The sequence below is a fragment of the Streptomyces coffeae genome (assembly GCF_016741875.1).
GTDB classification, from domain to species: Bacteria; Actinomycetota; Actinomycetes; order Streptomycetales; family Streptomycetaceae; genus Streptomyces; species Streptomyces coffeae.
In genome coordinates, this window is the sequence record NZ_JAERRF010000013.1 from 112,057 (window position 1) to 169,727 (window position 57,671).

Here is a 57,671-nt window from a genome sequence, read left to right on the forward strand (position 1 = left end):
CGCACCGCCGATGTCGGCCTCCGTGACGGGAGGATCGTCGCCGTCGGCGAGCCCGGGTCCGTCACGGAGCCCGCCCGGTCCACCGAGGACGCGACCGGGCTGGTGCTCACGCCCGGGTTCGTCGACCCGCACACCCACTACGATGCCCAGCTCTTCTGGGACCCCTACGCCACCCCGTCCATGAACCACGGGGTGACCACCGTGGTCGGCGGCAACTGCGGCTTCACCCTGGCGCCGCTCAACCCCGAGCGCCCCGGCGACGCCGACTACACCCGACGGATGATGAGCCGGGTCGAGGGGATGTCACTGGTCGCGCTGGAGCAGGGCGCGCCCTGGGACTGGCACGGCTTCGGTGAGTACCTCGACGCGCTGGAGGGTCGTACTGCCGTCAACGCGGGCTTCATGGTGGGGCACTGCGCCCTGCGCCGCCATGTGATGGGCGCCGACGCGATCGGCGGCCAACCCACCGCGGCCCAGCTGGAGGCGATGCTGCGGCTGTTCCACGAGGCGATGGACGCGGGGGCGTGGGGTCTGTCCACCACCCAGTCCTCCACCCACGCGGACGGAGACGGCGAGCCGGTCGCCTCCCGGCACGCCCGGCCCGAGGAGCTGATCGCGCTCTCCCGGGCCGTCGCCGACCACGAGGGGACACAGATCGAGGCGATCGTCGCGGGCTGTCTGGACCGGTTCGCGGACGAGGAGATCGATCTGCTGGTGGAGATGAGCGCCGCCGCCGGACGCCCGCTCAACTGGAACGTCCTGACCATCGACGCGGCCGTTCCGGAGCGGGTGCCGCGCCAGCTGACGGCCAGTGAACGCGCCCGCAAGGCGGGCGGCCGGATCGTCGCGCTCACCATGCCGATCCTCACCCCCATGAACATGTCCCTCGGCACCTTCTGCGCGCTCAACCTCATCCCCGGCTGGGGCGACCTCCTCGGGCTGCCGGTCGCCGAGCGGATCGCGAAGCTCCGCGACCCCGCCGTACGGGAGGAGATGCTGCGCCGCGCCCGGAGCCCCGAGGCCGGGGTCTTCAAGCGGCTGGCCGACTTCGAGCGCTATGTCATCGGCGACACCTACAGCGAGGCCAACGCCGGGCTCACCGGACGGGTCGTCCGCGACATCGCCGCCGAGCGCGGACAGGACGCCTTCGGCGCTCTGGTGGAGATCTGCGCCGCCGACGGACTGCGCACCGTGCTGTGGCCGATGCCGAGCGACAACGACCCGGCCAGCTGGGAGCTGCGGCGGCAGACCTGGGAGCACGAGGACGTCATGCTCGGCGGCTCGGACGCCGGGGCGCATCTGGACCGGATGTGCGGCGCCCCGTACACCACCCGCTTCCTCGGCGACTGTCTGCGCGGCCGGAAGCTGGTCGGTCTGGAGCGGGCGGTACGGATGCTGACCGACGACCCGGCGCGGCTGTTCGGACTGCGGGACCGCGGCCGGATCGCCGAGGGTTACCACGCCGACCTGGTGCTCCTCGATCCGGAGCGGATCGACGCGGGCCAGGCCACCCTGGTCCATGACCTGCCCGGCGACAGCCCGCGGCTGGACTCGCGGGCGGTGGGCGTGGTGAGCGTCCGGGTGGGCGGGGTGGAGACCCTCCGGGACGACGAGATCACCGGCGCCGTGCCGGGGAAGGTCCTGCGCTCCGGCCGCGACACCGAGACGGTGAGCACGAGGGCCTGAGCCGCTGCGACGCGTCGCCCTGGTCGCGGGCGCATCCCACGGCATCGGCCCGTCCGTGGCGCAGACGCAGGCGCAGGCGCCGGCGACCGTCGGCACGGCGGGGTGCGTCATGGCGCGGGGCGCGGCCGAACTGACCTCCGCCCTACGCCGCCTGGGCCCGCACGCCATCGCCTGCCCGGGCGACGTGGCGGGTCCGGCGCACCTGGAAGAGGGCGTGGCAGGTACGGTCGCGGAATTCGGCCGCCTCGACATCGTCGGCAGCAACGCCGCGATCAGCGCCCCGCTCGGCCGTTGATCGACGCCGCCCCGCTCGCCCGGCGCACGGGCCTTCACGGTCACCGTGGAGCCCCGCTCCGGCTGACCCAGGCGGCCTGGCGCGCCTGGATGCGCGACCACGGGGCGCGATCGTCAGTATCTGCACCGGGGCACCCAACCGGGGGCACCCATGGCGTCGGCTCCGGCGTCGGCGCCTACGGCGCCGGCAAGACCGCCCTCTTCCGCCTCACCCGCCGGCTCGCCGCCCCGCGGGGACGGACTGCGGGACCTGGCCCGGGTGCGGTTGGGCTGGGCGGGCGAATCCGCCCCGCCGCTCGGGCTGGAGTCCCCTCCCCGCCCCACCGCACGCCCAGCCGATGTTCGGCATCGGAGACGTGACCGTCCCGGCGGCGTCCTGCGTGCGACCGTTCCGTTCCGACCTGCGCGCGCAGCTCTCCGCATTAGGCTCATCGAATGATTCATCAGATAAATACCAGGATTTGCGTGGAAAACAGCACAAGATGAGGGCACCTTTCCGGGAGATTGCCCGGTTCGATTCCCAAAGGAGTATGGAATGCGTCCTCAAAGCAGGGCCGCATCGCCGCGGGTGCGGTGTTCATGGCGGTCCAGACGGCTGGCGCTCGGCGGCCTCACCTCACTGACCGCCGTCTCGCTGGTAGGTGTACTGGGTGCCCTACCCGCCGAGGCGCAAAGCCCAGGAGCGAAAGCGCAGTCGGCTTCGACCGTCGTGTCCGCTGACCGTGCCTTCTCCTTGGATGACCCCGACCCTGTCGCTGACGCCGGCAAACCCAAGCCGAAGCCGCCGCGGCCGGGGGCCAACGGGTGCTTCGACATCGACACCGTTCGTCAGGAAGCCGCCGGCGGTGGGGGCTTCTACGCAGCCGTCAGTTTCGGAATCCCCTACGTCGGGGACGAGTCCGGTCCCGGCGGGGACATCGACTGGGACGACCTCACCGACGAGGGGGGCGATGTACCCGTGGGCGCCTGCGGTGTCTCCATTGACGTCGGCCCGGGTGGCCCCGGCAGTGACATTTTCATCGACGTGATCACCACGTCGGGGACCGTGCACGGCATTACCTGCGACCGCACGGGGGCGGTGATCACGTCCTGCGGCACCTGGGTTCAGCGCGAGACCCCGACGCCCGGGGACACGTTGACACCGTAAGTCGTGCCCGCACTCTCCGGACCCGTGACGCGGGGCGGCAGGCAAGGCCCGGCTGCCCCGCGTTGAGCGGACGACTCTCGTCAGTGGCCGCGCTCGCCGAGCCAGATGGGGTTGGTCATGGCCGCCATCCGCCCGGGTATACCGGACGCTCCGCCGTCGGTCGGGGCGTGGCGCACCTCGGCGCGTACATAGGCGGCGTACGAGGGTGTGGTGCGCCACTCCGCCGTGCCCGCCCCGGAACCCGGCAGCGCCGTCCCGTACAGCTGGCCCTGGTCGGTGATGAACCGCACCGAGCAGTCCGGCCCGGCGCCCGAGACCTTCAGCCGGACCGTGACCTCCTCCGCGCGGTCCACCGCCAGCCGCTCGCCGATGCCGGCGTGCCGACCGCGACCGCCGACCGCCTCGAAGGCCAGATCGATCGCGGAGGACTCGGCGATCCAGCTGCGGCCCTTGCGGATGCCCTCCTGGATCGCGGTGCGGGACAGCTCCTCGGCGAGCACGACCGTCTGCGGGAGTCCGACGACCTGCGGCTCGCGGTGGGCGTCGCTGTTGCCCATCGCCGGGAGCCAGCGGCCGTCGCCCCGGGCCGCGGCCACCAGGGTGTTGTCCCACTCGGCGATCGAGACCTCGTCGTCCGGGGTGAAGTCCGCGTTCCACACCTCGACCGCGTCCGCGTCGTTGAAGCCGAACTTCCAGTTGCAGCCGACACAGGTGCCGTGCGGATGCGCGGGGACGACGAGACCGCCCGCCTGGCGGATCTTGCGGGCGTAGCGCCCGAAGGCGTTGTCCCGCGCGCGGTAGCGCCAGTCGATGAAGACACCGGGATCGGTTCCGAGGGCCACCACATGGCCATTGCGGGTGGTGACCTCCTCACCGGTGAGGATCAGTAGGTCATCGCCCCACAGCCCGTCCCACGCGCCGTGCCCGGACGTGGTGTTGTGCTCGGTGGTGGTGATGAAGTCGAGCCCGGCGGCGCGGGCCGCGGCGGCCACCTCGGCGGGGGTGCGCTTGCCGTCGGAGTGCACCGTGTGCAGATGGCAGTCGCCCCGGTACCAGGCCCGGCCGCGCCCCTTGGCCCGCTGGGGCGGATAGACCGGCTTGGGGGTCTCACCCGGCTCGCCGAACCGCAGGGTGACGGTGACCTTGTAGTTCAGGCCCTGCGGCGCGACCGTGTACGGCCCCAGCACCACATGCCAGGTGCCCGCCCGCACCGGCCCGGCCAGATACGCCGGTGTCGCCTTCTCGGCGCTGATCGCGAACTCCGTACGCGCCCCGCCCGACCAGCCGCGGAAGCCGCGCCCGCCCAGATCGGTGCCGCGCTCGTCGAAGATGCCGATGTCACAGGCGTTTCCCTGGGTCCCGGCCGGGACCGTCGGCTTGTCGTAGCTGTAGTACACGGCGATCTCGCGGACCCCGCCGGGCACCTCGACCGGCAGATAGACGAAGTCCGGTGAGCCGGTGGGCAGATGGCCGGAGACGGTTCGCGTCTTCTCCCCGCCACCGTCGTCCCGCTCATCGGCCTGTGCGAACGTCACGGGATCGAGCGTGAGCGCCCCCGCCGCGCCCGCAAGCGCGGAGAGCCTCAGTACGTCGCGTCGCTGCATGCGTGCCCCCACCGTCGTCGCCCCCACCGTCGAATGTGCCCGCCATCGAACGTGCCGTGCAGTGCCGTGCAGTGCAGAGTGCTGTGCCGTGTCACGCGGGTGCCGTCCGACACCCGCGTGACACCGTTGTACGCGTGGGTGACTCCCACGGAAAGCCCTGTGGATAACTCCATGGCGGCGGGGGAACATACGCGCAGCCCCACCGGCCCACGCGGAGGTGCAGCCCCATGCGCATCGCGACCACCGTCTTCCTCACCGATGAATCCGTCCGCCCCGCCCGGCTCGCCCAGGAGTTGGAGCAGCGCGGCTTCGCCGGGCTCTATCTGCCCGAGCACACCCACATCCCCGTCAGCCGCGACACCCCCGCCCCGATGGGCGAGCCGCTGCCGCGTCAGTACGGCCGCACCCTTGACCCGTTCGTGGCGCTCGCGCAGGCCGCCGCGGTCACCGAACAGCTCGGCGTCGGCACCGGTATCACCCTCGTCGCCCAGCACGACCCCGTCAGCCTCGCGAAGCGTGTGGCCTCCCTCGACCATCTGTCCGACGGCCGCCTCACCTTCGGCATCGGCTACGGCTGGAACGTCGAGGAGGCGGCCGACCACAACGTCTCCTGGTCCGACCGCCGCGATCTCGTCCAGGACCGGATGGCGCTGATGCGTGCCCTGTGGACCCCGGAGCCCACCGCCTACCAGGGCCGGTTCGGATCGGTGCGGGCCAGCCTCGCGCACCCCAAACCGGCTCGGCGGCGCTCCCCGGCCGACCCGCTCACCGGCCCCCGCACCCTGATCGGCGGGGCGGCCGGGCCGAAGCTGTTCGCCCACATCGCCGCGTACGCGGACGGCTGGATGCCCACCGGGGGACGCGGTCTGACGGAGGCGATCCCCGCACTGCGCCGGGTGTGGGAGGAGGCGGGCCGGGACCCCGCGGCGCTGGAGGTGGTGCCGTACGCGGTGCTGCCCTCGCCCGGAAAGCTGGCCCACTACGCCGACCTCGGTATCGAGGAGGTCGTCGTCCAGCTCCCGGCCGCCGAACCCGGGACGTCCGGGGCGGCCGACGGCGCCGAGATCCTGCGCACCCTCGACGATTACGCGCAGTACCTGTGACCCGCGCGGTCGATGCCCCGCCCCGCCCGCCGTCCCGTATTCCCGCAAGCCCGCCTGAACCGCCGTGATCAGATCCACAAAACCGCAGGCCCGGGCACTCTGGTGGTGTTCCGCACCACTCGTATCCTCGGAGGATGACCACGAGCGCGCAGGGAACCCCATCGCCCGCCCCGAACGGCCCCACCGCCAACGCGATGCGCCGCGCGCTCAAACGGGCCCGTGACGGCGTGGCGCTGGACACCGCCGAGGCGGCGGTGCTGCTCCAGGCGCGCGGTGACGATCTGAAGGACCTCACGGCCTCCGCCGCCCGGGTCCGTGACGCCGGACTGGAGGCCGCGGGCCGCCCCGGGATCATCACCTACTCGCGCAGCGTCTTCATCCCGCTCACCCGGCTGTGCCGGGACAAGTGCCACTACTGCACCTTCGCCACGGTTCCCGGCAAGCTGCGCCGCGCGGGCCACGGGATGTTCATGTCGCCCGACGAGGTGCTCACCATCGCCCGCCGCGGCGCCGAACTCGGCTGCAAGGAAGCGCTGATCACCCTCGGCGACCGCCCCGAGGACCGCTGGCCCGAGGCGCGCGAGTGGCTGGAGGCCGAGGGCTACGACGACACCATCGCGTACGTACGGGCCATGGCCATCCGCATCCTGGAGGAGACCGGGCTGCTGCCCCACCTCAACCCCGGCGCGATGACCTGGACCGACTTCCAGCGGCTCAAGCCGGTCGCGCCCTCCATGGGGATGATGCTGGAGACCACCGCCGAGCGGCTGTGGAGCGAGCCGGGGGGCCCGCACTACGGCTCGCCCGACAAGGAGCCCGCCGTGCGGGTGCGGGTCCTGGAGGATGCCGGGCGCAGCTCCGTTCCCTTCACCAGCGGACTGCTGATCGGTATCGGCGAGACCCCTGAGGAGCGCGCGGAGTCGCTGTTCGCGCTGCGCCGGGTCTCCCGCGCGTACCACGGCATCCAGGAAGTCATCATCCAGAACTTCCGCGCCAAACCGGACACCGCGATGCGCGGGATGCCCGACGCCGAACTGGCCGATCTGGTGGCCACGGTCGCGGTCGCCCGTCACATCCTGGGCCCCTCCGCCTGCATCCAGGCGCCGCCCAACCTGGTCGACGCGGAGTATGAACAGCTCATCGGCGCCGGGATCGACGACTGGGGCGGCGTCTCCCCGCTCACCCCGGACCACGTCAACCCGGAGCGCCCCTGGCCCCAGCTGGACGAGCTGGCCGAGCGCTCCGCCGCCGCGGGCTTCGCGCTGCGCGAGCGGCTCGCCGTCTACCCCGAGTACATCCAGCGCGGTGAACCCTGGCTGGACCCGCGGCTGCTGCCCCATGTCCGGGCACTCGCCGACCCGGACACCGGGCTGGCCCGCGAGGACGTCCTCCCGGCCGGGCTGCCCTGGCAGGAGCCCGAGGAGGCGTTCACCTCCTCCGGCCGCACCGATCTGCACCACTCCATCGACACCGAGGGCCGCACCGGCGACCGCCGTGAGGACTTCGACGAGGTGTACGGCGACTGGGAGGCACTGCGCGAGGCGGCGGCCCCGGGCATGGTCCCCTCCCGGATCGACGCCGACCTCAAGTCCGCTCTCGCGCGGGCCGCCGACGACCCGACCCGGCTGACCGACCCCGAGGCGCTGGCCCTGCTGCACGCCGACGGACCGGCGCTGGACGCGCTCTGCCGGATCGCGGACGATCTGCGCCGGGCGACCGTCGGTGACGACGTCACCTACATCGTCACCCGGAACATCAACTTCACCAACGTCTGCTACACCGGCTGCCGCTTCTGCGCCTTCGCTCAGCGCCGCACGGACGCCGACGCCTACACCCTCTCCCTGACCCAGGTCGCCGACCGCGCCCAACAGGCGTGGGACGTGGGCGCGGTGGAGGTCTGCATGCAGGGCGGTATCCACCCGGACCTGCCCGGTACCGCCTACTTCGACATCGCCCGCGCGGTGAAGGAACGCGTGCCCGGGATGCATGTGCACGCCTTCTCCCCGATGGAGGTCGTCAACGGCGCGACCCGCACCGGACTGTCCATCCGTGAGTGGCTGACCGCCGCGAAGGAGGCCGGGCTCGACTCCATCCCCGGCACCGCCGCCGAGATCCTGGACGACGAGGTGCGCTGGGTCCTCACCAAGGGCAAGCTGCCGACCGCCACCTGGGTCGAGGTCATCAAGACCGCCCACGAACTGGGCATCCGCTCGTCCTCGACGATGATGTACGGCCATGTGGACCAGCCGCGCCACTGGCTGGGCCACCTCCGGCTGCTCGCCTCCATCCAGCAGGAGACGGGCGGTTTCACCGAGTTCGTCACCCTGCCGTTCATCCACACCAACGCCCCGGTCTATCTCGCGGGCATCGCCCGCCCCGGCCCCACCACCCGCGACAACCGCGCGGTCACCGCCATGGCCCGGATCCTGCTGCACCCCCATATCCCCAACATCCAGACAAGCTGGGTCAAACTCGGCACCGACGGTGCCGCCGAGATGCTTCGCTCCGGCGCCAATGACCTGGGCGGCACCCTCATGGAGGAGACCATCTCCCGGATGGCGGGCTCCTCCTACGGCTCCTACCGTTCCATCCAGGACCTGATCGCCATCGCCGACCTGGCCGGCCGCCCCGCCCGCCCGCGCACCACGTCCTACGGCCCGGTCTCCGACGAACGCCAGGCCGCCGCCTTGGCCTCGGACGGCCATCTGCCGGAGCTGCTGCCGGTGCTGGGGGACTGAGGTCCTGCCGCTGTCAGCCGCCCGGCCGGTCAGCGGGGGTCGTACCCCGTCAGCTCGTCCTCGGCCAGTTCACGGCGGTCCTCCTCGCCGAGGAAGGGGATCACCGCGCCGCAGTCCCGGCAGGCGCGGGCGTACTCGGCGTGGAAGGTGGGACGGGGGCGCAGGCCGCCCCGGCGGGGAAGCGCAGCCGGAGTCTGCCGTGCCGGCCGTCATCGGACCTGAGCTCGGCGATCGGGCTCAACCGGCCCGACCCGCACACTCCGCATCGCAGTACCCCGTCAGCCATGCCGGGGACGATACCTCCCGCGCCCCTGAGGGCCCTCTGTCGTCCGCGCGGCCGGTCCTGGACACTGATCCTCCGCGAACATTCCCGACGGAACCGGGCGTGCCCCGGAACGGCTGGAAGATCGCGGAAGTGCGGCGCTATTCGCACAAACGCCGTACCGCATTCCGAACACATCGGCCACGGTGGGGGCAACGGTGAGAAAATCGCGCGGATATGGCGGAGGAATTGCCGATGCCGATCACAGTTCAGAATGAGCAGGTCCGCCGGTTTCCGCGTGATGACGCCTTCACATTCGGTTTCACCGCGGACGGTGGCTCAAGGCGATCATTCCGTGTCCATTACAGTGCGAGGCAGTCCGGGGCCGTACACGCCACGAGACATACCGCGAGACACACCACAAGACACTCCATGAGGAAAGAAAAGGAGAAAGGTCGTGACCGCAACCGCCAGCGCAGCGACCGGCGTATGGGGCCGTGCCGAGCAGCAGGATTTCCGCAGTCGGGTACGCGGCTGTCTGCTCGGGGGCGCCATCGGGGACGCGCTGGGGGCGGCCGTCGAGTTCTCCTCCCTGGACGACATCCGGGCGGAACACGGCCCGGAGGGCGTCACCGACTTCCTGCCCGCCTACGGGGGGCGCGGCCGGGTCACCGACGACACCCAGATGAGCCTGTTCACCGTCGACGGGCTGATACGCGCACAGGTGCGCCGGGACACCGGTGCCTGGCATCCGCCCACCGACATCCACGCCGCACACCGCCGCTGGTACGCCACTCAGCGCGACTGGGGCCCCGACGAGCGCCGTGAGGACGCGGGCTGGCTGGCGCGCGAGGAGTGGCTGTACGCGCGCCGCGCCCCCGGCCGGGCCTGTCTGAACGGGCTCGCCGACGAGACCATGGGCACCCTCGACGCACCCAAGAACCCCGACTCCAAGGGCTGCGGCGCGGTGATGCGCTCCGCGCCCTTCGGGCTGCTGGTCGGCTGGGAACCCCAACTGGTCTTCCAACTCGCCATCGAATGCGCCGCCCAGACCCACGGCCACCCCACCGGCTATCTCGCGGCCGGGGCCTTCGCCCTGATCGTGCACGGTCTGGCCCGCGGCGAGGGGCTCGACGGCGCGGTCCAGCGGTCCCTGGCCCAGCTGGCCACCCGCCCCGGCCACGAGGAGACCACCCAGGCGCTCCGGCAGGCGCTCGGCGCCGTACGCCAGGGCTTGCCGACCGCCGAGCGCGTCGCGTCCCTGGGCGAGGGCTGGACCGCCGAGGAGGCCCTGGCGATGGGGCTGTACTGCGCGCTGGTGGCCGAGGACGTACGCCATGGACTGCTGCTCGCGGTCAATCACGGCGGGGACAGCGACTCCACGGGCGCCATCTGCGGCAACCTCCTGGGCGTCCTGCACGGTGAGACGGCGCTGCCGCCCGCCTGGCTGGCCGAGGTGGAGGGGCGCGGCACCATCCTGGAGCTGGCCGACGACTTCGCGATGGAGATGACCCAGGGACCCGCCCTCCACGGCCCGGGCGGCTCCGCCGCCGCCTGGCTCGCCCGCTACCCGCGCGCGTAGGGCGAGCCGCGCACCCTGGCTGAGCCCCCGGGCTCCGCAGCCCCGGGCTCAGATCCGCATCATCCCGGGGAAGCCGCCGTGGCCGGCGCCCGGCACGGTGAGGGCGATCCAGCCATGACCGCGTGTGGCGGCGGAGGAGATCGCGCCCGGATGGATGGAGAGCGCGGCGGCAGCGGCGCCCGGGTCCGTCTCCTCGGAGGTGTTGGGGTCGGGGTAGTCGTCCTCGAACGCCTCCTGGTCCCCGTCGTAGTCGTCGACCGTGACGACCCTTTCCCACGGCAGCGGTTCACCCGTCCACTCGGGGTCCTCATGGCTCCAGTAGCCGCGCTCCACCAAACCGTCCTCGGCGTGAGCCCAGATCCTCGCGCCCGCGCACCCGTCCTCGTAGAAGACCTGGGCCCGGCCGCAGGCCGAGCTCAGCAGCTCGGCCGTGTGATACGGCTGCCAGGAGATGTCGCCCAGCAGGGAGTTGGCGTAGATCAGCCGCCAGCCGTCGTACTCGGGGGTGATGAAGACCCGGCAGACATAGGTCGACTCTCCGTCGGGCCCCTGGACCACCTTGGAGTCGGCTTCCTGGGAGGACCGCCCCATCTCCTGCGTCGCCGGGATCCGGTCGTGCAGCCCCAGCACCTCGAAGGCGCGCTCGTAGGTGTCGCCGGGTACCGCCAGCCACCAGTGGGCCGGCATCCAGTCCGGCCGCTCGTCGGCGAGCCGCATCCGCACCAGCCGCTCCAGCGCGGCGCGGTCGCGCGGCTCCGGCCCCTCGTGGCCACCGGTCATCACCAGCGCCGACAGCGACTGGCGGCGCAGCCGCCGGGTGGCGCCCTCGCGGCGGATCGCCCGCAGGGCCGGAACGGCGGCCGGGCCGAGGGTGCCCAGGATCTGTTCGGCCTCGGTGCGGGTATCGAGGTCGGGGGAGTCCAACAGCGACAGCAGGACGGGGGTGGCGGGCGCGGCCGCGGCGCCCAGCCCGGCCAGTCCGCGCAGCGCCTCCAGCCGGATGTGCAGGGACTCATGGCCGAGCGCCGTCACATAGCGGTCGACGCAGCGCTCGTCGAAGGAGCGGAGCAGCCCGGGGAAGACTGGTCGGCGGCGCTCGGCCTGTTCGGCCGCCTGCTGGGCGACCACCGCGTCGAAGGCGGCCGGGCCGATCCGCAGCAGGGCGGCGGATATCTCCTGCGGCGCCCACGGCCGTGCCCTGTCCGCGGCCGCCACCAGGGCCGGTACGGCCTCGTCGCCCAGCGCGGCCAGCCGCTCGACCGCCGCCCGGCGGGATTCCTCGGTGCCGTCCTCGCGGTCCAGCTCCGCGGTCAGGTCGTTGATCGTTTGCTGCATGCGGTCACCCTAGAAGGGCCCGCCGACACCCCTCGCCGACTGCGGCAGGCGCTCCGGCGGGCGTGTGCCGGGGCCCGCCGGGCGCGGCAGGTCCGGGGCGGCCGCGGGGGTGTGGGCCGCGCGCAGGACCAGCCGGGCCAGGACGGCCAGGAAGACCAGTCCGATCAGCGGGTAGACCGCGGTCAGCAGCATCTGGGCCGGGTTCTGGTGGAGTTCGACCCGTGTCGCCTGGGCGTGCGGCACGTACCAGAGCATGAAGGAGCAGAACAGCAGCCAGGTCACCACCGCCCCGGTGATCCACCCCGCGGTGCGCCGCCGCGCCGCCTCCAGGGCGAGCAGCAGCCCCATCGGCACCGCCCAGACCCAGTGGTGCGACCAGGAGACCGGGCTGATCATGAGGGCGGTGACCGCGCAGCCGACGGCTGCCCAGGCGCGTGCGTTCGGCAACTGCCGGTCGTCCATGACCTGGGCCGCGACCGCCGCGGTCAGGCCCACACCGCCGACCAGCGCCACGGCGGCGACCCACCACAGCCCCGGGTCGGGGGTGTGCAGCAACCGGGCGAGGACACCGCGGAGGTTCTGATTGCCCGCGCCCTCGATGTCCCCGGGGCGGTCGGTCGCGAACAGCACCTCGGTCCAGAACCGCCGGGAGTCGTGCGGCAGCGCGAGCGCCGAGAGCCCGACCGTGCCCGCGAAGACGGCGGTGGCGACGACGGCCCGCCGCAGGTGGTCATTGCAGAAGGCGGTCAGCGGCCTGCCGTACAGCCGCAGCCGCCGCACCCCGGCCACCAGCCCGGCCAGCGCCAGGAAGACGACGAAGAGCCCCGGGGTCAGCTTGATCCCGGCGGCGATCCCGGTCCCCAGCCCGGCCCCGCGGTGGCCCGCCCGGCGGGTGAGGTCCCACAGCACCAGCACCGTGACCAGCAGATTGATCTGCCCGAAGCGCAGTGTCGTCCACACCGGCTCGCACCAGACCGCCACCGCCGCCAGGGCCAGTACGGCGGCCGGACGCGGCAGGGCGCGCGGCAGCCCGGTCAGCCGAAGCGACAGATGGGCGAGCGCGACCATCAGGGCGAGGTTGACGGTGGTGCCGAAGGTCCGCAGGGTGCTCGTCCCCATCAGGGTCAGCGGGGTGAACAGCAGAGAGGCGAAGGGCGGATACGTATTGGGCAGATTGTGGACCGTCGCCCGCATGTCGTAGAGGTCCGCGGCGTTGCGCACCGTCCAGCCCTCGGCGCGGTAGACCAGCAGATCGACCATCGACACCTGGGCGGCTCGCTGGGCGATCCAGAACCCCGTGAAGGACAGCAGGCACAGAACCGCCGCGCACAGCGTCGGACGGCGGAGCACGAAGGCGCGGGCCGGATGCGTCGCGGCAGCGGGGCGCGTCTGTGTCGAGGTCACGGGGGAGGCTCCAGAGCGGCCGTGGGGGGACGGCGGGTCGGCGGTTCGGAGGACCAGCGGATCGGCGGCGGTCGGCACAGACGGCCGACCCTAATACGTTCCGGAGGATGACCCGGGCGGAGGAGAGGTTGCTCACAGGAGCGGGCGAGTTGACCATGACCTGCGAGGTCATCGACGTACCCGAGGGGCAACGGCCAGGATCGTGCCGAGCACGGACGAGAGGGGACAACCCGTATGACCAGCATCGACACCACCACCACCGCCGCCGTCACCGAGCGCACCCGGGCCACGGTCCAGGAACTGCTGGGACGGCTGGTCGAGGGCGACCCCGAGCGGATCGCCGCGCTGTTCGCGGAGCGGGTCGACTGGCAGATCGCCGAGAACCCGGCCGCCTGGTGGATCCGTCCCCGCTCCACCCGTGCCGATGTCGCGGCCCACTTCCGCGACCTGGCCCAGGGGGTCCAGCCGGACCCGGACGGCAACACCGTCGACGCGGTGGTCGTGGACGGGCCGGGGGCGGTGCTCACCGGGACGCTCGCCGGGACCGTCCGCGCGACCGGCCGCCCCTACCGCTCGCCCTTCGCGATGCGGCTCACCGTCGAGGACGGGCTGATCACCCGCTACCGCATCTACGAGGACAGCCTCGCCATCGCCGTCGCCTGCGCGCCCGCCGACCACGAGCCGCCCGCGGTTCGGGCATAGGGCCCGTCTTCCAAGGAGCCGCCCTCGCACGGCGGAGGAGACGGATCCTAGGCTGAGCGCCATGACCGCAGCCGTCCCGGTGATACGCGATGCCGCACCCGCCGACCTCGACGCCGTGGCGGCGATCTACGCGCACTACGTCACCGAGACCGTGGCCACGTTCGACGAGACACCGCCCACCACGGCCGACTGGGCACGGCGGCTGGCCGAACTGACCGAGCGCGGGCTGCCGTTCCTCGTCGCGGACACCGGCGACGGCCCCGGGACCGGGCCCGCTCCCGGGGCGGGCGGCATCGCGGGTTACGCGTACGCCGCGCCGTACCGGCCGAAGCCCGCCTACCGCCACACCGTCGAGGACAGCATCTACCTCGCCCCCGGCCGCACCGGCGCGGGTCTGGGCCGCGCCCTCCTCGAACCCCTGCTCGCCCGCTGCGCGCGGGCGGGGATGCGGCAGGTTGTCGCGGTCATCGCCGACAGCGGCGACGCGGCCTCGACCGCGCTGCACCGCCGCTTCGGGTTCACCCCGGCGGGGCGGCTGGCCGCCGTCGGGCACAAGCACGGCCGCTGGATCGACACCACACTGATGCAGCGCGATCTGACGGCGGCAGCGCCCGGTACGGCGGCCGGGGACGACGCCTGATCAGGCGTCATCCGCCGCGTACACCCGCTCACCTCCTACGAAGGTCTGGAGCACCCGGCGCTCGGCGATCTCCTCCGGCGGGCCGTCGAAGGGGTCGCCGTCCAGCACGACGAGGTCGGCGAGCTGACCGGGGGCGATGGTGCCCGTGTCGTCCGCGTGGTTCACATACGCGCTGCCCGCCGTGTACGCGGTGATCGCCGCCTCCAGACCGATGCGCTGCTCGGGCAGGAACACCGGGGCCCCCGCGTCCGCTCCGGGCAGCCGCCGGTTGACCGCGACATGGATGCCCTCCAGCGGATCGGGGCTGCTGACCGGCCAGTCGCTGCCCGCGGCGAGCGTGGCCCCGGCCCGCAGCAGCGCGCCGAACGGGTACTGCCGGCCACCGCGTTCGGGTGTGAGGAAGGGCAGGGTCAGCTCGTCCATCTGCGGTTCGTGCGCGGCCCACAGCGGCTGGATGTTGGCGGTGGCGCCGAGCGTGCGGAAGCGCGGCACGTCGGCGGGGTCGACCACCTGGAGATGGGCGAGATGGTGCCGGGTGTCACGGTGGCCGTTCGCGGTCCGCGCGGCCTCGACCGCGTCCAGCGCCTCCCGTACGGCGCGGTCGCCGAGTGCGTGGAAGTGGACCTGGAAGCCGTGCGCGTCCAGTTCGGTGACGTACTTCTTCAGCTCCGCCGGATCGACGAAGCTGATCCCGGAGTTGTCGGAGGCGCAGCCGCAGCCGGTGAGATAGGGGCCGAGCATGGCCGCGGTGTGGTTCTCGGCGATACCGTCCTGCATGATCTTCACGGTCGAGGCGCGCAGCGCCCGTCCGCGCCCGGTGGCCTCCCGGCGGGCGATCAGCTCCGGTATCTGCTCGGCGCCGCGCGCCCGGTCCCACCACAGCGCGCCGACCACCCGGGCGGTGAGCAGACCGCGGTCGATGGCCGCGTGGTACACGGGTGTCGGGTCGCTCATATTGGCGTAGGCGCCGACGATGGCGTCCTGCCAGCCCGTGATCCCCAGCGAGTGCAGTACGGACTGGGCGCGCAGCAGGGCTTCGAGCTGCTCGTCGGGTGTGACCCCGGGCACCAGTGAGCCGACGAGTTCGGTGGCGCCCTCCTGGAGCATCCCGGTGGGGTTGCCGTGCTCGTCGCGTTCGATCCGGCCGTCGACCGGGTCGGGGGTGCGGGCGTCGATGCCGGCGAGCTGGAGGGCACGGGAGTTGGCCCAGGCGCCGTGGTGGTCGCGGTTGGGCAGATAGACCGGCCGGTCCGGGACGATGGCGTCGAGCATCGCGGCGGTGGGGGTGCCGCCGGGGAAGGCTTCCATGGACCAGCCGCCGCCGGTGATCCAGGCGGCGTCCGGATGCGCGTCGGCGTAGGCGGCGATCGCGGACAGATAGGTGTGGGCGTCGGTGGAGTCGGCGAGGTGGCACTGTCCCAGCTCGATACCGGCGCCCAGCGGATGGACATGGGCGTCCTGGAAGCCGGGCAGCAGCAGCCGCCCGGCCAGGTCCACCACCTCGGTACCGGGCCCGGTCAGCTCGTCCACCGCGTCCTGACCGACGGCGACGACGCGCCCGCCGCGTACGGCGACGGCGGTGACCCGGCCGAGGGCCGGGTCACCGGTGTGTACCGGGCCACCGGTGAAGACGAGATCGGCGGTGGTGTCGGACATCAGTAGAGCTCCATGGGGGGTTGTCGAACGTGTCAGGTGTCGGAGGAGAAGGCTCTGGAAGGCTTTACGGGGCAGTGGTCTCAGAGGCGGCTCCGGCCGGCTGGTCCATCGGCAGCAGCAGCGCGTCGCCGTCCGTACCGCGCCCGGTGACGAAGTACGGCGAACGCCGCCGGTACTTCGCCCACGCGGCCATGACCAGTCCGCTGGCCACGATCGCGCAGGGCAGGGAGAACATGAACCAGCCGTTGTCCGGGTTGAGTTCGAAGTGGTCGGTGCTGGTCAGATACGAGTAGCCGAGGTAGCTGCCGATCCCGAGCAGGGCCAGCCCGGACGCCGCGGGCACCCCGACCGCGAGCACCGCCTCGCGCGCCCCTTGGTGCAGCGCGGAGCGGAAGCGCACGGCGCAGGCGATCGCCGTCAGGCCGTAGTAGAGGGCGACGACCAGGCCGATGGAGTTGACCGCGGCCAGGATCATGTCGTTGAGCTTGGGGATGGCCAGGGCGAGCAGGGCGACCACGGTGGCGATGGCCATCACCAGGACGGTGCCGGCGGCCGGGGTGCCGTGGCGCGGGTGGACCCGGGTCCACACCTGCCCCATCGTCCGGTCCCGGCCCATGGCCAGCAGTCCGCGGGCGGTCGGGATGACGGAGGACTGGACGGAGGCCACGGCCGAGAACATCAGGGCGAGCAGCGGCAGACTCGCCCAGGGCTCGTCGGCCAGCTTCGCGCCGAGGTAGGTGAAGCCCTGCGGGCCGTTCGCGATCAGCTCGGTCAGGCTCATCTCCCGCTGGAAGGCGACCGAGGCGAAGATGAAGAGCCCCAGCATGGCGAAGAGCGCGATGAACCCGCCGCGCGCCGAGTTCCCGACCTCCTTGGTCTCCTCGGTGATGCTGAACGCCGCGTCCCAGCCCCAGAAGAAGAACACGGCCAGCACCAGCCCCTGGGCGAACGCCTCACCGCTCTCGATCGCGAACGGGTTGAACCAGGAGAGCGATATCGAGTGCTCACCGGTGATCAGCGCCCAGCCGCAGAAGAACAGCAGCACCGCGTACTCGAAGACCAGCAGCCACGCCTGGAGACGGGTGGCGCCGCGCACCCCCTTGACAGCCATGACGGTGACCCCGGTGAGTATCACCAGTCCCACGACGGTGGTCACGGCGGTCGAGTTGGGATCCAGGGTGATCCCGGCGACGCTGTTGAGATGCGCCTTGTTGGCGAACTGGAGGATCACCGATCCGGTCACCGCGCTGGTGTACGCCAGAAAGATGATCACGCCGACGATATTGACCCACCCGGTGAGGAACCCGGGCCAGGGCCCCAGTGAGGCGCCGACCCACGTATAGCCGCTGCCGCAGTTGGGCTCGGACTTGTTGAGCCGGGCGTAGGAGTAGGCGATGCCGAGGACCGGGATGAAGGCGAGCAGAAGCATGATCGGGCCCTGGAGCCCGACGGTCAGGGCGAGGGTGCCCATGCCGATGGCGATGCTGGTGGTGGCCGCCGTACTGGACGCGGCGATGGCGACGCCGTCGATGACGCCGAGCGAGCGGCGCATCTCGGGGGGAGATTGGGACATGACGGGCTCCTCACGGAGGACAGGGGGACGGGGAAGAGCCGTACGGGTGCCACGCATGGAACAACGGGTGCCAAACTTGCGTCAATGGTGTTGACATAAGAAGTCGGGAGCCTTTCACTGCCCAGAACGACAGCAGAGGTGAGAGCGGGGCGGCAGCCGCGGAGAGGGGCCCACCATGACCGGCGCAGCGGATGAACGCATCCCCCACCAGCGCAGACGCCGTCGACCCACCCGCTCGGGCACGCTGCTGTCCGCCGAGCTGATCGTCGACTGCGCCCTGCGGCTGATCGGTGAGCACGGTCCCGAGGCGCTGAGCGTGCGCCGTCTCGGAGCGGCCCTGGGCTGTGATCCGAGCGCGGTCTACCGCTACTTCCGCAACACCGACGATCTGCTGCTGGCGGTCGCGGACCGGATCATCGGCGATTCGATGGCGGGCTTCGTCCCGGGGTCGGACTGGGTGGACTCGCTGCGCGAGATGGCACGGCGGGTGCGGGACGGCTATCTCGCCCATCCCCGGGCCGCCGCGCTGGCCTCGTACCGGGTCACCCGCAGGGAGAACGAGTTCCACTCCGTCGAGACCGGGGTGGGCATCCTGCTCCGGGCGGGCTTCGCCCCCGCCCGCGCCCTGCGGCTCTATCTGGCCTTCGTGGACACCGTGCTCGGCCATGCCGCCCTGGACGCGGCGACCCTGGCGCTGCCCGCCGCCCAGCGGGAGACCGACGGCTGGGCGTCCACCCTGGCCTACCGGTCGGTCGACGCGGACGTGTATCCCGTGCTGGCGTCGGTCCGCGACGACCTGGACATCCTGGCCGAGAGCTCTTTCGAGGACGCCCTCGAGCTGGTCCTCGCGGCCCTGGTGGCTCAGGCGCCGCGTGGTGCGCCGGGGACGGAGTGAGCCGCGTCGGTCCGCGCCGCCGCCGGGACCCTAGCGCATCAACTCACCGGCGTTGACCAGCAACGACTGTCCGGTGATCGCACGCGCGCGGTCGGAGGCCAGAAACACCACGGCCTCCGCCACCTCGCCGTCCGTCGCCAGTTCGGGCAGCGCCATCCGGCCCGCGAGGCGATCCCTCACCTCGGCCTCGGATACGCCCTCGGACCGCGCCGCGAGGGAGACATAGCCCTGGACCGGGGGACCCCACATCCAGCCCGGCTGCACGGTGTTGACCCTGATCCGGTGCGGGCCCAGTTCACGCGCCAGCCCGTACATCGCCGAGACCAGCGCCCCCTTGGAGGCGGCGTACGCGGTCTGGCGCACCTCGCTGGGGGCGGCGACCGACGACTGGGTGCCGATCAGCACCACCGAACCGCCCCGCCGGCTGAGCGCGGGCAGACAGGCGCGGGTCATCCGGAGGGTGCCGAGCAGATTGATGTCGACGACCCGGGCCCAGGCCGCGAAGTCGGCGTCCTCCAGACCGCCGAAGTGGCTGTCCAGCGCGGCCACATGGACCACGGCGTCGATACCGCCGAACCGCTCGACGGCCAGGGCGGCCAGGGCCTCGCACTGGCCCTCGTCCGCGATGTCGGTGACCCGCCAGGCGGTGTGCGTGCCGTCCGGGTCGAGCTCCGCGGCGGCCCGGGACAGCCGCTCCCCGGTCCGCGCGCCGAGCACGGCGTTGGCACCGTCGCGGACGGCCGCGGCGGCCACCTGGTGCCCGAGACCGGGGCCGACTCCGGAGACGACCACGGTCTTGCCGCGCAGCAGCATGGCGTACCTCCCGGGGGCGGCTGTCAGGGGCGTCAGGTTAAAGCTGCCGTCCCGAGAAGGCCAGAGCCCGACGGGAGTGACCGAGCCGTCGTGGTCAGTGCAGCGCCTTGGCCAGACGGCGCAGCCCCTCGGCGATCTCGTCCGGGGTGTGGGTCACGAAGGACAGCCGCATCGCCGCCGGATCCGGATCCGCGGCGAAGAACGGCGCGCCGGGGACGAACGCCACGTCGTGCTCCACCGCCACCCGCAGCCGCTCCGTCGCGTCGTACCCCTCCGGCAGCGACGCCCACACGAACATCCCGCCCTCCGGCCGGTTCCAGCGGGACCCCTCGGGCAGCGCCCCGGCCAGCCCGTCGAGCAGCGCGTCCCGGCGTTCCCGGTAGGCCACGCGCACCCGGGACAGATGGGCGTCCAGATCCGCGTCAGTCAGATAGCGCGCCGCCGCGAGCTGGTTGACCGTCGGGCAGTGCAGATCGGCGGCCTGCTTGACGATCACACAGGCGCGGAGCAGTGCGGCCGGGGCGCGCAGCCAGCCGAGCCGCAGCCCCGGCGCCATGATCTTGGAGTAGCTGCCGAGCAGCACGGTCCGGTCCGCGGCCCGCGGCCCGGCCGCGATCCACGGCACCGGCTCACCGGCGAACCGCAGCTCCCCGTAGGGGTCGTCCTCCACGATCCACAGACCGTGGCGCTCGGCCACCGCCGCCACCGCCTCCCGGCGGCCGGCGGGCAGCGTGCGTCCGGTGGGGTTCTGGAAGGTGGGGACGGTGTAGAGCAGCTTCGGCCGTTCGCGCCGGACGAGTTCCGCGAGCGCCTCGGGGTCCAGCCCCTCGTCGTCGCCGGGCACCGGCACCACCCGCGCCCCGGCGAAGGCGAAGCACTGGAGCGCCGCGAGATAGGTGGGGCTCTCCACCAGCACCGTGTCGCCCGGCTCCAGCAACGCGGTGGCCAGCAGTGTCAGCGCCTGCTGTGAACCGCTGGTGATGAGCAGGTCGTCCGCCCCGGTGTGCAGTCCGCGCGCGGTCAGCCGGGCGGCGGTCGCGGTGCGCAGCCCGGGGTCGCCCTCGGTGGTCGAGTACTGGAGGGCCGCGCCCGGCACTTCGGTCAGTACCCGCCCGAAGGCGGCGGCGATGCCCTCGCTGTCGAACAGCTCGGCCGCGGGCATCCCGCCCGCGAAGGAGATCACCTCGGGGCGGGCGGTGAGCGCGAGGAGGTCGCGTACCGGCGACCCGGCCACGGACGCGGCACGGGTGGCAAGGGCGGGGACATCGGCGCGCATGGGACTCTCCTGGCTCCTCGGCTCGGGAAGGTGCGCGCAGCCTATGGCGGACCGGTCGTGCACGACCGAACTGTCCGCGATCCGGTCGCGCACTCCCGCACCCCTCCACAACTGACGAATCGTCAGCTAAACCTGGGGAGATGAGAACCGACTCCAGCGACTCCAGCGACTCCGATGCGGACCGCGGTGCGGACGGGGGCGGGACCGGCGGCGGGAACGCGCACCCCGACCGGTACGCCGAACTGGCCGCCACCGGCCCGTACGGGATACGCCCCGGGCACGCCCTGATCACCATGGTCGAACCGCATCCGGGCCATGAGTACGCCTACAACCGCTGGTACGAGGACGACCACTTCATCGCGGGCGCGATGGCGATGCCGTGGATCTTCGCCGGGCGCCGTTGGGTGGCCACCCGCGATCTCCAGCTGCTGCGTTATCCGGAGCGGTCGGCGGTCGCCCGGCCCGTCACCGCGGGCTGCTATCTCAGCGTCTACTGGATCACCGAGGGGCGCTATGAGGAGCACATGCGGTGGACCGTCGCGATCAACAAGCGGCTGAACCGCGACAGGCGGGTGCACCGCGAGCGCACCCATGTGTTCACCGCCTTCCAGGACCATGAGCTCACCGTCTACCGGGACGGCGCGGCCGGTCCGCGCGATCACCACGCCCTGGACCACCCCTACGCCGGGCTGGTCCTGGAGGTCATCGACACCGAGGGCCCCGAGCGGCGGGCGGAGTTGCTCGACTGGCTCGGCTCCCGCCATCTGCCGCGGCGGCTGGCGGGCTCCTCCGCCGCGATGGTCACCGTCTTCCGTCCGACCCCGCTGCCGGGGGACCGGATGTCGTACGTCAAACAGGTCGAGGGCGTCGACACCAGGCTGACGCTGCTCTGGTTCCTGGAACGTGACCCACGGGAATGCTGGGAGCGTTCTCTCACCGGACTCGACGGGGAGGTGGCGGAGTCCGGGCTCGGCCGGGTGGAATTCGTGGCGCCCTTCATTCCGACGATTCCCGGGACGGACCGATTCGTCGACCGGCTCCGCTGAAACCGGAAATGCCGCGAGCCCTCTCGGCAGGGACGGCGGCCGGTCGAGAGGGCTCGGAGGCTATACGGTGAACCCGCACCGCCGACCGCTCTGCCGCGGTCGTGCGTAACGGAGATCAGTCGAGGTCGAAGGCGCCACGACGGACGTCGGACACAAAGGCCGACCACGAGGCGGGGGCGAAGCCGAGCGTCGGGCCCTGCGGGTCCTTGGAGTCGCGCACGGCGATCTCGCCGACCATCGGGGAGGAGATTTCCACGCACGCGCCGTTTCCTGCCGAGTACGAGGATTTCACCCACATACTCGTCTTTCCCTGCTGAATGGACACAATTGCTCCGATGCGTTTTGTTGAGGAAGTGCACCCCGTGTCTGGAGGCGAGACCGACGTTACTCGGCAACATCGTCGGCGCAGGGGGCCGTTCACTCGACCGGATGGCATATTCCCCTGGCCCCTTCCTCGGGGCGGTGCGGAGGTGTAACCTCCGCTCGCTTCAACGGCTCGGAGCCACGTCGTCAGCCCTCCCCGTGCCGACGCGCGTGGTCCTGGGCCACCTCACTGATGAACTGGCGGCTCTGGTCCACATTGAGCGCCTGCGCGCGCAGATGCTCGTACATCATGCTGTAGCTCTGCACATCGCTGAGCTTCTCCAGATAGAGGTCGCTGGTGACCCCCTCCAGATAGACCACGCTGGTGTCCGACTCGTCGGAGAACTCGAGAATGGTGAACTGCCCGCTCATCCCCGGATGCGAGCCCATGCCGAACGGCAACGCCTGCACCGTCACATGGGGCTCATGGCTCATCCGGACCAGATACTCCAGCTGATCGCTCATGATCTTCGGACTGCCGACCACCCGCCGCATCGCCGCCTCGTCCACCACGGCCCACAGCCGCAGCGGCGCCAGCGGATCGGTGATGCGCTCCTGCCGCCGCAGCCGGACCTGCACCCGCTGGGCGATCTGGTCCTGCGGCGCCTCCGGCAGCGCACCGCTGATGACCGCCTCCGCGTACTCCGGTGTCTGCAACAGACCGGGCAGCACCTGCGGTTCATAGACCCGCAGGGACGCCGCGTCCGTCTCGAATCCGATGTAGACGCTGTACGGAACGTCACCGAACGCGTTCCACCAGCCTTGCTGGCGCGACTCCTTGGCCATTTGCATCAGGGAATCGACCAGCGCCTTGTCCTCGACCTTGTAGGTCCGGCAGAGGTCGCGCACATCGCGCTGGCTGATGCTGCGCCGTCCGTTCTCCAGTCTGCTGATCTTCGACTGGGAGACCATCAGCTCCTCCGCCACCTCCTCCGCCGTCATGCCCTTCTCCTGGCGGAGTCTGCGCAGCTCCTGACCCAACCGGCGTCGCCTGACAGTGGGGCCGACGTTCGATGTCACGGGACGTGCACCTCCGGCTTCATAGCGCTGATTTCTGCTGTTCAGCCTGCCACTACCGGCCGGGGCCCCGCTGGGAAATGGCTCCACAAAAGCGTGCGAACGCACGCGCGGGGCGGTGGGGCGGCCGTCGTCCGGGTCGGCCGTCCCACCACCCCGCGCGCTTCAGCGGCTCCCGAACCGGTCGGTGGGGACTGCGGTGCGGTCGGTGGAGCGGATGTGGTGCATGGTCTTGCTCGATGTGGTGCGGGTGTTGCGCAACGCCCCGGCGGTGCCGGAAAACGGCCCGGCGGTGCCGTGAACGGGCCCCGCCGCCCTGCTGGGCGGGTCCGCGGCGTGTGGTGCCCCGAGAGGTGTCAGCGCGCTCCGACGCGGGCCATGCCCGCGCGACGGGACGGCTGGGCCGGAACGCCGGCCGCGGGCTCCGCCGCGGACCGTGCCCCGGACTGCCGGCCTGCGGCCGGTGCGCGCCGTGGTTGCGCCGCGACACCGTTCTGCACGTCCATCACGGCGTGCGCCACGAGACCGCCCATCGGGTCGTGCCGGATCAGATCCCGGAGCCTGGAGCGCGAGGAGCGCCCCTCGTTCCCGGGATACAGGTGCTTGCCCAGCCCGACCGCATGGGCCAGGGCGGCAAGCGCGGCGGTCCGCGGGTCCGGCGGTACGCCGGTGCGGATCGCATTGTCCAGCCGGTTCCTGATCTCCCGGCTGATCGCCGTATCCGTCGCCTGATAGCGAGTGGTCGGCAGCACCCCGCACATCTGGCCCGCCACGGCATGCACCATGCCGCAGCGCTCCAGGTGCGTGAGGTACGTCTGGCGCAGCCCCAGCCGGGGCCCGCCGATCCAGTGGACAGCCCGGACCGGGCTGCCGCGTCGGCGCAGCAGCTCCAGTGCGGAGTCCAGAGTCGGATCTCCGGTCGGCCGTGGCAGCACCACGGCGATACGATCCCCGTCAGGGGCTATCCGTCCGGCCAGAGCCAGCTCTACTAGCTGTGCTCCGGCCAGACCGAGGTCGAGCGACTGCGGCTGCGCCGTGGTACCCGTGGTCGGGTCCAAAGCGAGCAGCAGAAGCTCCTCCGGAATTGTTCTGCGGCTCCTGCCCATCCATGCCTCCCCGCGTGGATGAATGACAGGGTGACCCCTCTCACATTGGTCTGTCGAGAGTGCCTGGTGGATTTGTGTGGGAACCAGTAGGTATGTCTTTCCCGTCTAGCAGGTGGGCGTGCCCCTGAAGGCACTCTCCGGCGGTGACGCTGCGCGGCTGCGTGCCGGACGCGCAGGACACTGGTAGAGGTTGGGCTGCGGGACGCGGCGTCAGAAGGCGCCGGACGTCCCGCGATACGTACGAGGAGGCATCGGTGGCGGGCGAGTCCCCCGGCAAGTCGGAGCAGCAGAAGTCGTCGGGGGAGACGGCTCGGGGAGAACGCGATCCGCGGCTCGCCGTCTTCCAGGAAGGGGAGGCGGCCGGGGGCGCGTCGGCGGTCGCCGTCGCGTCCGACAACCCGGAGGCCGAACCCGAGTCGGCTCCCGAGGAGAGCGGTTCGCCGAAGGCGGACCGGGCGACAGCGGTCTTCCGCACCCTGCGGGACGCGAAGGACGCCGAGGGTGCCTCGGACGCCGAAGCGGAACCCGAAGCGGAATCCAAGCGACCGGATGGCGCGGCGGACGGTGAGGGCGGCGGGGACGCCGACGGCGCCGAGGGTGCCGACGACGCCGAGGCGGCCGACGTTCGCGATGGCGAAGGCGGCGAAGGTGGCGACCCCGCGGAGGGTGCGCGGGCGGAGTCCGAGCCGGAGGCTGAACCGGAAGCGGGGGCCACGGCTTCGGGGCTGCCGACCCGCCCCAAGTCCGGGGCGGCCGCACGGGAGAGCGCACAGCCCGACAGTGAATCCGGCAAATCGGATGATTCGGGCAAAGCGGCTGCCGCGGATGTCGCTCCCGAGGAGCGCGACGCCCGGCTGCGTCAGGCGGTGGCGACCTGGGTCGCCACATCCGACAGCGACACCGACGCGGATGCCGATGAGGACTCCGGCGACGAGGCGGACTCCGCGAACGCCACGGCCGACGCCACGGCCGACGCCACGGCGGACGCTGACGCGGACACGGATGCGGACGACAGCGAGCCGTCCGCCCCGTCCGTCGACCAGCGGACCGCGGTGTTCCGTGCCCTGAAGCCGACCTCTGCCGCCAAGGCCAAGGACAGAGCCGGGGACAAGGCCGAGGACGAGGGCAAGACCGAAGACGAGGGCAAGGCCGAGGACGACGAGGACAAGCCCGTCGACCGGGCCACGGCCGCCTTCGGGGTGCTGCCGGGCAAGGGTGCCCCCAAGAACGGCAAGGACGGCAAGGACGGCGCGGACAAGGACAGCGCCTCCAAGGACGGCAAGGACGGCGAGAAGCGCGTCGACCAGCCGACCACGACCTTCAAGGCGCTCACCAAGAAGCCCGACGCCGAGAAGCCCGACGCCGAGAAGCCCGAGACCAAGAAGCCCGACGCCGGGAAGAAGAAGCCCGCGGCCGAGTCCGAGAATGAGCGGACCAGCAAGTTCGTACCGCTCCGCTCGGCCGACGCACCGCCCGCCAAGCCCACCAAGCCTGCCGAGCCCGCGGCCCCGTCCGCCGAAGCGCCGTCCGCCAAGCCCGCTGACGCGTCCTCCGGGGCGCCCGCGCTCCCCGAGGCCGAGCGGACCAAGCAGCAGCCGCTGCCGCCGCTGACGCCCGACGGAAAGCAGCCCGCGCCGCTCGATCTGCTGGCGCAGCTGACCAATACACCGCCCAAGCCCGAGACTCCGATCCGTACAGCGGTGCGCCGGGTCAAGATCTGGACGCCGCTGGTCGCGCTGCTCGTGATCATCCTGGGTGTCGCCCAGGCCGTGCGGCCGCTGCCGGAACCGGAGTTGAAGCTCACCACCGACGCCACCTACTCCTTCGAGGGCGGCAAGCTCTCCATGCCGTGGCCCTCCCAGGGCCAGTCCGCCGTCGAAGTACAGGGCGTGGGCAGCCTGGGCACCTCCGGCGCCCAGAAGCCGGTGCCGATCGCCAGTGTCACCAAGGTGATGACGGCCTATGTGGTGCTCAAGGCGCATCCGCTGAAGGCCGACGCGGAGGGTCCGCCCATCAAGATCGACAAGACGGCGGCCCATGAGTCCGGGTCCTCCGACGAGTCGCGGGCGTCGGTCAAGGAGGGGCAGAGCTTCACCCAGCACCAGCTGCTCCAGATGCTGCTGATCAACTCCAGCAACAACATCGCCCGGCTGCTGGCCCGCTGGGACGCCGGGTCGCTGGACGCGTTCGTGAAGAAGATGAACGACGCGGCCAAGGACCTGGGCATGAAGAACACCACCTACACCGACCCCAGCGGTCTGAAGTCCAGCACCAAGAGCACCGCCGAGGACCAGCTGAAGCTGGCGAAGGCGGCCATGGAGTTCGACGCGTTCCGGTCCGTGGTGGCCACCCCCAACGCCGAGATCCCCCAGCTCCACGACCGGATCTACAACAACAACAATCTGCTGGTGAAGCCGGGCGTGATCGGCATCAAGACCGGTTCCAGCACCCCGGCCGGCGGTGCGCTGATGTGGGGCGCCGAGAAGACCGTCGAGGGCAAGAAGCAGCGGATCCTCGGTGTGGTGCTGGGGCAGCACAGCGGCGGCACGCTGGACGAGAGCCTTCAGCTCGTGCAGACCAACAGCTACAAGCTCATCACCGCGTTGCAGAACGGGCTCACCTCGGCCAGGGTGGTGAAGAAGGGCGATGTCGTCGGTCATGTGGACGACGGCCTCGGCGGCACCACACCGGTCGTCGCCACCAAGGATCTGACGGCGGTCGGCTGGTCCGGTCTGACCGTGGATCTGAAGCTGACCGACGGCGGCAAGACCGTTCCGCACTCCGCCAAGGCGGGCGCGGTCGTCGGCGAGCTGACCGTCGGCACCGGCCCGGGGCAGCTCAAGGCGCCGGTGGCGCTCCAGGACGACCTCTCCGAGCCGTCGTTCGGCTCGAAGCTGACCCGTATCACCTGACGGGCAGGGCAGCCCGGAGGTGAGGGACCGGCCCCGGCGCGGGAAGCGCGCCGGGGCCCGAGGCGGTTCCTCACGGCCCGCGCGTGCTAGCGTCGCTCCGTCCCCGGCCCGTACCCGCCGTGGTGAACCGGGGTAGTCCGGTACAGGGTTGCAAGAAGATGGGGGCAGACCTCGGGGGAAGACGGGGAGAGCCACAGTGACCACCGTGGATCCGACACGGGCCGACAAAGGCGGAAGCTCGGAAGAGAGCACCGCCACGCGAATACGCGTACCCGCGCAACGCTGGCCTGCCGAGCCGGACGGCCCGGCGGAGGCGGGCGGCGGGGGTCCTGTTCGGATCGGACCGTTCAGACGTGCTTGGCGGGCCCTCCACCATCCGGTGCCCGCCGCCCTGGTCCTCGCCGCATTGCTGCATCTGCTGTGGGTGGCGCTGCTCGCCAACAGCGGCGGTGACCTCGCCGCTCAGGATGCCTGGGCGGAGTTCGCGCTTCAGCACCCGGACTCGGCGTACAACCTGGCCTGGTACGGCGGGATGCACCCGGTGTCGTACAGCGTCATCTCGCCCTATCTGATGGCGGTCCTCGGTGTCCGCTCGACGATGGTGATCGCCGGGACGCTCTCGGCGGGACTGCTGGCCCTGCTGCTGGTGCGCAGCCGTGCCGTGCGCCGGCCGCTGTGGCCCGCCCTGTACGGCGCGTTCGCGCTCACCTGCAACGCGATCTCGGGCCGGGTGACCTTCGGGCTCGGCGCCATGTTCGGACTCGCGGCGGTCGCCGTGATCTTCGCGTGGCCCGCGAAGTGGCGCTCCCGTCGCTGGCACCACCGGACCGGGCGGTTCCTGCTGGCGGCCGTGCTGTCCGGTCTTTCGACCATGTCCAGCCCGGTGGCCGGGCTGTTCGTGGGGGTCGTGGCCGCCGCGCTGTGGCTGACCAGGCGGCGCCCGGCCGCGTACGCGCTCGGGATCACCCCGGTGATCGTCGTGGGCCTGTCCGCCTGGCTGTTCCCGTTCTCCGGTGAGCAGCCGATGGGGTTCGGCTCGGTGATCCTGCCGTTCATCATCGGCGCCGTCGTCTGTCTGTGCGCGCCCAAGGCGTGGACGACGGTCCGGGTCGGTGCCGGGCTCTACTCGGCCGGTGTGGTGCTCACCTGGCTGATCCCCTCGCAGATCGGCACCAATATCTCCCGGCTCGGGATGATCTTCGGCGGTGTTCTCCTGATCGCCGTGCTGCCCGCGCTCCGCAGGCCGCCCAAGGACGAGCTGCGCTCGACCGGGGCGGGCCGCCGGTGGACCGCGCTGGCGCTGGCTCTGACCACCGTCACGGTGTGGCAGGCGGTCAAGACCACCGACGACATCGTCCACACCACCCCCTCCGCGTCCTGGGCCCGTGAGCTGGCACCGCTGGTCGACGCCCTGAAGCGGGAGAAGGCCGACCGGGGCCGGGTCGAGGTGGTCCCGGTGCGCAGCCACCGCGAGTCCTCCGCGCTCGCCCCGTACGTCAATCTGGCCCGTGGCTGGAACCGCCAGCGGGACCGGGACCGCAACCCGCTGTTCTACGACGACTACACCCTGACCGCCGGCAACTATCACGCGTGGCTCCAGCGCTGGGCGGTGCACTATGTGGTGCTGCCCGCGGACGACCCGGACACCGCGGCCGAGCAGGAGGCCGCGCTGCTCGCCACCGATCTGCCGTATCTGAAAAAGATCTGGTCGGACGACAACTGGAAGCTGTACGAGGTCGAGAACCCCACCCCGATGGCCGCCCCGCCGGCCACGGTGCAGCGCGCGGGCGCCGACCAGCTGGTGCTGAAGGTGCGCGCCGAGGGCCCGGTGCTGATCCGCATCCCGTACTCGCCGTGGCTGGGTCTGGTGGACGAGGAGGGGCACGGTGTGCGCGCCCCGGAGGCGGACAGCGACGACACGCTGCCGGTGAACCGCAAGGGCTGTCTGACCGCCCAGGTCGAGAGCGGTGCGGAAGGGCAGCCGAAGGACGAGTGGACCGTGCTGCACGCTCCGCGCCCCGGTACCTACCGGATAGCGGGCAAGTACCAGCTGCCGCGTGGCACCCCCTGCCCGAAGGAAATGGTTCCGTAGTGCCGGGACGTTGAACGCGGACCACCACCGGGCCGTAACGGATAACGGCGGCCCCGACCTCCCGTGCCTGGTCCGCCGTAACACCACCGGGCTCCGCACGGAAGGACCTTCGGCATGCTGCCGCTCTTCTCGCGTTCTCGTCAGCGGCCCACGCCCGACGAGACGACCCTCGACGGCCAGGACGGGGCCCCGGAGGACACCGTCGGTGTCCGGACGGAGCGGACCGGGACCGGCGGTGGTCTGCGGCAGTGGCGGCAGCGGTATCCGGCCGTGGCGCGGGCGGTGGCCTGGACGGTCACCGGACTGTCGGGGGCGCTGGTGTTCATTGCCCTGCTGATGCCGACCACTCTGCCCGGGCTCACCGTCGAGACCTTCCTCCGGATACCCGTGGAGGCGATCTTCGGCGCGGCGCTGCTGCTGCTTCTGCCGCCGGTGTCCCGGCGGGTGGTGGCGGCGCTGGGCGGCGCGGTCCTCGGTGCGCTGACCATCCTGAACCTCCTGGACATCGGCTTCAACGAGTTCCTCGGCCGGGGGTTCAACGTGGTCCTCGACTGGATACTGCTGGACGACGCCCAGTCGTACATGAAGGACTCGCTCGGCCCGACGGTCGCCACGGCCGCCTCGATCGGGGCGGTTGTGCTCGCCCTGCTGGTGGTCGTCCTCATGGCGCTGGCGGTCGTCCGGCTCAGCAATGTGATGGCCCGCAACAGCGCGGTGGCGACCCGGGGCACCCTGGTGCTCGGCACCGTCTGGGTGGTCTGCGCGGCGTTCGGGGTGCAGTCCGCCGGAGGCCAGGCGTTCGCGTCCCGCACCACTGTCGCGCGCGTCCAGGACCGGGCGGAGCGGGTGGGCAAGACCCTGGAGGACGAGCGGAAGTTCGCCAAGGAGGCCAAGGTCGACGCCTACGGCAGTACCCCGGGCGACCAGTTGCTGACCGGGCTTCGCGGCAAGGACATGATCTTCACCTTCATCGAGAGCTACGGCCGCGCCGCCATCGAGGACCCGCTGATCGCCCCCGGGGTCGACAAGGTGCTCGACCGGCAGACCAAGCGGCTGCGCGAGGCCGGTTACGCGTCCAAGAGCGGCTGGCTCACCTCCGCGACCTACGGCGGCAGCAGCTGGCTCGGCCACTCCACCTTCCTGTCCGGTCTGTGGATCGACAACCAGAACCGCTACCGCACCGTCACCGCGGGCGACCATCTGAGCATCACCCGCGCCTTCAAGCGCACCGGCGCCTGGCGGACGGTCGGCATCATGCCGGGGGTCACCAAGGGCTGGCCGGAGGCCAAGTTCTACGGCCTCGACCATGTCTACGACTCACGGGAGATGGGCTACCAGGGGCCCAAGTTCAGCTGGTCCACCATGCCCGACCAGTACGCGCTGTCCGCCTTCGAGCGGCTGGAGCACGGCAAGAAGCGTGACAAGCCGCTGATGTCGGAGATCATCCTGACCTCCAGCCACCAGCCCTGGGCGCCCATCCCCAAGACGATCCCCTGGAGCGAGGTCGGCGACGGCTCGGTCTACCAGCCCATCCAGAAGGCGGGCGAGGACCCCAAGGACGTCTTCACCGACTCCACCAAGGTGCGCACCGAGTACGGCCGTTCCATCCAGTACTCGGTCAACAGCCTGATCGACTACGTGCTGAAGTACGGCAAGAAGAACACCGTGCTGGTCTTCCTCGGCGACCACCAGCCGCTCGCCCGGGTCAGCGGTGAGAACGCCAGCCGGGACGTACCGGTGGCGATCGTCGCCCGCGACAAGAAGGTGCTGGACCGGATCTCCGACTGGCACTGGCACGACGGTCTGAAGCCCGGACCGAAGACCCCGGTGTGGAAGATGAGCTCCTTCCGCGACCGCTTCCTGCACGCCTACGGGCCGGACGGTGGCGCGAAGCCGTCTCCGTCCGCCTCACCGTCGCCCTCGTCCGAGAAGCCCTCCGGGAAGCCGTCCGCGACGCCGTCGCCGTCGAAGAAGTGACCGGTCAGCCGCACACCGTCGACAGCCATGGCCGGCCGGACTCCCCGCGGATCCCGTCGCGGACCCGCTCCAGGCTGCGCAGCAGCCGGGTGGGGTTCGCGCGGGTGTCGCTGAGGTACTCCAGGACGGCCCGCTGGAAGGCGAGCCGCATCCGGGTCGGCATCGCGTCCGAGGCGTCCAGGCACAGCGAGCCGGAGTCCCGCAGGGCATCGGCGATCCGCCGGTCCACCGGGTCGTGGGACTGGACATCGGCCGGCACCAGGCGGTTGGCGAAGAACGGCCGGGTGCGGCCGTTGTCGGAGTGCTTCGCCCACGCCCGCTGGGCGGTGTCCGAGGCGAGATAGCCCATCAGCTCCCTGGCCTGCGGGGAGTCTCCGAACATCGCCGCGAAGTCCCCGGACACCTCCCGGGCCGTCGACCGCCGGTCGGCGTCCGGCAGCAGCTTGGCGGAGAACGCGAAGTCCGCCCGGGAGGGCGGGTGGTAGCCGCCGCGGATGAACGAGCCCTGGTGCTCCAGAGCGCACGGCGGACCGGCCCCGAACAGCCCGCGGCCCGCCTCGCGGAAGTCGGTGACCAGCGCCCGCTTGGCGCCCGCCGCGCCGAGCAGCGAGCCCCAGCTCTTCCAGGCGCGTACCATCCGCGGATCGTCCCAGGCCAGCCGTCCCGTCGCCCATCGCTGGTAGACGTCCTCGCCCTGCTGCTGGAGCAGCAGATCCTCGATCCAGTCGGTGCCCGGCCAGCCGGAGGTCGCGTCACCGCCCATTCCGACGCACCAGTGCCGGCCGTCGGCGGCGAGCGCGGGCAGTTCCCCGGGCCGCCGCCGGGCGTCGTACCAGACGATGCTCTTCAGGTCCGCCTTGATCGCCACACCGTAGGTGCGCGCCGCTCCGCCCACCCGCACCCGGGGTGTCCACAGCCGCCCGTACGCCGCCCGCTGCCGCGCCGGAACCACTCCGTCCAGCGGGGTCAGCCGCCCCGCGGCGGCGTAAGCGGCCAGCTCGCCGGAGCTGGGCAGTACGGCGATGTCGGGCGGGGTGCCCGCGTCCACCTCGGAGGACAGCACCTCGCGCAGCGCCGTGGTGCCCTGGTAGTCCACATGGATCCGGTGGCTGCGGCTGAAGTCGTCCAGCACGTAGCGGAAGGCGTCGCCCTCGTCCCCGGTCCAGGTGGCCAGCACGCTGACCGTGCCGCGGGACTGACGGCCGCCCAGGTCGCCCGCGCCCACGACGGCCAGCACGATCAGCCACAGGCTTAAGCCGGCCGCGGTCACGTTCCGGGAGCGGGCCGCGGCGCTCATCGGGGCTGGAACCTGTACTCGTCGATCCGCGGCTGGAGCCCGACCAGGATCAGCGCGGTCAGGACCGTGCCGCCCAGGGGTATCCAGCCGACCGCACCGGCCCGCCAGTGGGTGTCCCGCATGGTGTCCGCCACCTCCTCGGCGGTCCGGGCGCTGTGGCGGCCGATGTCCTCCCGGCTCAGCGTGGTGCGCGCCGAGGCCAGCCGCTCCTGCGTCTGATAGGTGAACAGGGCCAGCGGCACCACCGCCAGCAGCAGTGTGGTGGCCGTGGCCAGCCAGGGGTTGACCAGGCGGCGGAAGCGGCGCCGGATGAAGCGCTGGGTGGCCACCAGCAGTCCCGCCAGGGTCAGGAACAGCACCGGCACCAGCACCCACCAGGCGAACGACAGCAGCCAGCCGAACGAGGTCTGCCCGTCCAGGACAGCGCGCTGCGTCCGCTGCACCGCGGCCAGCCGCTCCGTGATCGCGCCGTCGCCGCGCCCCAGCATGGTCTTGGCGTAGCTCAGATAGGCGTCGCGCAGATCCTCGTTGGCGCGGTGCACATACGCCTGCTCGACGATGTCGCCGTAGGAGGAGACCAGCCCGGCGACGGTGAGCAGCGACTGCCGCGCCGTCTCGCCCCCGGTGGTGCTCTTCACCGCCTGCGCCAGGCTCTGCCCCGCCGCCGACAGCTCCTTGCGGTAGTCCTCGCCGAGCCCCTCCACATCGGCGGTGGAGCCGGTGAGGCTGCCCTTCGCCTCGTCGTAGGAGCGCTGGAGGGCGGTGGCCGCCGCGGCCACCTGGAGGATGGCCGGGGTCGATCGCTCGGTCACCGCGCGGGAGTTGCGGCTGACGCCGTAGTACGCGCCGAGCAGCGCCGCCACGGCCACCGCGGAGACCACCAGCAGCGCGGTGAGTCTGCGGACCAGGAACGCGCGGGTGCCGCTCATGGCGCCCCGCCCGGCTCCCCGGGCCGCAGCGGGGCGTCGCACTGCTGGCAGAAGGCGGCCGAGGCGGGTGCGGTGCGCCCGCAGCCGGGGCAGTCCACGTCCGGCCCGGCCGGTGCGGCGCCGGCGCGCTCCGCACCGGTGAAGCGGACGCTCTCGTCGGACACGATCAGCACGGAGTTCAGATCGAGCGGGCGGACGGTCTCCCGGATCCGCACGGTGCCGGTGGCCGCGTCGACGATGTCGACCAGACCGCGCAGCCGCGACAGCGTCTTCCCGCTGCCCAGTTGGTGCGCCAGCCGTACCGCCAGCGCCCACTGGCGCCGCGCCTCCTCCCTCTCGCCCGCTTCGTAGGCGTCGCAGCCCGCGGTGATGGCCCGGCCCAGGTCGGCGTCGGCGCCGTAGTGCAGCAGCCGCGGGTCGACCCGGGACGACAGCAGGACGTCGTCGGTCCACTGCACCAGCACGGACCGGGGCTCGGGCGGCGCCGGCCCGGTGTCGCCGTCCAGGGCCAGCTCCACCACGGCCAGTTCGACGTCCTCGCCCGCCGGGTCGCCCCCCGGATCGGCCAGGACGCACACATGGAACTCACGGACCTCGTCGCCCCAGGCGTCCGTGCGGCACTCCCAGGTGCGCGCGTCCGGCCGGGTGCCCTCGGCGGTGAGGTCCACCCGGGTGGGGTGCAACTGCTTGACGAAGCCGATCCGGCCGCCCGCCCGGCTCCGCACCCGGATCCGCACCCCGGCCAGCGCCTTGGCCATCGAGGCGCTCACCATCTCCTCGAACGCGGCGGTCAGCGCGGAGTCCTCCAGGACCGCGTCCGCCCGGCCGTGCAGCCGCCGCACGATCTCCCGCAGCTCGGTGGCGTCCCAGCCGTCGCCGATCCCGCGGGCGTCGCAGATGAAGTGCGGGGCGCAGTCGCCCAGGACCTGGTGCAGATAGCCGGGCGGATCGTGTTCGTTGCGGCCGTCGGTGAGCAGCAGGGTGTGGCGGATCGCGGCAGGCCGCTCCAGGTGCAGTCGGCGGGCGAGGTCGAGCCAGCTGCCGATGGCCGTACCGCCGACGGCGGGCAGGACCGCGGCGGCACGGGCGGCGGCGGCCCGGGTGTCGGCACTGGCGACCGCCATCCCGCCGCCGGGCGGATAGACCACGTCCGCCCGCTCGGTGCCCTGGACGATCGCGAAGCGGGTGCCGTCGCGCAGCAGTTGGACGGCGGTGGCGGTGGCCCGGCGCGCCGCCGCGATCTTCGTGTGGGGCCAGCTCATGGACCCCGAGCAGTCGATCACGATGACCTGGGAGGCGGTGGTGCGGGCCGCGGCCGGGCCGAGGCCCTGGGCCTCGACCACGATGACGGCGTGCATCTCGGTGGGGCCCGCGGCGGCGGGCAGGTACTTGTTCTGGTGCACCCGCAGGCTGATGGCCGCGTCCCGCGCGGGCGCCGCCGTCCGTTCCGCCTGCTCGTTCATCCGATCCCCCTGTCAGACGCGGGTCATGGGCCTGATGGCGTTGGCGCGGTCGACCAGAACCTCCAGCGCGCCCCGGCTGTCCGCCTGCTGGGCCAGCCCGCGCAGGGTCCGCTCCAGCCGGACGCGCACCGTCCGCTCGTCGTCCGCCTCGCCGAAGAGCAGACCGGGCCCGGAGCCCCCGGCCGCGCCGAGCGCCCAGTCGAGCGCGGTCTCCAGCACCTCGGCGGTCAGCCGGTCCCGGGCGGGCCCGGAGGGGCGCCCGTCGTCCAGATACAGCCGCGGCAGCCGGGTCAGCACCTCCACCAGCTCCTCGGCGGCGGGCAGTCCGTCCGGGCCGCCGAGCCGTCCCGCGAGCACCCGGACCGTGGCGATCCGGGCGGCGTCGTAGTGGCGCGAGACCTTCGGCACCCCGCCGAGGATGTCCGCCGCGCCGCCGCGGTCGCCCGCGGCCAGCCGCAGCCGGGCCAGACCGAAGGCGGCGCTGCCCTGGGAGCGGTTGCGCTCCCACACCGCCTCGTAGAAGCGGTGGGCGGCGTCGTGGTCGCCCAGGTGCTCGGCGCAGTAGCCGAGCGCCAGCTTGGGCGCGTACTCCCCCGGCAGTGCGCTGTAGACCGTGTCGAACGCCGCCCGCGCGGCGGCGACCTGCCCCTCGGCGAGCCGCACCAGGGCGCGGTGCCACCACAGCCGCCAGTCGTGGCGGGCACCGCTTCCGATGATCCGCGCGGCGGCCGTCAGCTCGCGGTCCGCGCTGTCCACCTCGCCCAGTTCCAGATGGGCCCGGCTGATCCGGAACCGTATCTCCGCCGACGGCCGCGGAAACGCCTTGAGCTGCTCGATCAGCCGCCGTGGACCGCTGTCCGTCGGTGTCCTCAAGAGTGCGGCCCCCGGGTCCGCGTCGTCCGGGAACGGCACCGGAAGCCCCGGCGGCACCTGGTCGGGCCGGGGCAGCCCCGGGGCGAGGACCGGGCGCGGTTCCGCCCCGAGCCAGCGCTCAAGACCCGGGACCCGGCCGAGCGAGGCGTCCAGCAGCGCCGCGGTCGGGGCGAACAGCGTGGACGGCGCGGGCTGTTCACGCCGCAGCCGCAGCGCGTGGATCTCCCGCAGCACCCCCCACAGCTGCTCGGACATCTCGGCCGCCGAGCCGAACCGGCGGTCCGGGTCGGCCGCGGTCGCGCGGACCAGGACCCGGCGGTAGGACTCGGCGCCCAGGCCCGGCGGACGCTGGGCCGGGCGGGTGGCCTTGTCGGAGAGCTCCTTGAGGGTCATGCCGACGCCGTAGAGGTCATGGCGCTCGGTGAGCGCGGCGGCGCCCCGCGTCAGCACCTCGGGCGAGGCGAACCGCTCGGTGATGACCGGCTGTTCGCCGTCGTCCCGGCCGAGCCGGCGGACCGCGCCGAGGTCGATCACCTTGACCCGGTCCTCGTGGTGCATCACATTGCTCGGCTTCAGATCGCAGTAGAGCAGCTTCTCGCCGTGCAGATAGCCGACCGCGCGCAGCGCCAGACAGCCGTAGGCCAGGAGGTGTTCGTACAGCCGCGGCCCGTCGAAATGCGGTACGGCGTCCGCCACGCAGTCCCTGATCTGGGCCAGTGTCATCCCGCCGACGAACTCCATCACGATATGGCCGGTGAGCCGATCGCTGTTCCGGGGGTCGGGCTGGGTGACGTAGTTGATGATCCGGACGATGCCGGGGTGGTCGAGCATGGTGAGATAGCGCCGCTCCTCGACCGCCGCCCGCAGCGCCGCCTCGTCCTCGTCGTCGATCAGGCCCTTGATGGCGACGGGCTGGTTGTCCAGCTGGGTGTCCTCGGCGAGATAGACCCAGCCCAGACCGCCGTACGCGACACAGCCGACCACCCGGTACTGATCGCCCAGCAGATCCCCGGGGCGCAGCCGCGGGGTGAAGTCGAACGGATGGCGGCAGCGCGGGCAGTAGCCCGCCGGGAGCGCGGGCTGACCGGCGTACGGCGCGCCCACCGTCTCCCCGCAGCCGGTCCGTCCGCAGATCCGGCCCCGGGAGGGGGGATGCGGATCGCGCAGCACCAGGTCGCGCAGCGTGGGGAGTTCCACCCGCGGCAGATCGAGCAGCCCCTCGCCCGCCGGGCGCACCCGGAACTTCCGCGCCGCGTCCCTCCGGCGGGCGCGGTCGGTGTCCGCGGTCGCCTCCGACGACAGGCTCCCGGCCGCGCCGGGGGAGCGCGACCCGGCCACGGGCGGTGGCGGCGGGGCCGGGGGGAGCGGCGGTGGTCTGCGGCCGCACTCCGCGCAGAAGCCCCGGGGGTTGATCAGGCCGCGGCCCGCGCCCTCGCAGTCCGGCCGCGTACACACCCGGTCCGTCATGACGGCCCTCCCTCCGGTGTGCGCTCCGGCTCCCCGGCCGGTGTGTGCACGGCGTGGACGAAACGGTCCACGGCCCGCCGCGCCTCCGGTACGTCGCACGGCACCGCGTCCAGCAGGGCGTGCGCGGCGCGCTGGAGCGGGAACAGCTCCGCGCGCTCCGAGGCGGCCATCGCCCCGAGCATCGCCGCGTACGCGGCCAGCAGCCCCCGCAGCTCCTCCACCGCCGCCTGCTGGGCGGCCGCCGCGCGCAGTGTGGCCTCGGCCCGCCCGCCCACGGTGCGTACCGCGTGCTCGAAGGCGGCCAGCTTGGCGACGATGCGGTGGGAACGCAGCTCGGGGTCCCCGCGCAGCCGTAAGAGGTTGATGCGTAAGCCGGAGGCGTCCTGGCGCGGGCCGGACAGCTCCGCGAAGCGGGCGCCGCGCTCGGCAGCCTCCCGCTCGCGCTCCCCGGCGCGGGCCACGCTCGCGGCCAGCTCCTCCAGCCAGGCGTCGACCCGGGCCGGATCGGGCCGGAACAACTCCTCGGCCAGCCGGAGTCCGGGCGCCCCGGGATCCCGGAAGACCAGCATCAGCCTGCTGCCCCGGTCGGCAAGCACCCGCATGAAGCGCACCAGCGCTTCCTGGTCCGCGGCCCGGTCGAGACCCACCGCCACGATGGTCAGCGGCACCGCGCCGGCTTGGATCCGGCTGAGCGGGGAGGTGTCGCCGTCCGCGCGCAGATCCATCCGGTCCGCGACCCGTCGGGCCACATCGGTGTCGGACCAGCCGGTGACGTCGATCGCCAGGTCCAGACTGCCGATCGGCGGTACGGTGCCGTGCGGCGCGGCCGACACCGCCTCCTCGTGGCCTCCGGACAGTTCCCGGTCGGCGAGGGTCACGGCGCGGCTGAGCGCCTCGTAGCGGTCGCTGTCACCGTCCGCGATCACCACCGTCTCCACATCCGCGATGCCCTCGCGTCCCGCCAGACCGCCGCGCCGCAGCCACAGCGCGAGCCGCTGGGCGAAGCCGATGTCCTGTACTTTGCCGACGAGTTGGGAGACCAGCGGGGGATCGACTCCGCGGTCCCCGCTCACCCAGCGCCGTACGCCCGGGAGATGGCGGACGATCGTCTCGACCGGGACCATGTACGAAAACCGTTGGCGCTCCGCGCTGGGCACCCGGGAGGAGTCGTCGTAGCGGCTGACGATCATCCCGATGATGTGGCGGCCGACCTCGTCCCGCACCCCGGCGCCGCTGAAGCCGAGCCGGACCACGTCCCCGTTGAGCTGCACCCATTCCGAACGCGGCCCCGCCGTCCCGATGATCCGCGCGGTGAACCACAGACCACTGGGGTTGTCCTCCGGGAAGCCGAACATCGACACCGGGCGCCCGGGGAGCGGCGGCAGCCGGTAGAGCGGCGCCGCGTGCTCGGCGGGCTGCGGTTCGCTCAGCCGCAGCAGGGCCACATCGCCGCAGCTGTCGGGGAGTTGGGGCACCCAGCAGCCCTCTGCCACTCGCGCGGACACCGGGCGGGCGTCGTGCACCCCGACCAGATCGACCAGAACGGGTGTGGCGGGCGGGACGCCTCCGTCGTCGGGGATCACATGGGCGCAGGTGAGCACCGTGTCACTGCCCAGAAGAATTCCGGCGCCCAAGACCTCACCGGCCGCACTACGGATCCGTACCCGCCAAGTCCCCCCGTAGAAGGGATCATCAGCGGGAATGCCCCTTTCCACCCCCATGTGGCACGAGGATACGCCCGGGATGTGCGGAAGGACCCCGTCCGGCAAGGGGGTCACGAGAAAGGGTGAGGGGCGCGACGGGGTCACCCGAGGCGGGGTGACGAACCCGGCGCATCCGGTGCTCCGACGGTCTCCTACCGCGCGCCCGGCCATTCGAGTGACGTAGCGTCACCCTTATTGTCGAGGTCTACGTCAGATGGATTACTGAAAGTGCGCGGCAGGTCCCCGCCGGTGTCTCCGGCGCCGGGACGGCTGCCGTATCCCTCGCCGGTCCCGGGCGCCAGGTGCACCGCGCGTACGCATCACCGTCACCCATCACCTTCGGCAACGCGTCCGCCAGGACGCCGTCTTCGAGGAGACACCGTCATGCCCATCTCACCGAACCAGGGGTCCACCGGCGGTGGTACCACGGTAGTCATCACCGGGACCAATCTCGCCGGGGCCACCGCCGTGCACTTCGGCAGCAAGCTGGCCACGATCACCGCGAACACCGCCACCTCGGTCACCGTGACCTCCCCCTCCGGCACGGGTGTGGTCGACGTGACCGTCACCACCCCCGGCGGCACCAGCAACCCGCTCCAGTTCTTCTATGTGGGCGCGCCCTTCAAGTCCGCGCTGAGCGCCAGTTCGGGCCCGCTGGTGGGAGGCAACACCATCACCATCACCGGCACCGGGCTGTCCACCGCGACCGGTGTGAGCTTCGGTGCCAACACCGCGGTGCCCACCATCGTCTCCGACAGCACCCTCACCGTCGTGGTCCCCGCAGGTGCCGCGGTCGGTTCGGTCGGGGTCACCGTCACCACCGCGGGCGGCTCCAACAACGGTCTGTCGTACACGTATGTGGACGTGCCCACCGTCAGCGGCTTCACCCCGACCTCGGGCCCGGCCAGCGGCGGCACCGCGGTGACCATCACCGGCACCAACCTGGGCACCACCCAGTCGGTCGCCTTCGGCGGCATCGCGGCGCCGTTCACCGTCGTCAACTCCACCACCGTGGCAGCGGTCACCCCGCCGACCGCGGACGGTCAGCCGGGTCCGGCCATCGTCACCGTCACCAACCCGGCGGGCAGTGCCAACGCCCCGACTCAGTTCACCTACCTCGCCGGCCCCGGCATCTGATCACGAGTGGGACGACCCGCCGAAGGAGAAGCACGTTGAGCATGCCCTACGCAGGTGCGGACACCGGCCCCGCGGCGACCCCGGCGTCCCCTCCCGTGATCAGCTCCGTGAGTCCCGCCGCCGGTCCGCCCGGCGGCGGGACCCTCGTCACCCTGAACGGGAACAACTTCCAGCAGGCCGCTGTCGTACGGTTCGGCACCGCGCTTGCCCCATCGTTCACGGTCAACTCGGCAACCCAGATCACGGCCGTCTCCCCGCCGGGGACCGGTTCGGTCCAGATCACTGTCACCACCCCGAACGGCACCAGCAACGGTGTGCCGTTCAGCTATGTGGGGACACCGGCCCCGGTGCTGTCCTCTTTGGTGCCGAACCAGGGGCCCGCCGGTGGCGGCAACGCGGTCACCATCACGGGTACGGCGCTGTCCGGCGCCACCGCGGTGCGGTTCGGCGCCACCAACGCCGCCTCGTTCCTGGTCGCCTCGGCGACCCAGATCGTGGCCATCGCGCCCCCGGGCTCCGGCTCGGTCCAGGTCACGGTGACCACACCGGGCGGCACCAGCAACGGCCTGACGTACAGCTTCACCCCCGCGCCGACGGTGTCCTCGGTCTCGCCGAACCAGGGCCCGGGCGGCGGCGGGAACACGGTGATCATCACGGGTTCCGCACTGTCGGGCGCCACCACGGTGCGGTTCGGTTCGACGAACGCCTCGTCGTTCACGGTGGTGTCGTCCACGCAGATCACGGCGGTGGCTCCGGCGGGGAGTGGCTCGGTTCAGGTCACGGTGACCACACCGGGCGGGACCAGTAATGGCGTCTCCTACACCTACGTGGGGGCACCGTCGTTGACATCGGTGTCGCCGAATCAGGGTCCGCCCGCGGGTGGGAACACGGTGACGCTGGCGGGGTCGGGGCTGTCCGGTGCGACGTCGGTGTTGTTCGGTTCGACGCCTGCTACGTCGTTCACGGTGAACTCGGCGAGTCAGATCACCGCGGTGGCTCCGGCGGGCAGCGGGAGCGTTCAGGTCACGGTGGTGGCACCGGGCGGTACGAGCAATGGGGTGGGGTACACGTACACGTCCGCCCCGGTGCTGTCGTCCGTGTCGCCGAACCAGGGCCCCGCCGCCGGTGGCAACACGGTGACCCTGACGGGGTCCGGATTCACCGGCGTCACGGCGGTGCTCTTCGGTTCGACCGCCGCCGTCTTCACCTTCGTGTCCCCGACCCAGATCACGGCCATCGCTCCGGCCGGGAGCGGCACGGTCCAGGTCACGGTGGTCACCCCGGGCGGGACCAGCAACGGGGTGAGCTACACCTACACCGCAGGCCCCGTACTGACGTCCATCTCGCCCAGCCAGGGTTCGGTCAACGGCGGTAACACGGTGATCCTGACCGGCTCGGGATTCACCGGCGCCACCGCGGTGACGTTCGGCTTCCAGCCGGCCGTCTCGTTCACCGTCGGCTCGTCCACCCAGATCACCGCCGTCGTACCGCCCGGGAGCGCCGGGGCGGTGCCGGTGACGGTGACCACGCCGGGCGGTACCAGTGGCAGCGTCACCTACATCTATCTGGCCATCCCCGCACTGACCAGTGCCGTCCCCAGCCGGGGGCCGACATCGGGCGGTACGACGGTCACCCTCACCGGCAGCGGTCTCCTCGGAGCCACGTCGGTGCTGTTCGGTTCCACCCCCGCCACGTCGTTCTCGGTGGTGTCCGCGACCCAGATCACGGCTGTCGCTCCGACGGGGACCGGAACCGTCCAGATCACCGTGGTGACACCGGGTGGGACGAGCAACGGAGTGGCGTACACCTATGTGCCGGTACCCGTGCTGACCTCGGTGGTTCCCACCCTGGGGCCGACCAGCGCGGGGGCAACGGTCACGCTGGCCGGATCCGGCCTGACGGCGACGAACGGGGTCCGCTTCGGTTCCACGCTCGCCGCCTTCACGGTCGTCTCCGACGGCCTGGTCACCGCCACCGCCCCGGCCGGGTCTCCCGGACCGGAGTTCATCACGGTGACCTCGCCCGGCGGGACCAGCAACCCCGTCATCTACACCAGGGTCGCGGCGCCCGGTATCTAGGGCAGCCGCCCCCTGCGCGCGGCGGACAGCGGACGGTCGGCGCACGGCCGGGACCACCACACTCCCGTCCCGTGCGTCAGACCGGGCAGCGCCCGCTCGACGCCGTGCACTCGGCGGGCCGGGATCTCACCCCGGATCAGCCATCCCGTGTCACCGTCCACACTCTCCGCGATGTCCGCCTCGGCCGCGGAGAGGTGGGCGGTGACCGCTGCGAGCGCGTCCGCCGGAACCTCCGACTCGAAGGCGTGGTACGGCTCGTGGACCCGCCACCCGGCCCGGTCCAGGGCCTCCCGCAACACCTGTGGGGTGACCCCGCGGAAGTCGGCGGCGGTGCTCACCGGGCCGATGAAACCGGAGCGGACCAGGACCACCCGGCAGTCGGTCACCGTACGGCCGCGGAAGCCCTGGAGCAGCGTGGCGTACACGGTCTCCTCGATCGCGTGGTGGAACGCGCGGGGCAGCGCGCCCAGTTCGGTCTCGTAGCCGAAGGCGGTACCGGAGCCGACCGGGGCCGGTTCCACCCGCAGCCCGACCGTCGCCCACAGCCCGCTGTGGTCGAACCGCGCGATCTCATGGCATGCCTCGCCGACCCCCGTGGGCCGCTCCACCAGCACCGGGCGGCTCGGTTCGAAGTCGGCCTCGACGCCGTAGTCCTGGGCCAGGGTGGCCGCGATGATCTCCTTCTGCACCTCGCCGTAGAGCAGCACCGAAGTGGCGCCGCCGGGCAGCGCCCGGGTCTGGATCAGCGGATCCTGGTCGGCGAGGTCGAGCAGCGCGCCGTGCAGCCGGGCGGCCGCGGCGGCCCCCTCCTCACGGGCGCGGACGACGGTCTGGAGGCTGGGCGCCGCGAAGTGCGGCCGGTCGGCCGCACCGCTGTCCTCCGCGCCACCGGGCGGCCCCAGCCGGTCGCCGACCCGGACGCCGGACAGTCCGCGGACCTTGGCGATGTTCCCGGCGGTCAGTGGGCCCGGGGTGTCCCCGGCCCGCCCGACGACCTCCAACGAGGTGATCTGCCCGGTGAGTTCATGGGCCGGTCCGCTCCCCTCGCGCCGGTACAGGGTCACCCGCTGACGTGCGGTCACCTGGCCGGAGAACAGCCGCAGATACGCCGTCCTGGGGCCGGCTCCGCCGCCGTGGGTGCCGCGTTCGACGGCGAAGACGGTCCCGCGCGGTTCCGCGCCGCCGGGCGCGGCCGGTACGAGTCGTGCGATCCCCTCGATGAGCGCCCCGACCCCCTCGCCGCTCAGCGCGGAGCCGAAGAACACCGGATGCACGGCCCCCTCCGCGGTGGCGGCGGCCAGCGCCGTCCACAGCTCGCCGGGCGAGGGCGGCGGACCGTCGACAACCCGCGCGAGCATGGTGTCATCGGTCTCGGCCAGCATCTCCGCCGCCTCGGCGCGTACCGCCTCGTCCTCGAGGGGGCGGGTGACCACCTGCGCGTCCCGTGTGCCCAGGTGCCGTACCGCCGTCAGGGGGACGAGCAGCGGGGCGAGCGCCCGCCGGATGTCCGTGAGCAGCGCGGTGTCACGGGCGCCCGCGCGGTCGATCTTGTTGATGAAGATCAGCACCGGCAGCCGCAGCCGCCGCAGGGTCTTCATCAGCACCCGCGTCTGCGCCTGCACTCCCTCGACGGCGGACAACACCAGTACGGCGCCGTCCAGCACCCCGAGTGCCCGCTCGACCTCGGCGATGAAGTCGGAGTGCCCGGGGGTGTCGATGAGATTGATCTGGGTGGTGCCGGTGGTGAAGGACGCGACGGCGGTGCGCACGGTGATACCGCGCTGCCGCTCGATGGCACCGCTGTCGGTCTGGGTGTCGCCGGTGTCGACGCTGCCGAGCCGGTCGATCGCTCCGGCGTCGAACAGCAGTCGCTCGGTGAGGCTGGTCTTACCGGCGTCGACGTGCGCGAGCACGCCGATGTTCAGGGTCCGCGAGACCCGTGGAGAGCTGGGCATGGATGCTGAAGTCCTCGAGAACGGTCGTCCGGTGGGGGCGCTGGTTCGTTCCGAGGAATCGGCGCATCGCATGCTCCTGTCGGTGACGGATGTCGGTCGCGGACATCCTGGGCGCGGCGGTGCGCGGGCGCAACCGAATTAACGGCCGCGCACCGCTTCCCGGGCCCCGCGGGTTACGCCGCCAAGTGCCGCACGACCCGCCGCAGCTGCTCCGCGTAGTGCTCCCGGAACTCCGGCGATTCGGGGTCGGCGTCGAACAACCGGCGTACGGCGTGCGGCAGCGCGAAGGGCGCGGAGACCAGGCTGACGCACAGCAGCATCGCCATGGCCGGGTCGATGTCCTCGGCGATCTCGCCGTCCGCCTGACGCCGCCGCATGTCGGCGAGGTCTTCGGGGCCTTCCTCCGGCACCGCCCCGGTCAGCCCGCTCCAGGCTTTGAGGCGGATGCCGCGGCAGTCGGCGAAGGCTTCCCGGAGATAGCGGATGACCAGCTCGTCGAGGGGGATGGCGGGGTCGTTGAAGTCCGCCTCGCGCAGCAGCCACTGGCGGCCGAGCTCCTTGTAGAGCCCCTCCTTGCCGCCGAAGTGGTAGGTGATCAGCTGCTTGTTGACGCCCGCGCGGTCCGCGATGTCCTGGACGCGGGCACCCGCGTACCCCTTCTCGGCGAACTCGTCCATGGCCGCGTCCAGCAGCAGCCGCCGGGAGCGCTCCGGGTCCAGCTTGCGCTCCTCGGGCGCGGGGGCACGGCGGGGCTTCTTCGGCGTCCCCTGCATCTTGCTCAACTCCTCTGCTCGACCGGGTAGCTCCGCTGCCCGGCCGGACCAGGCTAACCGTGTGGGTCACACCACCATCCATCTATGTGTTTGACAAGTTCATCCAGTTGGATGAATCTAAGGAACGTCACCGCAACACAGCCTCTACGCAAGGAGATTCGTCATGTTCGTGGTCACCGGAGCCACCGGAAACGTCGGCCGTCACGTGGTGCGGGAGCTGGCCGAGGCGGGCGCCGAGGTCTGCGCGCTCACCCGGAACCCCGAGACGGCGCGGCTGCCGTCGGGTGTCCGTGCCGCCCGTACCGAGGATCTGCCCTTCGAGGGCGCCACCGCGCTCTTCCTCAACCCCGCGGTGGTGTGGAACGGCGCGGACGCGCTGCTCCGGCGAGCCACGGAGCAGGGGGTGCGGCGGATCGTGCTGCTGTCCTCCTCCGCCGCCCTCGACCCCGGCCCCGGCAACCCCATCGGCACCCACCACCGCGACCTGGAGCTCGCGATCGAGGCCCTGGGTGTGGAGTGGACCTTCGTCCGGCCGGGTGCCTTCGCGGTGAACGCGCTCCAGTGGGCGGACGAGATCAAGTCCGGCGATGTGGTCCACGGCCCGTACGCGGAGTGCCAGACCGCCCCGATCCACGAGGCCGACATGGGCGAGGTCGCCGCCCGCGCGCTGCTCGGTGACGACCTCGTCGGCCAGGCGCCGGTGCTCACCGGGCCGGAGTCGCTGGCCTTCGCCGAGCAGGCGCGGATCGTCGGTGAGGCCATTGGGCGTCCGCTGCGGTACGAGGAGCTTCCGCGCGAGGTGGTGCGGGAGGGGATGATCAAGGGATTCGCCACCCCGGAGATCGCGGACGCGCTGCTGGACGTGTTCGCGGCGGGGGTCGGGCGTCCGGCCGAGATCTCGGCGGAGACCGAGCGCATCACCGGGCACCCGGGGCGTACGTTCGCCCAGTGGGCGGCGGACCACAAGGCCGACTTCAGCTGACGGGGGGGCGCCGGGGGCGCCGGGGGCGTTCTCCGGCGGGGGTCAGGAGGCGGTCCTGGAACCCCGCTTGCCGGTCTGCTTCTTCGCCGCGGTTTTCGCGGCGGTCTTCGCGGTCGCCTTCTTCTCCGTGGTCTTCGCGGCCGGCTTGGCGGTCTTCTTCACCGCCTTGCCGCCCTTCGCGGAGGCGGCCCGCTTGGCGGCCGGTGCCTTCTTCGTCGCCTTCTTGCGGCCTCGCAGCTCGGTGACGGTCGCTTCCTCCGCCTCTCCCCCCTCCGCGACCGTTTCGCCGCGGGCCTGCCGGGCGCTGCGGACGCTGTCCTTCAGGGCGGCCATCAGATCCACGACCTGGGCGCCCTTGGGCTCCTCGCCGGGCTCGGCGATGGGCGTGGCGCCGGAGACCTTCGCCGTCACCAGGGCTTCCAGCGCCTCGTGGTAGTCGTCGCGCAACTCGTTCAGATCCACCTCGCCGAGCGTGGCCATCAGGGTGTCGGCCAGGTCCAGTTCGGCGGGTTTCACCGAGACCTTCTCCTTGGGTGCCACCCCCGTGGACTCCCGTACCTCGTCCGGCCACAGCAGCCGGTGCATCGCGAGCGCGTCGCCCACCACCCGCAGCATCCCCAGCCGCTCCCGGCCCCGGTGGACGTACTTGGTGATGGCCACCTTCTCGCTGCGCCTGAGCGCCTCGCGGAGCAGTGTGTACGGCTTGGCCGCGGCAATGCCGTTGACTCCCAGGTAGTAGGCGTCACCCATTTGCAGCGGATCGATCTCCGAGGCGGGGATGAACGCCTCGATCTCCAGGGCGCGGGTGGTGGGCAGCGGCAGGGCGGCCAGGTCCTCGTCGGTGATCGGGATCAGCGCACCGTCGGCGTCCTCGTACGCCCGGCCGATCTCGCCCGCCTCGACCGGCTTGTCCTCGAGCTCGCAGACCTTGCGGTACCGGATGCGGCCGCCATCGGCAGTGTGGATCTGTCGGAAGGAGACCGAGTGGTCTTCGGTTGCCGGATACATCTTGATCGGGATGCTCACCAGGCCGAAGGAAATGTTCCCATTCCAGATAGATCGCATGCTTGATCCCTTTCGTGAGATTCTTATCGTATGTCACCGATCACGGAGGTGGAGGGGCGGCGGATCGCGCTCAAGAACCTCGACAAGGTCATCCATCCGGCCACCGGCACCACCAAGGGCGAGCTGCTGCACTATCTGGCCTCGGCCTCCGACGCCCTTCTCGGCCATCTCCACGGGCGTCCGCTGGCCTTCCTGCGCTACCCGGACGGCCCCGACGGCCAGATGTTCTTCACCAAGAACCCGCCCCCCGGCACCCCCTCCTGGGTGACCACCGCCGACGTCACCCGCCACGAGGGCGAGACCGCCCGCCAGGTCCTGGTCCAGGACCTGGCGTCGCTGATGTGGGCGGCCAACCTCGTGGTCGAGTTCCACGCCCCGATGTGGCGGATCGACCTGGGCGAGGGCATCGCCGACCGGCTCGTCCTCGACCTCGACCCCGGCCCGCCCGCGACGATCGTCGACTGCTGCGGCGTCGCCCTGTGGCTGCGGGAGCGGCTGCGCGCCGACGGGCTCACCGCCTGCGCCAAGACCAGCGGCTCCAAGGGGCTGCACCTTCTGGTCCCGCTGGAGCCGACCCCCTCCCGGCGGACCACCGCCTACGCCCGGTCGCTCGCCGCCGAGGCCGCCGCGGCCCTGCCCGACCTGGTCATCCGCAAGATGACCCGCTCACTGCGGACCGGGAAGGTGTACGTCGACTTCAGCCAGAACGCGGCGGCGAAAACCACCGCGGCTCCGTACACGGCCCGCGCCCGCCCCGAGCCCACCGTCTCCACCCCCGTCACCTGGGACGAGATCGAAGAGACGGCGGAGGCGGAGGGCTCGGACGGTTCCGGACCGCTGGTGTTCCGGATCGACGACGTCCCTGCCCGCCTCGAGCGCCACGGCGATCTGCTCGCCCCGCTCCTCGACCCCGGCCGGGCCCATCCGCTGCCCGCCGGTGACCACCGATGACCTCGCCCGGCCCCCTGCTGCCACCGGTGGAGGTGGCGCTGGCCCGCGCCGTCCCGTCCCTGCCCGTCGCCCGGGAAGGGCAGCGGCTGGCGTACGAGCCGAAGTTCGACGGCCACCGGCTGGTGATCTTCCGGCTGGAGGATGCCGTACGGATGCAGGCCCGCTCCGGCCGTATCGTCACCCGCGCCTTCCCCGACCTGGAGGCCGCCGCCCGGCCGCTGCCGCCCGGTACCGTCCTGGACGGCGAGGTGGTGGTGTGGGCGGGCGGCCGCACCGACTTCGCCTCCGTCCAGAAGCGCGCCTTCGCCGCCACGGGCTCCCGCGCGGCCCGGCTCGCCCGGGAACTGCCCGCCTCCTACGCGGCGTTCGACCTTCTCGCCCAGGGCGGGGAGGACCTGCGGCCGCTGCCCTACGCACAGCGCCGCGCCCGGCTGATGGCGCTCCTGGAACCGCTCGGCCCGCCCCTCCAGGCCGTCCCCATGACCACCGACCCGGAACTGGCCGCCACCTGGTACGAGGCGCTCACGGCCATCGGGGTCGAGGGGCTGGTCGTCAAGAACCTCGACGAGCCCTACCGCGCGGGGCGCCACTGGCGGAAGGTGCGGCATGCGGAGACCCGGGACGCGGTGGTCGTCGGCGTTGTCGGCCCGCGGCTGCGCCCGCGCTCGCTCGCGCTGGTGCTGCCCGGTGACGATGACCCGGTGGTCTCCAGCCCCCTGTCCCCGGCGGTCCGCGCCCAGCTCGCCGCGGCCCTGCGGGAACTGCCGGAAGCCGAGCCTCCGGCCCCGCCCGGTGAACTGCCCACCGCGCTCGACACCGTCGGCACCCGGATCACCTACCGCCCCATCCCGCCGGAGCTCACGGTGGAGGTGCGCCAGGAGAGCACGGTGCGCCATGCGGCGACGACGGTGACGCGGCTGCGGGTCGGGGAGTAGCACGGTGGTGGTGCGGGCACCGCACCCGCATACCACTCGTCCCCGGCCGGTGTCCTACCCGTCGGAGGTGACCGGATCCGGGGGGCCGGTGATCACGGCGGTGATCCGGGTGCCGGGCTCCGGCGCCCGGCGCTCCACCAGGTCGTACACGCACCACAGCGCCTTCGCCACGTACCGCCGCTCCAGGGCGATCCCGTGCCGGTCCTCGAACGCCGCCGCGAAGGCGTCCAGTTCGGCGGGGACCCGGCCGTAGCCGCCCCCGTGGTGGTCGTGGTCGATCCGCCAGTTGCCGAACGACCGCCCCCACCCCTGTTCGTGCAGCCGTGTCACCTCGTCGTCCAGATACCGGGCACCCCGGACCACGGCGACCCCCAGTGCTCGTGCGCCGTCCGGCAGTCCGGCGGCGATTCCCGCCAGTGTGCCGCCGGTGCCCACCGCGCAGCACACGACGTCGCGTTCGCCCAGATCCGGCAGTTCGGCGGGCAGCTCCGCGGCGCCCCGTGCGGCCAGGACGTTCGTACCGCCCTCCGGCAGCACCCAGCAGCGCCCCCACCGTTCCTCCAGCGCGCGCCGGGTGGCCGGATCGTCCAGCGCGCGCAGCGTCGCGCGGTAGCCCGTACGGTCCAGGAACGCCAGCTCCATACCGTGCGCCTCGGCCCGTGCCAGCGACCAGTTGCGCGGCGCGTCCGCCAGTTCGTCACCCCGGACGACTCCGACCGTGGACAGCCCGTACGCGGCTCCGGCGGCGGCCACCGCGCGGAGGTGGTTGGAGTACGCGCCGCCGAAGGTGAGCACCCGGGTGTGGCCCTGCTCGACGGCCGCCCGCAGATTAGGGGTGAGCTTGCGCCATTTGTTGCCCGGTACCAGGGGGTGGATGAGGTCGTCCCGCTTCAGCCGTAGTTCCACGCCCCGGCCGGCCGGCCACTCGTCGTGTACGTCCTGCAACGGGGACGGCAGCCAGGGCTGATAGCGGGTGGCGATGTCCATCGGGGGTCTCACCTGTCCATTCTGGACGCACCTTCCGGGTTGCCGCCTGCGCCCCTCGTGAGCCGGTTGGCCGCGGGACCCGCTCCGGTCACGCGGCGTGAGTATGGGCACGGCGTTCGGCCGTGAGGGTGCCGCCCGTGCCCAGGACACCGCGACGACGGACGAGGCGCTGTTCGGGCGTTCCCTGCGCACTCCGTCAGCCGAAGCGGGTGAGCACCGTCATCGTGGGGCGCAGGTTCCGTACCACGGGCAGTCGGCGGAGCAGCGGGGCCACCGCCCCGTGGTACACGCCACGGCCGCGCGGCGGGGGCAGTTCGCGCACCTCGGTGATGGCCGGGTGGGCGGTGCGCACCTTGGGCAGTTCACCCGCGTCCATGCCCCAGGGCATGGGCGGTGTCCGGTAGCCCTGCGCGGTACGCATCTCGCCGCGCATCGTGCGGGCGCTGAACCAGCGTGGCACCGCGTCGAAGACCAGCGTCCCGCCCCGGAACCGCTCTGCGCACCCCGCGATCAGATCCCGCACCTCAACCGGCCGCAGATACATCAGCAGTCCCTGGGCGGTGATCAGCACCCCGCGCGACGGATCGACCTCGTCCCGCCAGGACAGGTCGAGTGCCGAGCGGGCGAGGGTGCGCCGCCGGTCGTCGTCCGGCAGCAGGGCGCGGCGTACCTCGGCGGTCTCCGGCAGCTCCACGCACAGCCAGCGCGCCCGCCCGTTGTCCACCCGCCAGTACTGCGTCTCCAGACCCTCGGCGAGCGTGACGACCGTGCCCTCCGGATGCTCGTCCAGGAAGGCCCGTACGGCGCTGTCGAAGGTACGGACCCGCAGCGCCTGGCCCTGCGCCAGCAGCGGCGCGGCCGGGCCGAAGGTCTCCGCGAAGGGGTAGTCGATACGGTCGACCAGCTCCACGGCCTTGGGATCGTCGAGTACCCGCCGGGGGCGACGGGCCTCGGCGGCCCGCATATAGAGGTTCCACAGCGAGGTCTCGGGCACCCCGCTGAGCTCGACGCTCCAGCCGTCGCCGTTCGCTGCGTCCGCCATGGCGCTGCTCCTCGGGTGTCGCGTGCGCGGGGGTGGGCGGTTCTCCCCTGCCATTCAACCTCGCCCCGGAGCTTCCGGAACGCCGGACGCCCCGGATCGGCGGGTGCCGGGTCCGGGGCGTCCGAGCAGTCAGCGCCGGGCGGCGGCGCCGGGAGCCGCGTCGCTCACGCCGGCTCCGCCGGGACCGGGCCGATGGCCTGCCCCGCCCACTCCGGTGCCTTCTCGACCAGGGCCGAAAGCCGCTCTCGCACCTCGTCCGGGAAGGGGGCGGCGTGCCCCTGCTTCTGGTCCGTGTGCACAGCGAGCAGCTCGGTCGTGGCGACCGGCGCCCCGTCCGGCTCGCCCACGTGCATCTCGTGCGAGAACCGCACCTTCTTCTCGTCCACCCCCAGCACCCGGGTCCGGATGGTGAGTTCGGCGCCTTCCTCGACCTCGCGCAGATACCGTATGTGCGACTCCACGGTGTAGAGCGAGTAGCCGGTCTTCGCGCGATAGCTGGAGTCGAGCCCGGTCTCGACCATCATCTCGTCGGTGCTGTGGCCGAAGACGAGGACATAGAACGCCTCGCTCATATGGCCGTTGTAGTCGATCCATTCGGGCCGGACGGTCTGCTGGTAGTCGGGGAGCGGGGTGCTCATGAGTCGCCTCCCTGGGGCGCGTGGGTGGTGCTTTGCCGCGGAAGCGGGCTGGTGTTGCTGGCGGTGCTGATGTTGCTGGGGTTGGCGGTGTCGCCGGTGTTGCGGTTGGTGCTCGCGGTGTCGCCGGTGTCGCCGGTGCTGCCGCCTTGCCGCGGAAGCCGGCCGGTGGCCCGCAGCACATTGATGACGCCCTGGTCGCGCTCGGCGACGAGCTGAGCGATGCTGCGGCCGTCGGCCGCCGTCTCACAGCCCTCGACCATCGCCGTACGCAGCGCCTCGTCCAGCTCCGGCGCCTCCAGACGGGTCCAGGGCGATTTCAGCGAGGGCCCGAAATGGTCGAGCATATGGGCCATCCCGCCTTCGCCGCCCGCGAGGGCGAACGTCAGACACGGGCCCATGAAGGCCCACCGCAGCCCCGGCCCCTCGGTGATCGAGGCGTCGATCTCCCGCACCGTCGCCTCACCGGCGGCGACCATGTGCAGGGCTTCCCGCCACAGCGCCTCCTGAAGGCGGTTGGCGATGAAACCGGGCAGCTCACGGTCCATGGTGATCACGGACTTCCCGGCCTCGGTGTAGAAGCGCGAAGCCCAGCCGACGGCCGTGGCATCCGTCCGCTGACCGCCCACGACCTCGACCAGGGGGATGAGATACGGCGGGTTGAAGGGGTGGCCGACGACGAGGCGGCCGGGGTCGGCGGCCTCGGTCTGCATGTCCGTCATCGGATAGCCGGAGGTCGAGGACGCGATGACCACACCCGCGGGCGTCGCGGCGTCCAGCTCGGCCAGCAGCCGCCGCTTCAGCTCCAGCTTCTCGGGAGCGCTCTCCTGGACGAACTGTGCCTCGGCCACGGCCTCACCGAGTGTCGCGGCGAAGGTCAGACGGTCGGGCGAGGCGCCCTCGGCGAGACCGATCTGCTCGAGCGAGGGCCAGGCGGCCGTGACCAGACGGCGCAGCCTGTCCTCGGCGTCGGGGGCCGGATCCCAGGCGGTGACGTCGTAGCCGCGCGCCAGGAAGTGGGCGACCCAGCCGCCGCCGATCACTCCGGCGCCGATGCAGGCGACCCGCCGAACGCCGTCGGGCGGGCAGGGGGGAGGGGGCATGGGGACGTGGTTCCTCACAGTGGGGGACGGGAGTGGTGGTGGGGGGTGGGGGAGCGGGGCATCACCCGCGGGGCTTCAGCCCCAGCCGCTGCCGCGCCTCGTCGGGTGCGGCGACCCGGGCGCCCAGCAGTTCGGTGATGTGGACGGCACGTTCGACAAGCCGGCCGTTGGTGGCCTTGACGCCGCGGCTGAGGTAGAGGTTGTCCTCCAGCCCGACCCGGACGTTGCCGCCGAGCAGGATCGACTGCGCCACCCAGGGCATCTGCATCCGGCCCAGCGCGAAGCTGGCCCACTGCGCGCCCTCCGGCAGCAGATCGACCATCGCCTTGAGGACGCCGGGCTCGGCGGGGGCGCCCCAGGGGATGCCCATGCAGAGCTGGAAGACGGTCGGATCGTCGAGCAGCCCCTCGGTCAGCAGCTGCTTGGCGAACCACAGCTGCCCGGTGTCGAAGATCTCCAACTCGGGCCGTACGCCAAGCTCCTGGATGCGCTTGGCGCCGGTGCGCAGCATGTCGGGGGTGGAGACGTAGAGGTTGCTGCCGTCGCCGAAGTTGAGCGAACCGCAGTCGAGGGTGCAGATGTCCGGCAGCAGCTCCTCGACGTGCGGTAGCCGCTCGAGACCCCCCACCAGGTCCGTACCGGGAAGCTGCTTCAGCGGCTGCTCGGGGTCGATGACCAGGTCACCGCCCATGCCCGCGGTGAGGTTGATGACCACGTCGGTCCCGGTCTCCTTCACCCGCTCGACAACCTCGCGGTACAGCCGTGGTTCACGGGCGGGGGCGCCGGTCTCGGGATCCCGGACATGAACATGGACCACGGCGGCCCCGGCCTCGGCGGCCTCGACGGCGGACCGGGCGATCTGCGCGGGGGTGACGGGGACATGGGGACTGCGGCCCACGGTGTCACCGGCGCCGGTGAGGGCGCAGGTGATGATGACACTCTCGTTCATGGGCATGGGTATCACTCCGAATCTGCGGAACCGGAACCTAGGGCCCGTCGGCGGGGTGCGGTGCGGCTGTGTCCGTAACGGCGGGGGAGGGTCCGGTGCCGGTGCCGGACGGGACGCATCCCCCGGCGGCCAACTCGGTGTCCACGTAGTCGCCACACGCGGCATGCATGGCCTCGGCGCTCATCCCGACGCCCGCCGCACCGCCTTCACCGGGGGCGGCGGCCAGCACCTGCGCCGCCAGCCCGTCCATCAGCGCGGTCAGCCGTACCGCGCCGGACTCCGGGTCGACGCCCCGGAAGACGCCCTGCGCGATTCCGCGCCGGATCACCTCGGCGACGGTCTGCCGCCACTGCCGGTAGAAGTCGGCGTGCAGTCGCCCGATCGCCGTGGACCGCGCGGCCTCGGCCCACAGGTCCATCCACACCAGCCACTGCCTGCGCTGCTGCACGGTGTACGGCACTTGGAGCGCGATCAGCTGCCGCAGTTCCTCGTACGCGTCGTCGGCCTCCGCGATCCGGGCGGCGCGGCGCGCGGTGTCCTCGTCCATGCACCAGCGCACCGCGGCTTCCAGCAGCTCGGCGCGGCCGGGGAAGTGGTAGTGGATGGCGGCGGTGCTGGTGTCGCAGGCGGCGGCGATGTCGGCGACGCGGACGGCGTGGAAGCCGTGTTCGGCGATGAGCCGCACCGTCTCCCGCACGATCTGCAACGGCCGTCCCCCTTCGGGCGCGACGGCGACCGGCCGCGGAGCCGAGTGAGCCTTGACGGAGGGGACGGCCACAGCGGGCTCAGAGGCTTCGGCGGACTCGGTGGCCGTCGCGGTGCCGAGCAGCCATCCCGCGTCCACGTTCCCGGCGTCGGCGATCCGGGCCAGTTCGGCGATGGTGAACCGGCGGCTGCCACCGAGCGAGCGCGACAGCTTGGACGGGTCCATCACGATCCGCCGCGCGAACTCCCGCTGGCTGCACCCGACTTCGTCGATCACCTGGCGAACGCGTGCGGCCACCTCGGCGCCGGACTGCTGCTGCATGGCCGTCACCGTACGGACGCGTTGAGATAAGCGCAATGGACGAGTGTCGCGTATGCCCGCTAGGAAGAGGAATGCCAGCTAATTGACGTCGGTGGCTCTTCGTACCCCGACTGACTCAAAGATCAGTTCCGCCGGGGACACCTCTCATCGCGACCGTTCCCGTCCCCGTCCCCGTCCCCGCCCCCGTTCCCGCCCCCGCCGACCGCTCGGCGCGGACCACGGCACCTCCGCCCGTACCAGCGCGCGGGCCAACGGCTCACCGCTGTCCCGTGCGTACGCCATCCGTTCCCGCACCTCGGCCATCGTGCGCGGCCGGTAGCCCGGTCCGCCGCAGCACCCCATGGGGAAGCGGATGCCCGCGTGCAGCAGCAGCGAGAGCGTCCGCCACCCCTCGGTGTCCCGGCGCGGGGGCGGCGCGAAGGCGGCCCCGACATGGATCAGCGGCTCCGCGCAGCGCGGACAGCGCCGTTCGGGATGGCGGGCGTCCCGCGGCTGTTTGTAGGAAGCCCGGCAGGGGAGGCAGACGTACGAGGTCTTCGCGGGCGGCATGGGACCGAGGGTAGGTGTGCCGCCGACCGCCCTTCTAGGTGTTTTTCCCGGTGGCGGCCCGTTCCACCTTCTCCAGCAGCGCGGTCAGGATCGGCTCGGCGTGCGTCCACAGCAGCGCACCACCGATCCCGGGCACAACGCGGCGGTGGGCGCCGGGAATACGGGACGTGAGGAGGGCCCCGTTGTCGGGGGAGTGGCTGGTGTCCCGTTCGCCGTACCAGATCTCGACCGGTACCTCGATCCTCGACAGGTCGAACGGCCACCGCCCCATGGCCAGGACGGTGTCGCGGGCGTAACCGGCCGCGTCGTGGGCGAACCCCTCGTCCAGAGCCCGGCGGTAGGCGGCGTCGAAGCGGGGATCCTGGTAGACGGCCAGATCGCAGTCGGGCGCACCGCCCAGCACCATCCCCCGCATCGCCTCCGCGGTGAAGCCCGCGAAGAACGCCTCGGCCCCGTCCGGGTCGGCGGCGGTGCGCTCCACGAGGCCGCGTACCTCCTCCGGCAGGGCGGCCGCGAACTCCGGCGCGGCGACCTCGTCCGCACCCGAGACAACGGCCAGCGCGGAGGCTCCACCCTCGACGGCGCAGGCGAGCGCGAACGGAGCGCCCTGCGAGTTCCCGACCATGGCCGGGCGGCCGAGCCCACCCGCGTCGCTGAGCTGCCGGAGGTCGGCGGCGACATCGGAGAAGGTGCGGCTGGGCGCGGGCGTCGAGGCCCCGATCCCGGGGCGGTCCACGGAGATGAGACGCACCCCGAGCGCCCCGACGACATCCCTCCCGAACCCCAGCCACCGGCTGGTGGCGGCGCCGGGACACAACACCACCGGCACGCCGTCCGACGGCCCCCACTCGGCCCACCCCAGCGACCGTCCGTCGCTCAGCCGTGTCTCACCGAGCCGGTCCGGCTCCCCCGCGTATCCACTCATGATCGCCATCATGGCGACGCGCGGACCGCGTGCGCACCCGGGTTTCCCCGGCCTCCGCTCAGCCCTCTTCCTTCGCCTTCTTGAGCTCCTCCGTCTTGAGCCCCTCCGTCTTGAGCTTCTCTTCCTTGAGCTTCTCTTCCTTGAGCTTTTTCCACACCTGGCTGAGGGCCGTGAGGTCGTCCTCGTCGAGGATGTCGGTGAAGACGGGGGCGAGGCAGGCGCGGCGGGTGGCGTCGGCCTCCTCGAAGAGCCGGCGGCCCTCGGGAGTGAGGCTGATCTCCACGGAGCGGGCGTCATGCGCGGCGGGCGTACGCGTGACCAGTCCGCGGTTCCGCAGGGCGTCGATCACGCGTGAGACCTGGCTGCGGCTGAGCATGGTGCTGTTGCCGAGCACGGACGCGGGGACCGGGTCGGGGCTGGAGGCGAGCCAGAGCATCACCTCGAACCAGGAGACCGGCAGATCGTGCCCCTTGACCAGGGCGCGGTCCACACGTTCGGTGAGCACGGTTCCGGCCCAGACCAGCCCGTAGAAGGCGTGATCGGCGACGGGCATGTCCGCCTGGGTGAGCTTGCGCTGTGCCATGGCCCGAGCATACCCGGGTTGCGTGTGCACACACGCAATGTTTAAGGTGTGTGTGCACGCACATAAGCTGGTCGCCGTCGGCGGCCCCGAGGAAAGGCCCCCCGTATGTCCCTCGCCGCCCCCTCCGAGACCGCCCCCACCACCGACTCCAAGGTCGTCGTGATCACCGGCACCTCGTCCGGTATGGGCCTGGCCGCCGCCGTGGCCGCGGCCCAGGCGGGCTGGCGCACCGTCGCGACCCTCCGCGACCCGAGCCGCGCCGACGCCCTGCGCGAGGCGGCCGTGGACGCGGGCGTCGAGCTCGACATCCGCCGCCTCGACGTCACCGACGAAGCCGCCGCCACCGCCTTGGTCGACGCCGTGATCGCCGACTACGGCCACCTGGACGCCGTGATCAACAACGCGGGCGCGGGCCACCTGGGCACCCTCGAGAACGAGACCGTCGCCGACGTCCGCGAGGTCATGGAGGTCAACTTCTTCGGCGTCCTCCACCTCTCCAAGGCCGCCCTCCCGCACCTGCGCGCCTCCAGCGGCCGCCTGATCACCGTCTCCAGCGTCGGCGGCGTCATCGGCCAGCCCTTCAACGAGGCGTACTGTGCCGCCAAGTTCGCGGTAGAGGGCTACATGGAGAGCCTGGCTCCGGTCGCGGCGGCCCTCGGCGTGACGGTCTCGGTCGTCGAACCGGGCGCGGTGGCCACCGAGTTCGTCAACAACATCAACCTCGACCGGGACGCCGAGGTCGCCGCCGCCGGTGCGTACGCCCCCACTCTGCGGGCCTACCTGGAGCGCACCGCCGCCCAGTTCCTCAACGGCGCCCAGACCCCGGCCGAGGCGGCCCGCACCGTCCTCGAAGCCCTCACCGCCGACACCCCCGCCTTCCGCCTCCAGACCTCCGACTGGGCCCGCGACTTCACCGCCATCAAGCTCACGGACGTGGACGGCTCGGCGGTGCTGGGCCTGACGGGGACGTGGATCGGCTGACGGGCCGCGGCCGCCGACTGCGCGAAGAGCGCTTCCGCCGCTCGATCTTCGTGAGATGG

Annotated in this window: 46 protein-coding genes (1 of these 46 running past the window's edge); 19 read left to right on the plus strand and 27 right to left on the minus strand. The window is 72.1% G+C overall.

The genetic code is table 11. The annotated features are described in order from the left end of the window. The 3 genes from JK363_RS22705 to JK363_RS22715 form a co-directional block, all read left to right on the plus strand. Window positions 1–1,686, plus strand: the 3' portion of a protein-coding gene (locus JK363_RS22705) for an N-acyl-D-amino-acid deacylase family protein (RefSeq protein ID WP_201876842.1). Its footprint begins 57 nt before the window's first position; only the last 1,686 of its 1,743 coding nucleotides appear in the window; its start codon lies beyond the left edge, outside the window; the stop codon is at window positions 1,684–1,686. Window positions 1,687–1,741: 55 nt separating this feature from the next. Further along, window positions 1,742–1,981, plus strand: coding sequence for an SDR family oxidoreductase (locus JK363_RS42635; protein ID WP_307821829.1), 240 nt, complete (start codon window positions 1,742–1,744; stop codon window positions 1,979–1,981). A gap of 708 nt (window positions 1,982–2,689) precedes the next feature. Next, window positions 2,690–3,127 carry a hypothetical protein gene (locus JK363_RS22715; RefSeq protein WP_201876843.1) on the plus strand — a complete coding sequence of 146 codons (438 nt, stop codon included), beginning with the start codon at window positions 2,690–2,692 and terminating at the stop codon, window positions 3,125–3,127. An 80-nt stretch (window positions 3,128–3,207) separates the two neighbouring features. Here the strand turns inward: JK363_RS22715 and JK363_RS22720 are convergent, their stop codons facing one another. Further along, window positions 3,208–4,731 (minus strand): CehA/McbA family metallohydrolase, encoded by a 1,524-nt coding sequence (locus JK363_RS22720; RefSeq protein ID WP_201876844.1) that lies wholly within the window; start codon window positions 4,729–4,731, stop codon window positions 3,208–3,210. A gap of 227 nt (window positions 4,732–4,958) precedes the next feature. On the opposite strand from JK363_RS22720, the gene JK363_RS22725 reads away from it, so the two are divergent. The 3 genes from JK363_RS22725 to JK363_RS22735 all read left to right on the plus strand — a co-directional run bounded on the left by JK363_RS22725 (window position 4,959) and on the right by JK363_RS22735 (window position 10,416). Beyond that, on the plus strand, window positions 4,959–5,834 hold the full coding sequence (locus JK363_RS22725; protein ID WP_201876845.1) for a TIGR03619 family F420-dependent LLM class oxidoreductase: 876 nt from the start codon (window positions 4,959–4,961) through the stop codon (window positions 5,832–5,834). 134 nt (window positions 5,835–5,968) lie between these two features. Then, the gene (locus JK363_RS22730; protein ID WP_201876846.1) at window positions 5,969–8,572 is read left to right on the plus strand and encodes a bifunctional FO biosynthesis protein CofGH; all 2,604 of its coding nucleotides are present in this window, start codon (window positions 5,969–5,971) and stop codon (window positions 8,570–8,572) included. A gap of 719 nt (window positions 8,573–9,291) precedes the next feature. Continuing rightward, entirely contained in the window at window positions 9,292–10,416 is a 1,125-nt protein-coding gene (locus JK363_RS22735; protein WP_201876847.1) for an ADP-ribosylglycohydrolase family protein, read from the plus strand. Between the two features lie 48 nt (window positions 10,417–10,464). Here JK363_RS22735 and JK363_RS22740 read toward each other — a convergent pair whose 3' ends face one another. Next, the gene (locus JK363_RS22740) at window positions 10,465–11,751 is read right to left on the minus strand and encodes a hypothetical protein (RefSeq protein ID WP_201876848.1); all 1,287 of its coding nucleotides are present in this window, start codon (window positions 11,749–11,751) and stop codon (window positions 10,465–10,467) included. Between the two features lie 9 nt (window positions 11,752–11,760). Beyond that, complete coding sequence (locus JK363_RS22745; protein ID WP_201876849.1) at window positions 11,761–13,155, minus strand: glycosyltransferase 87 family protein; 1,395 nt, start codon at window positions 13,153–13,155, stop codon at window positions 11,761–11,763. Window positions 13,156–13,389: 234 nt separating this feature from the next. Between JK363_RS22745 and JK363_RS22750 the strand changes: the two genes are divergently transcribed. Next, window positions 13,390–13,857, plus strand: coding sequence for a nuclear transport factor 2 family protein (locus JK363_RS22750; RefSeq protein WP_201876850.1), 468 nt, complete (start codon window positions 13,390–13,392; stop codon window positions 13,855–13,857). Window positions 13,858–13,918: 61 nt separating this feature from the next. Beyond that, window positions 13,919–14,497 (plus strand): GNAT family N-acetyltransferase, encoded by a 579-nt coding sequence (locus tag JK363_RS22755; RefSeq protein WP_201876851.1) that lies wholly within the window; start codon window positions 13,919–13,921, stop codon window positions 14,495–14,497. Here the strand turns inward: JK363_RS22755 and JK363_RS22760 are convergent, their stop codons facing one another. Next, entirely contained in the window at window positions 14,498–16,153 is a 1,656-nt protein-coding gene (locus JK363_RS22760; protein ID WP_201876852.1) for an amidohydrolase, read from the minus strand. It abuts the gene before it with no gap. Window positions 16,154–16,217: 64 nt separating this feature from the next. Next, a complete protein-coding gene (locus JK363_RS22765) occupies window positions 16,218–17,726 on the minus strand; it encodes an APC family permease (protein WP_201876853.1) in 1,509 nt (502 codons plus the stop codon). 175 nt (window positions 17,727–17,901) lie between these two features. On the opposite strand from JK363_RS22765, the gene JK363_RS22770 reads away from it, so the two are divergent. Next, entirely contained in the window at window positions 17,902–18,621 is a 720-nt protein-coding gene (locus JK363_RS22770; protein ID WP_201876854.1) for a TetR/AcrR family transcriptional regulator, read from the plus strand. A 30-nt stretch (window positions 18,622–18,651) separates the two neighbouring features. Here the strand turns inward: JK363_RS22770 and JK363_RS22775 are convergent, their stop codons facing one another. Together JK363_RS22775 and JK363_RS22780 are read right to left on the minus strand one after the other, a co-directional pair. After that, window positions 18,652–19,434 carry an SDR family oxidoreductase gene (locus JK363_RS22775; RefSeq protein WP_201876855.1) on the minus strand — a complete coding sequence of 261 codons (783 nt, stop codon included), beginning with the start codon at window positions 19,432–19,434 and terminating at the stop codon, window positions 18,652–18,654. Window positions 19,435–19,528: 94 nt separating this feature from the next. Further along, on the minus strand, window positions 19,529–20,710 hold the full coding sequence (locus tag JK363_RS22780; protein WP_201876856.1) for an aminotransferase-like domain-containing protein: 1,182 nt from the start codon (window positions 20,708–20,710) through the stop codon (window positions 19,529–19,531). Window positions 20,711–20,850: 140 nt separating this feature from the next. On the opposite strand from JK363_RS22780, the gene JK363_RS22785 reads away from it, so the two are divergent. Beyond that, window positions 20,851–21,756 carry a hypothetical protein gene (locus tag JK363_RS22785; RefSeq protein WP_236076022.1) on the plus strand — a complete coding sequence of 302 codons (906 nt, stop codon included), beginning with the start codon at window positions 20,851–20,853 and terminating at the stop codon, window positions 21,754–21,756. Between the two features lie 115 nt (window positions 21,757–21,871). Here JK363_RS22785 and JK363_RS22790 read toward each other — a convergent pair whose 3' ends face one another. The 3 genes from JK363_RS22790 to JK363_RS22800 all read right to left on the minus strand — a co-directional run bounded on the left by JK363_RS22790 (window position 21,872) and on the right by JK363_RS22800 (window position 24,242). Further along, window positions 21,872–22,081 carry a DUF397 domain-containing protein gene (locus JK363_RS22790; protein WP_201876857.1) on the minus strand — a complete coding sequence of 70 codons (210 nt, stop codon included), beginning with the start codon at window positions 22,079–22,081 and terminating at the stop codon, window positions 21,872–21,874. 185 nt (window positions 22,082–22,266) lie between these two features. Continuing rightward, window positions 22,267–23,139: a helix-turn-helix domain-containing protein gene (locus JK363_RS22795; protein WP_201876858.1), complete on the minus strand. Its 873-nt coding sequence runs from the start codon at window positions 23,137–23,139 to the stop codon at window positions 22,267–22,269. A 353-nt stretch (window positions 23,140–23,492) separates the two neighbouring features. Continuing rightward, window positions 23,493–24,242 carry a GOLPH3/VPS74 family protein gene (locus JK363_RS22800; RefSeq protein ID WP_201876859.1) on the minus strand — a complete coding sequence of 250 codons (750 nt, stop codon included), beginning with the start codon at window positions 24,240–24,242 and terminating at the stop codon, window positions 23,493–23,495. Window positions 24,243–24,496: 254 nt separating this feature from the next. On the opposite strand from JK363_RS22800, the gene JK363_RS22805 reads away from it, so the two are divergent. The 3 genes from JK363_RS22805 (at window position 24,497) to JK363_RS22815 (ending at window position 31,223) form a co-directional block, all read left to right on the plus strand. Beyond that, complete coding sequence (locus JK363_RS22805) at window positions 24,497–27,154, plus strand: D-alanyl-D-alanine carboxypeptidase (RefSeq protein WP_201876860.1); 2,658 nt, start codon at window positions 24,497–24,499, stop codon at window positions 27,152–27,154. A 196-nt stretch (window positions 27,155–27,350) separates the two neighbouring features. Further along, window positions 27,351–29,246: a DUF8823 domain-containing protein gene (locus tag JK363_RS22810; RefSeq protein ID WP_201876861.1), complete on the plus strand. Its 1,896-nt coding sequence runs from the start codon at window positions 27,351–27,353 to the stop codon at window positions 29,244–29,246. 114 nt (window positions 29,247–29,360) lie between these two features. Then, window positions 29,361–31,223 (plus strand): alkaline phosphatase family protein, encoded by a 1,863-nt coding sequence (locus tag JK363_RS22815; protein WP_236076023.1) that lies wholly within the window; start codon window positions 29,361–29,363, stop codon window positions 31,221–31,223. 4 nt (window positions 31,224–31,227) lie between these two features. On the opposite strand, the gene JK363_RS22820 is transcribed toward JK363_RS22815, so the two are convergent. From JK363_RS22820 to JK363_RS22840, 5 genes are read right to left on the minus strand one after another with little or no spacing between them, the layout of a single operon-like run. Further along, a complete protein-coding gene (locus JK363_RS22820) occupies window positions 31,228–32,520 on the minus strand; it encodes an ABC transporter substrate-binding protein (RefSeq protein ID WP_201876862.1) in 1,293 nt (430 codons plus the stop codon). After that, complete coding sequence (locus JK363_RS22825; protein ID WP_201876863.1) at window positions 32,517–33,449, minus strand: GlnX family signal transduction membrane protein; 933 nt, start codon at window positions 33,447–33,449, stop codon at window positions 32,517–32,519. Before JK363_RS22825 ends, JK363_RS22820 begins: the two co-directional genes overlap by 4 nt. Then, entirely contained in the window at window positions 33,446–34,912 is a 1,467-nt protein-coding gene (locus tag JK363_RS22830; RefSeq protein ID WP_201876864.1) for a vWA domain-containing protein, read from the minus strand. Before JK363_RS22830 ends, JK363_RS22825 begins: the two co-directional genes overlap by 4 nt. Window positions 34,913–34,924: 12 nt before the next feature. After that, window positions 34,925–37,252, minus strand: coding sequence for a tetratricopeptide repeat protein (locus tag JK363_RS22835; RefSeq protein ID WP_201876865.1), 2,328 nt, complete (start codon window positions 37,250–37,252; stop codon window positions 34,925–34,927). After that, the gene (locus JK363_RS22840; protein WP_372444828.1) at window positions 37,249–39,126 is read right to left on the minus strand and encodes a serine protease; all 1,878 of its coding nucleotides are present in this window, start codon (window positions 39,124–39,126) and stop codon (window positions 37,249–37,251) included. Before JK363_RS22840 ends, JK363_RS22835 begins: the two co-directional genes overlap by 4 nt. Before the next feature lie 213 nt (window positions 39,127–39,339). Between JK363_RS22840 and JK363_RS22845 the strand changes: the two genes are divergently transcribed. Further along, window positions 39,340–40,092 (plus strand): IPT/TIG domain-containing protein, encoded by a 753-nt coding sequence (locus tag JK363_RS22845; protein WP_201876867.1) that lies wholly within the window; start codon window positions 39,340–39,342, stop codon window positions 40,090–40,092. A gap of 41 nt (window positions 40,093–40,133) precedes the next feature. Further along, complete coding sequence (locus JK363_RS22850; protein ID WP_201876930.1) at window positions 40,134–42,170, plus strand: beta strand repeat-containing protein; 2,037 nt, start codon at window positions 40,134–40,136, stop codon at window positions 42,168–42,170. Here JK363_RS22850 and otr(A) read toward each other — a convergent pair. Continuing rightward, window positions 42,167–44,125 carry a tetracycline resistance ribosomal protection protein Otr(A) gene (otr(A), locus tag JK363_RS22855; RefSeq protein ID WP_201876868.1) on the minus strand — a complete coding sequence of 653 codons (1,959 nt, stop codon included), beginning with the start codon at window positions 44,123–44,125 and terminating at the stop codon, window positions 42,167–42,169. The two genes, JK363_RS22850 and otr(A), sit on opposite strands and share 4 nt — an antisense overlap. 173 nt (window positions 44,126–44,298) lie before the next feature. Then, window positions 44,299–44,898, minus strand: coding sequence for a TetR/AcrR family transcriptional regulator (locus tag JK363_RS22860; RefSeq protein ID WP_201876869.1), 600 nt, complete (start codon window positions 44,896–44,898; stop codon window positions 44,299–44,301). Between the two features lie 163 nt (window positions 44,899–45,061). Here JK363_RS22860 and JK363_RS22865 point away from each other — a divergent pair, with 163 nt between their 5' ends. Next, window positions 45,062–45,880, plus strand: coding sequence for an NAD(P)H-binding protein (locus tag JK363_RS22865; RefSeq protein WP_201876870.1), 819 nt, complete (start codon window positions 45,062–45,064; stop codon window positions 45,878–45,880). A 42-nt stretch (window positions 45,881–45,922) separates the two neighbouring features. Here the strand turns inward: JK363_RS22865 and ku are convergent, their stop codons facing one another. After that, window positions 45,923–46,945 (minus strand): non-homologous end joining protein Ku, encoded by a 1,023-nt coding sequence (ku, locus tag JK363_RS22870; RefSeq protein ID WP_201876871.1) that lies wholly within the window; start codon window positions 46,943–46,945, stop codon window positions 45,923–45,925. A 30-nt stretch (window positions 46,946–46,975) separates the two neighbouring features. Here ku and ligD point away from each other — a divergent pair, with 30 nt between their 5' ends. Both ligD and JK363_RS22880 read left to right on the plus strand, forming a co-directional pair. Continuing rightward, window positions 46,976–47,896, plus strand: a complete 921-nt coding sequence (ligD, locus tag JK363_RS22875) for a non-homologous end-joining DNA ligase (protein ID WP_201876872.1) — start codon at window positions 46,976–46,978, stop codon at window positions 47,894–47,896. Further along, a complete protein-coding gene (locus JK363_RS22880; protein ID WP_201876873.1) occupies window positions 47,893–48,831 on the plus strand; it encodes an ATP-dependent DNA ligase in 939 nt (312 codons plus the stop codon). Before ligD ends, JK363_RS22880 begins: the two co-directional genes overlap by 4 nt. Window positions 48,832–48,885: 54 nt before the next feature. Here JK363_RS22880 and JK363_RS22885 read toward each other — a convergent pair whose 3' ends face one another. The 9 genes from JK363_RS22885 to JK363_RS22925 form a co-directional block, all read right to left on the minus strand. Beyond that, window positions 48,886–49,830: a 1-aminocyclopropane-1-carboxylate deaminase/D-cysteine desulfhydrase gene (locus tag JK363_RS22885; protein ID WP_307821830.1), complete on the minus strand. Its 945-nt coding sequence runs from the start codon at window positions 49,828–49,830 to the stop codon at window positions 48,886–48,888. Window positions 49,831–50,014: 184 nt separating this feature from the next. After that, window positions 50,015–50,860, minus strand: a complete 846-nt coding sequence (locus tag JK363_RS22890) for a class I SAM-dependent methyltransferase (protein WP_201876874.1) — start codon at window positions 50,858–50,860, stop codon at window positions 50,015–50,017. 164 nt (window positions 50,861–51,024) lie between these two features. Then, the gene (locus JK363_RS22895) at window positions 51,025–51,498 is read right to left on the minus strand and encodes a thioesterase family protein (protein WP_201876875.1); all 474 of its coding nucleotides are present in this window, start codon (window positions 51,496–51,498) and stop codon (window positions 51,025–51,027) included. Continuing rightward, on the minus strand, window positions 51,495–52,598 hold the full coding sequence (locus tag JK363_RS22900) for a 3-hydroxyacyl-CoA dehydrogenase NAD-binding domain-containing protein (protein WP_201876876.1): 1,104 nt from the start codon (window positions 52,596–52,598) through the stop codon (window positions 51,495–51,497). Before JK363_RS22900 ends, JK363_RS22895 begins: the two co-directional genes overlap by 4 nt. Window positions 52,599–52,659: 61 nt before the next feature. Then, complete coding sequence (locus tag JK363_RS22905) at window positions 52,660–53,553, minus strand: beta-keto acid cleavage family enzyme (protein WP_201876877.1); 894 nt, start codon at window positions 53,551–53,553, stop codon at window positions 52,660–52,662. Between the two features lie 31 nt (window positions 53,554–53,584). Then, window positions 53,585–54,574 carry a TetR/AcrR family transcriptional regulator gene (locus JK363_RS22910; protein WP_201876878.1) on the minus strand — a complete coding sequence of 330 codons (990 nt, stop codon included), beginning with the start codon at window positions 54,572–54,574 and terminating at the stop codon, window positions 53,585–53,587. A 144-nt stretch (window positions 54,575–54,718) separates the two neighbouring features. Then, window positions 54,719–55,123: a deoxyxylulose-5-phosphate synthase gene (locus JK363_RS22915; protein ID WP_201876879.1), complete on the minus strand. Its 405-nt coding sequence runs from the start codon at window positions 55,121–55,123 to the stop codon at window positions 54,719–54,721. Between the two features lie 34 nt (window positions 55,124–55,157). Then, window positions 55,158–56,048 carry an alpha/beta fold hydrolase gene (locus tag JK363_RS22920; RefSeq protein WP_201876880.1) on the minus strand — a complete coding sequence of 297 codons (891 nt, stop codon included), beginning with the start codon at window positions 56,046–56,048 and terminating at the stop codon, window positions 55,158–55,160. Window positions 56,049–56,106: 58 nt separating this feature from the next. Further along, entirely contained in the window at window positions 56,107–56,631 is a 525-nt protein-coding gene (locus tag JK363_RS22925) for a MarR family winged helix-turn-helix transcriptional regulator (RefSeq protein ID WP_201876881.1), read from the minus strand. A gap of 105 nt (window positions 56,632–56,736) precedes the next feature. Between JK363_RS22925 and JK363_RS22930 the strand changes: the two genes are divergently transcribed. After that, window positions 56,737–57,612, plus strand: a complete 876-nt coding sequence (locus JK363_RS22930; protein ID WP_201876882.1) for an SDR family NAD(P)-dependent oxidoreductase — start codon at window positions 56,737–56,739, stop codon at window positions 57,610–57,612. The last annotated feature ends 59 nt before the right edge of the window (window positions 57,613–57,671 follow it).

Coding starts and splice junctions, on each gene's coding strand:
- JK363_RS22720 (WP_201876844.1), bottom strand. CDS start 4,731: ATGCAGCGACGCGACGTACTGAGGCTCTCCGCGCTTGCGGGCGCGGCG.
- JK363_RS22725 (WP_201876845.1), top strand. CDS start 4,959: ATGCGCATCGCGACCACCGTCTTCCTCACCGATGAATCCGTCCGCCCC.
- JK363_RS22730 (WP_201876846.1), top strand. CDS start 5,969: ATGACCACGAGCGCGCAGGGAACCCCATCGCCCGCCCCGAACGGCCCC.
- JK363_RS22740 (WP_201876848.1), bottom strand. CDS start 11,751: ATGCAGCAAACGATCAACGACCTGACCGCGGAGCTGGACCGCGAGGAC.
- JK363_RS22750 (WP_201876850.1), top strand. CDS start 13,390: ATGACCAGCATCGACACCACCACCACCGCCGCCGTCACCGAGCGCACC.
- JK363_RS22755 (WP_201876851.1), top strand. CDS start 13,919: ATGACCGCAGCCGTCCCGGTGATACGCGATGCCGCACCCGCCGACCTC.
- JK363_RS22760 (WP_201876852.1), bottom strand. CDS start 16,153: ATGTCCGACACCACCGCCGATCTCGTCTTCACCGGTGGCCCGGTACAC.
- JK363_RS22765 (WP_201876853.1), bottom strand. CDS start 17,726: ATGTCCCAATCTCCCCCCGAGATGCGCCGCTCGCTCGGCGTCATCGAC.
- JK363_RS22770 (WP_201876854.1), top strand. CDS start 17,902: ATGACCGGCGCAGCGGATGAACGCATCCCCCACCAGCGCAGACGCCGT.
- JK363_RS22775 (WP_201876855.1), bottom strand. CDS start 19,434: ATGCTGCTGCGCGGCAAGACCGTGGTCGTCTCCGGAGTCGGCCCCGGT.
- JK363_RS22780 (WP_201876856.1), bottom strand. CDS start 20,710: ATGCGCGCCGATGTCCCCGCCCTTGCCACCCGTGCCGCGTCCGTGGCC.
- JK363_RS22785 (WP_236076022.1), top strand. CDS start 20,851: ATGAGAACCGACTCCAGCGACTCCAGCGACTCCGATGCGGACCGCGGT.
- JK363_RS22800 (WP_201876859.1), bottom strand. CDS start 24,242: ATGGGCAGGAGCCGCAGAACAATTCCGGAGGAGCTTCTGCTGCTCGCT.
- JK363_RS22815 (WP_236076023.1), top strand. CDS start 29,361: ATGCTGCCGCTCTTCTCGCGTTCTCGTCAGCGGCCCACGCCCGACGAG.
- JK363_RS22820 (WP_201876862.1), bottom strand. CDS start 32,520: ATGAGCGCCGCGGCCCGCTCCCGGAACGTGACCGCGGCCGGCTTAAGC.
- JK363_RS22825 (WP_201876863.1), bottom strand. CDS start 33,449: ATGAGCGGCACCCGCGCGTTCCTGGTCCGCAGACTCACCGCGCTGCTG.
- JK363_RS22830 (WP_201876864.1), bottom strand. CDS start 34,912: ATGAACGAGCAGGCGGAACGGACGGCGGCGCCCGCGCGGGACGCGGCC.
- JK363_RS22835 (WP_201876865.1), bottom strand. CDS start 37,252: ATGACGGACCGGGTGTGTACGCGGCCGGACTGCGAGGGCGCGGGCCGC.
- JK363_RS22840 (WP_372444828.1), bottom strand. CDS start 39,126: ATGGCCGGGCGCGCGGTAGGAGACCGTCGGAGCACCGGATGCGCCGGG.
- JK363_RS22845 (WP_201876867.1), top strand. CDS start 39,340: ATGCCCATCTCACCGAACCAGGGGTCCACCGGCGGTGGTACCACGGTA.
- JK363_RS22850 (WP_201876930.1), top strand. CDS start 40,134: ATGCCCTACGCAGGTGCGGACACCGGCCCCGCGGCGACCCCGGCGTCC.
- JK363_RS22860 (WP_201876869.1), bottom strand. CDS start 44,898: ATGCAGGGGACGCCGAAGAAGCCCCGCCGTGCCCCCGCGCCCGAGGAG.
- JK363_RS22865 (WP_201876870.1), top strand. CDS start 45,062: ATGTTCGTGGTCACCGGAGCCACCGGAAACGTCGGCCGTCACGTGGTG.
- ku (WP_201876871.1), bottom strand. CDS start 46,945: ATGCGATCTATCTGGAATGGGAACATTTCCTTCGGCCTGGTGAGCATC.
- ligD (WP_201876872.1), top strand. CDS start 46,976: ATGTCACCGATCACGGAGGTGGAGGGGCGGCGGATCGCGCTCAAGAAC.
- JK363_RS22880 (WP_201876873.1), top strand. CDS start 47,893: ATGACCTCGCCCGGCCCCCTGCTGCCACCGGTGGAGGTGGCGCTGGCC.
- JK363_RS22890 (WP_201876874.1), bottom strand. CDS start 50,860: ATGGCGGACGCAGCGAACGGCGACGGCTGGAGCGTCGAGCTCAGCGGG.
- JK363_RS22895 (WP_201876875.1), bottom strand. CDS start 51,498: ATGAGCACCCCGCTCCCCGACTACCAGCAGACCGTCCGGCCCGAATGG.
- JK363_RS22900 (WP_201876876.1), bottom strand. CDS start 52,598: ATGCCCCCTCCCCCCTGCCCGCCCGACGGCGTTCGGCGGGTCGCCTGC.
- JK363_RS22905 (WP_201876877.1), bottom strand. CDS start 53,553: ATGCCCATGAACGAGAGTGTCATCATCACCTGCGCCCTCACCGGCGCC.
- JK363_RS22910 (WP_201876878.1), bottom strand. CDS start 54,574: ATGCAGCAGCAGTCCGGCGCCGAGGTGGCCGCACGCGTTCGCCAGGTG.
- JK363_RS22915 (WP_201876879.1), bottom strand. CDS start 55,123: ATGCCGCCCGCGAAGACCTCGTACGTCTGCCTCCCCTGCCGGGCTTCC.
- JK363_RS22920 (WP_201876880.1), bottom strand. CDS start 56,048: ATGAGTGGATACGCGGGGGAGCCGGACCGGCTCGGTGAGACACGGCTG.
- JK363_RS22925 (WP_201876881.1), bottom strand. CDS start 56,631: ATGGCACAGCGCAAGCTCACCCAGGCGGACATGCCCGTCGCCGATCAC.
- JK363_RS22930 (WP_201876882.1), top strand. CDS start 56,737: ATGTCCCTCGCCGCCCCCTCCGAGACCGCCCCCACCACCGACTCCAAG.